This is a genomic window from Mesorhizobium sp. WSM4836, assembly GCF_055811815.1.
In genome coordinates, this window is record NZ_JBVVQF010000029.1 from 1 (window position 1) to 56,065 (window position 56,065).

Annotated in this window: 53 protein-coding genes and 3 pseudogenes (1 of these 56 cut by a window edge); 29 read left to right on the top strand and 27 right to left on the bottom strand. The window is 63.2% G+C overall.

Annotated features, from left to right (window positions below; all coding sequences use genetic code 11):
• Positions 1–152: 152 nt before the first annotated feature.
• Positions 153–500, bottom strand: a complete 348-nt coding sequence (locus AC0L2P_RS27320) for a GFA family protein (RefSeq protein ID WP_473505749.1) — start codon at positions 498–500, stop codon at positions 153–155.
• Between the two features lie 119 nt (positions 501–619).
• On the opposite strand from AC0L2P_RS27320, the gene AC0L2P_RS27325 reads away from it, so the two are divergent.
• Positions 620–1,915 (top strand): amidase, encoded by a 1,296-nt coding sequence (locus AC0L2P_RS27325; RefSeq protein ID WP_473505751.1) that lies wholly within the window; start codon positions 620–622, stop codon positions 1,913–1,915.
• Between the two features lie 5 nt (positions 1,916–1,920).
• On the opposite strand, the gene AC0L2P_RS27330 is transcribed toward AC0L2P_RS27325, so the two are convergent.
• Genes AC0L2P_RS27330 through AC0L2P_RS27345 form a run of 4 tightly spaced genes read right to left on the bottom strand, consistent with a single transcriptional unit; the run spans position 1,921 to position 5,733 of the window.
• A complete protein-coding gene (locus tag AC0L2P_RS27330) occupies positions 1,921–2,901 on the bottom strand; it encodes a hydroxyacid dehydrogenase (protein WP_473505753.1) in 981 nt (326 codons plus the stop codon).
• A gap of 1 nt (position 2,902) precedes the next feature.
• Positions 2,903–3,619 carry a FadR/GntR family transcriptional regulator gene (locus AC0L2P_RS27335; RefSeq protein WP_473505755.1) on the bottom strand — a complete coding sequence of 239 codons (717 nt, stop codon included), beginning with the start codon at positions 3,617–3,619 and terminating at the stop codon, positions 2,903–2,905.
• Position 3,620: 1 nt separating this feature from the next.
• A complete protein-coding gene (locus AC0L2P_RS27340) occupies positions 3,621–4,790 on the bottom strand; it encodes a mandelate racemase/muconate lactonizing enzyme family protein (RefSeq protein ID WP_473505757.1) in 1,170 nt (389 codons plus the stop codon).
• A 55-nt stretch (positions 4,791–4,845) separates the two neighbouring features.
• Entirely contained in the window at positions 4,846–5,733 is an 888-nt protein-coding gene (locus AC0L2P_RS27345) for a sugar phosphate isomerase/epimerase family protein (RefSeq protein ID WP_473505759.1), read from the bottom strand.
• A gap of 390 nt (positions 5,734–6,123) precedes the next feature.
• Between AC0L2P_RS27345 and AC0L2P_RS27350 the strand changes: the two genes are divergently transcribed.
• The 3 genes from AC0L2P_RS27350 to AC0L2P_RS27360 all read left to right on the top strand — a co-directional run bounded on the left by AC0L2P_RS27350 (position 6,124) and on the right by AC0L2P_RS27360 (position 9,410).
• A complete protein-coding gene (locus AC0L2P_RS27350; RefSeq protein WP_473505761.1) occupies positions 6,124–7,179 on the top strand; it encodes a sugar phosphate isomerase/epimerase family protein in 1,056 nt (351 codons plus the stop codon).
• 155 nt (positions 7,180–7,334) lie between these two features.
• Entirely contained in the window at positions 7,335–8,522 is a 1,188-nt protein-coding gene (locus AC0L2P_RS27355) for a Gfo/Idh/MocA family protein (protein WP_473505763.1), read from the top strand.
• A 36-nt stretch (positions 8,523–8,558) separates the two neighbouring features.
• Positions 8,559–9,410, top strand: a complete 852-nt coding sequence (locus AC0L2P_RS27360; RefSeq protein ID WP_473505765.1) for a sugar phosphate isomerase/epimerase family protein — start codon at positions 8,559–8,561, stop codon at positions 9,408–9,410.
• Between the two features lie 108 nt (positions 9,411–9,518).
• On the opposite strand, the gene phnE (AC0L2P_RS27365) is transcribed toward AC0L2P_RS27360, so the two are convergent.
• From phnE (AC0L2P_RS27365) to phnG, 12 genes are all read right to left on the bottom strand, one after another.
• A complete protein-coding gene (gene phnE / locus AC0L2P_RS27365; protein ID WP_473505767.1) occupies positions 9,519–10,886 on the bottom strand; it encodes a phosphonate ABC transporter, permease protein PhnE in 1,368 nt (455 codons plus the stop codon).
• A gap of 67 nt (positions 10,887–10,953) precedes the next feature.
• Positions 10,954–11,910 carry a phosphonate ABC transporter, permease protein PhnE gene (phnE, locus tag AC0L2P_RS27370; protein ID WP_473505769.1) on the bottom strand — a complete coding sequence of 319 codons (957 nt, stop codon included), beginning with the start codon at positions 11,908–11,910 and terminating at the stop codon, positions 10,954–10,956.
• 52 nt (positions 11,911–11,962) lie between these two features.
• Positions 11,963–12,871 carry a phosphonate ABC transporter substrate-binding protein gene (phnD, locus tag AC0L2P_RS27375; protein ID WP_473505771.1) on the bottom strand — a complete coding sequence of 303 codons (909 nt, stop codon included), beginning with the start codon at positions 12,869–12,871 and terminating at the stop codon, positions 11,963–11,965.
• Positions 12,872–12,961: 90 nt separating this feature from the next.
• Positions 12,962–13,810, bottom strand: coding sequence for a phosphonate ABC transporter ATP-binding protein (phnC, locus tag AC0L2P_RS27380; protein WP_473505773.1), 849 nt, complete (start codon positions 13,808–13,810; stop codon positions 12,962–12,964).
• 119 nt (positions 13,811–13,929) lie between these two features.
• Entirely contained in the window at positions 13,930–14,640 is a 711-nt protein-coding gene (locus AC0L2P_RS27385; protein WP_473505775.1) for a DUF1868 domain-containing protein, read from the bottom strand.
• 147 nt (positions 14,641–14,787) lie between these two features.
• Positions 14,788–15,405, bottom strand: a complete 618-nt coding sequence (locus AC0L2P_RS27390) for a DapH/DapD/GlmU-related protein (protein ID WP_473505777.1) — start codon at positions 15,403–15,405, stop codon at positions 14,788–14,790.
• A complete protein-coding gene (gene phnL, locus AC0L2P_RS27395; RefSeq protein WP_473505779.1) occupies positions 15,402–16,109 on the bottom strand; it encodes a phosphonate C-P lyase system protein PhnL in 708 nt (235 codons plus the stop codon). Before phnL ends, AC0L2P_RS27390 begins: the two co-directional genes overlap by 4 nt.
• A gap of 70 nt (positions 16,110–16,179) precedes the next feature.
• Entirely contained in the window at positions 16,180–16,956 is a 777-nt protein-coding gene (phnK, locus tag AC0L2P_RS27400) for a phosphonate C-P lyase system protein PhnK (RefSeq protein WP_473505781.1), read from the bottom strand.
• Positions 16,953–17,864 carry an alpha-D-ribose 1-methylphosphonate 5-phosphate C-P-lyase PhnJ gene (locus AC0L2P_RS27405; RefSeq protein ID WP_473505783.1) on the bottom strand — a complete coding sequence of 304 codons (912 nt, stop codon included), beginning with the start codon at positions 17,862–17,864 and terminating at the stop codon, positions 16,953–16,955. The genes phnK and AC0L2P_RS27405 overlap by 4 nt, the downstream gene beginning before the upstream one ends.
• Positions 17,861–18,973, bottom strand: a complete 1,113-nt coding sequence (locus AC0L2P_RS27410) for a carbon-phosphorus lyase complex subunit (protein ID WP_473505785.1) — start codon at positions 18,971–18,973, stop codon at positions 17,861–17,863. Before AC0L2P_RS27410 ends, AC0L2P_RS27405 begins: the two co-directional genes overlap by 4 nt.
• Position 18,974: 1 nt before the next feature.
• Positions 18,975–19,586, bottom strand: a complete 612-nt coding sequence (phnH, locus tag AC0L2P_RS27415) for a phosphonate C-P lyase system protein PhnH (RefSeq protein ID WP_473505787.1) — start codon at positions 19,584–19,586, stop codon at positions 18,975–18,977.
• Positions 19,586–20,047, bottom strand: coding sequence for a phosphonate C-P lyase system protein PhnG (phnG, locus tag AC0L2P_RS27420; RefSeq protein ID WP_473505789.1), 462 nt, complete (start codon positions 20,045–20,047; stop codon positions 19,586–19,588). The genes phnH and phnG overlap by 1 nt, the downstream gene beginning before the upstream one ends.
• 136 nt (positions 20,048–20,183) lie before the next feature.
• Between phnG and phnF the strand changes: the two genes are divergently transcribed.
• Positions 20,184–20,927, top strand: coding sequence for a phosphonate metabolism transcriptional regulator PhnF (gene phnF / locus AC0L2P_RS27425; protein WP_473505791.1), 744 nt, complete (start codon positions 20,184–20,186; stop codon positions 20,925–20,927).
• 18 nt (positions 20,928–20,945) lie between these two features.
• Here phnF and AC0L2P_RS27430 read toward each other — a convergent pair whose 3' ends face one another.
• From AC0L2P_RS27430 to AC0L2P_RS27445, 4 genes are all read right to left on the bottom strand, one after another.
• Positions 20,946–21,962: a zinc-binding alcohol dehydrogenase family protein gene (locus AC0L2P_RS27430; RefSeq protein WP_473505793.1), complete on the bottom strand. Its 1,017-nt coding sequence runs from the start codon at positions 21,960–21,962 to the stop codon at positions 20,946–20,948.
• Positions 21,963–22,032: 70 nt separating this feature from the next.
• Entirely contained in the window at positions 22,033–22,998 is a 966-nt protein-coding gene (locus AC0L2P_RS27435) for an ABC transporter permease (protein ID WP_473505795.1), read from the bottom strand.
• Entirely contained in the window at positions 22,995–24,548 is a 1,554-nt protein-coding gene (locus AC0L2P_RS27440) for a sugar ABC transporter ATP-binding protein (protein WP_473505797.1), read from the bottom strand. The genes AC0L2P_RS27435 and AC0L2P_RS27440 overlap by 4 nt, the downstream gene beginning before the upstream one ends.
• A 100-nt stretch (positions 24,549–24,648) precedes the next feature.
• On the bottom strand, positions 24,649–25,644 hold the full coding sequence (locus AC0L2P_RS27445; protein ID WP_473505799.1) for a substrate-binding domain-containing protein: 996 nt from the start codon (positions 25,642–25,644) through the stop codon (positions 24,649–24,651).
• 50 nt (positions 25,645–25,694) lie between these two features.
• Here AC0L2P_RS27445 and AC0L2P_RS27450 point away from each other — a divergent pair, with 50 nt between their 5' ends.
• Positions 25,695–25,979 carry a hypothetical protein gene (locus tag AC0L2P_RS27450; protein ID WP_473505801.1) on the top strand — a complete coding sequence of 95 codons (285 nt, stop codon included), beginning with the start codon at positions 25,695–25,697 and terminating at the stop codon, positions 25,977–25,979.
• On the opposite strand, the gene AC0L2P_RS27455 is transcribed toward AC0L2P_RS27450, so the two are convergent.
• Positions 25,976–27,481: a UxaA family hydrolase gene (locus AC0L2P_RS27455; protein ID WP_473505803.1), complete on the bottom strand. Its 1,506-nt coding sequence runs from the start codon at positions 27,479–27,481 to the stop codon at positions 25,976–25,978. The genes AC0L2P_RS27450 and AC0L2P_RS27455 overlap by 4 nt on opposite strands.
• A gap of 256 nt (positions 27,482–27,737) precedes the next feature.
• On the opposite strand from AC0L2P_RS27455, the gene AC0L2P_RS27460 reads away from it, so the two are divergent.
• From AC0L2P_RS27460 to AC0L2P_RS27490, 7 genes and pseudogenes are all read left to right on the top strand, one after another.
• Positions 27,738–28,640: a GntR family transcriptional regulator gene (locus tag AC0L2P_RS27460; RefSeq protein WP_473505805.1), complete on the top strand. Its 903-nt coding sequence runs from the start codon at positions 27,738–27,740 to the stop codon at positions 28,638–28,640.
• Positions 28,641–28,760: 120 nt separating this feature from the next.
• Entirely contained in the window at positions 28,761–29,117 is a 357-nt protein-coding gene (locus tag AC0L2P_RS27465; protein WP_473505807.1) for a hypothetical protein, read from the top strand.
• A gap of 101 nt (positions 29,118–29,218) precedes the next feature.
• Positions 29,219–29,755 carry a copper chaperone PCu(A)C gene (locus AC0L2P_RS27470; protein WP_473505809.1) on the top strand — a complete coding sequence of 179 codons (537 nt, stop codon included), beginning with the start codon at positions 29,219–29,221 and terminating at the stop codon, positions 29,753–29,755.
• Positions 29,756–29,780: 25 nt separating this feature from the next.
• A complete protein-coding gene (locus AC0L2P_RS27475) occupies positions 29,781–30,299 on the top strand; it encodes a YcnI family copper-binding membrane protein (protein WP_473505811.1) in 519 nt (172 codons plus the stop codon).
• Between the two features lie 51 nt (positions 30,300–30,350).
• The gene (locus AC0L2P_RS27480) at positions 30,351–31,988 is read left to right on the top strand and encodes a copper resistance CopC/CopD family protein (protein WP_473505813.1); all 1,638 of its coding nucleotides are present in this window, start codon (positions 30,351–30,353) and stop codon (positions 31,986–31,988) included.
• Between the two features lie 120 nt (positions 31,989–32,108).
• Entirely contained in the window at positions 32,109–33,533 is a 1,425-nt protein-coding gene (gndA, locus tag AC0L2P_RS27485) for an NADP-dependent phosphogluconate dehydrogenase (protein WP_473505815.1), read from the top strand.
• Positions 33,534–33,834: 301 nt separating this feature from the next.
• Positions 33,835–34,137: pseudogene (locus AC0L2P_RS27490) on the top strand (VOC family protein); the annotation flags it as partial.
• A gap of 176 nt (positions 34,138–34,313) precedes the next feature.
• Here the strand turns inward: AC0L2P_RS27490 and AC0L2P_RS27495 are convergent.
• Both AC0L2P_RS27495 and AC0L2P_RS27500 read right to left on the bottom strand, forming a co-directional pair.
• Positions 34,314–34,604, bottom strand: coding sequence for a hypothetical protein (locus AC0L2P_RS27495; RefSeq protein WP_473505817.1), 291 nt, complete (start codon positions 34,602–34,604; stop codon positions 34,314–34,316).
• Positions 34,605–34,740: 136 nt separating this feature from the next.
• Positions 34,741–35,034 carry a hypothetical protein gene (locus AC0L2P_RS27500; RefSeq protein WP_473505819.1) on the bottom strand — a complete coding sequence of 98 codons (294 nt, stop codon included), beginning with the start codon at positions 35,032–35,034 and terminating at the stop codon, positions 34,741–34,743.
• Positions 35,035–35,279: 245 nt separating this feature from the next.
• Here AC0L2P_RS27500 and AC0L2P_RS27505 point away from each other — a divergent pair.
• The 3 genes and pseudogenes from AC0L2P_RS27505 to AC0L2P_RS27515 form a co-directional block, all read left to right on the top strand.
• A pseudogene (locus AC0L2P_RS27505) lies at positions 35,280–35,464 on the top strand (hypothetical protein); the annotation flags it as partial.
• A 251-nt stretch (positions 35,465–35,715) separates the two neighbouring features.
• Positions 35,716–35,913 carry a hypothetical protein gene (locus AC0L2P_RS27510; RefSeq protein WP_473505821.1) on the top strand — a complete coding sequence of 66 codons (198 nt, stop codon included), beginning with the start codon at positions 35,716–35,718 and terminating at the stop codon, positions 35,911–35,913.
• A gap of 178 nt (positions 35,914–36,091) precedes the next feature.
• Positions 36,092–36,723 (top strand): annotated as a pseudogene (locus tag AC0L2P_RS27515) (tyrosine-type recombinase/integrase).
• A gap of 195 nt (positions 36,724–36,918) precedes the next feature.
• Here AC0L2P_RS27515 and AC0L2P_RS27520 read toward each other — a convergent pair.
• Both AC0L2P_RS27520 and AC0L2P_RS27525 read right to left on the bottom strand, forming a co-directional pair.
• Positions 36,919–37,224, bottom strand: a complete 306-nt coding sequence (locus AC0L2P_RS27520) for a putative quinol monooxygenase (RefSeq protein WP_198019205.1) — start codon at positions 37,222–37,224, stop codon at positions 36,919–36,921.
• 66 nt (positions 37,225–37,290) lie between these two features.
• A complete protein-coding gene (locus AC0L2P_RS27525; protein WP_473505823.1) occupies positions 37,291–38,304 on the bottom strand; it encodes an NADP-dependent oxidoreductase in 1,014 nt (337 codons plus the stop codon).
• A 91-nt stretch (positions 38,305–38,395) separates the two neighbouring features.
• On the opposite strand from AC0L2P_RS27525, the gene AC0L2P_RS27530 reads away from it, so the two are divergent.
• The 6 genes from AC0L2P_RS27530 to AC0L2P_RS27555 all read left to right on the top strand — a co-directional run bounded on the left by AC0L2P_RS27530 (position 38,396) and on the right by AC0L2P_RS27555 (position 46,491).
• Positions 38,396–39,328: a LysR family transcriptional regulator gene (locus AC0L2P_RS27530; protein ID WP_473505881.1), complete on the top strand. Its 933-nt coding sequence runs from the start codon at positions 38,396–38,398 to the stop codon at positions 39,326–39,328.
• Between the two features lie 495 nt (positions 39,329–39,823).
• On the top strand, positions 39,824–41,008 hold the full coding sequence (locus AC0L2P_RS27535; RefSeq protein WP_473505825.1) for an ROK family protein: 1,185 nt from the start codon (positions 39,824–39,826) through the stop codon (positions 41,006–41,008).
• Between the two features lie 109 nt (positions 41,009–41,117).
• Positions 41,118–42,425 carry an ABC transporter substrate-binding protein gene (locus AC0L2P_RS27540; protein WP_473505827.1) on the top strand — a complete coding sequence of 436 codons (1,308 nt, stop codon included), beginning with the start codon at positions 41,118–41,120 and terminating at the stop codon, positions 42,423–42,425.
• 77 nt (positions 42,426–42,502) lie between these two features.
• Complete coding sequence (locus AC0L2P_RS27545) at positions 42,503–43,423, top strand: carbohydrate ABC transporter permease (RefSeq protein ID WP_473505829.1); 921 nt, start codon at positions 42,503–42,505, stop codon at positions 43,421–43,423.
• On the top strand, positions 43,423–44,325 hold the full coding sequence (locus AC0L2P_RS27550; RefSeq protein ID WP_473505831.1) for a carbohydrate ABC transporter permease: 903 nt from the start codon (positions 43,423–43,425) through the stop codon (positions 44,323–44,325). The genes AC0L2P_RS27545 and AC0L2P_RS27550 overlap by 1 nt, the downstream gene beginning before the upstream one ends.
• A gap of 24 nt (positions 44,326–44,349) precedes the next feature.
• A complete protein-coding gene (locus tag AC0L2P_RS27555) occupies positions 44,350–46,491 on the top strand; it encodes a beta-galactosidase (protein ID WP_473505833.1) in 2,142 nt (713 codons plus the stop codon).
• A 669-nt stretch (positions 46,492–47,160) separates the two neighbouring features.
• Here AC0L2P_RS27555 and AC0L2P_RS27560 read toward each other — a convergent pair.
• The gene (locus AC0L2P_RS27560; protein WP_473505835.1) at positions 47,161–48,210 is read right to left on the bottom strand and encodes a LacI family transcriptional regulator; all 1,050 of its coding nucleotides are present in this window, start codon (positions 48,208–48,210) and stop codon (positions 47,161–47,163) included.
• Between the two features lie 392 nt (positions 48,211–48,602).
• Between AC0L2P_RS27560 and AC0L2P_RS27565 the strand changes: the two genes are divergently transcribed.
• The 7 genes from AC0L2P_RS27565 to mgrA form a co-directional block, all read left to right on the top strand.
• Entirely contained in the window at positions 48,603–49,835 is a 1,233-nt protein-coding gene (locus AC0L2P_RS27565; RefSeq protein ID WP_473505837.1) for an ABC transporter substrate-binding protein, read from the top strand.
• 107 nt (positions 49,836–49,942) lie between these two features.
• Positions 49,943–50,836 carry a carbohydrate ABC transporter permease gene (locus AC0L2P_RS27570; protein ID WP_473505839.1) on the top strand — a complete coding sequence of 298 codons (894 nt, stop codon included), beginning with the start codon at positions 49,943–49,945 and terminating at the stop codon, positions 50,834–50,836.
• Positions 50,829–51,764, top strand: a complete 936-nt coding sequence (locus tag AC0L2P_RS27575; protein WP_473505841.1) for a carbohydrate ABC transporter permease — start codon at positions 50,829–50,831, stop codon at positions 51,762–51,764. The genes AC0L2P_RS27570 and AC0L2P_RS27575 overlap by 8 nt, the downstream gene beginning before the upstream one ends.
• 5 nt (positions 51,765–51,769) lie before the next feature.
• Entirely contained in the window at positions 51,770–52,900 is a 1,131-nt protein-coding gene (locus tag AC0L2P_RS27580) for an ABC transporter ATP-binding protein (RefSeq protein ID WP_473505843.1), read from the top strand.
• Positions 52,901–53,003: 103 nt separating this feature from the next.
• Positions 53,004–53,750: a sugar phosphate isomerase/epimerase family protein gene (locus tag AC0L2P_RS27585; RefSeq protein WP_473505845.1), complete on the top strand. Its 747-nt coding sequence runs from the start codon at positions 53,004–53,006 to the stop codon at positions 53,748–53,750.
• 12 nt (positions 53,751–53,762) lie between these two features.
• Positions 53,763–54,911, top strand: a complete 1,149-nt coding sequence (locus AC0L2P_RS27590) for a Gfo/Idh/MocA family protein (RefSeq protein ID WP_473505847.1) — start codon at positions 53,763–53,765, stop codon at positions 54,909–54,911.
• Positions 54,912–55,042: 131 nt separating this feature from the next.
• Positions 55,043–56,065, top strand: partial view of an L-glyceraldehyde 3-phosphate reductase gene (gene mgrA, locus AC0L2P_RS27595; protein ID WP_473505849.1) — the 5' portion only. Its footprint extends 24 nt past the window's final position; 1,023 of the gene's 1,047 nt are visible here — the first part of the coding sequence; the start codon lies at positions 55,043–55,045; its stop codon lies beyond the right edge, outside the window.

The following is a 56,065-nucleotide window of genomic DNA, read 5'->3' on the forward strand; positions in this document are numbered from 1 at the left end:
ACGAGAGAGCTGCTACTCTCTCCCAGCGGTTCATTCTCGCCTCTTGGCAATGAATGTCATAAGACAAGCGCGTCGCACTCGACGCGCTCTAGATTCTGGTCTTTATGCATGTCGTTATTGCAAAACCGCGGCACAGTTTTGCGCGACATGCATTAAACGGAACGGCCGTCGAAGTCGAAGACCGGCACGGCGGCGACGTCCAACGCCTCGATGCAATGAATATTGATATAGGCACTTCGCCCGCTCCCTTCGCCGACATCCTCGGCGAAGGGGTGAATGCCGCAGCTGCGGCAGAAGCGGTGGGCGATGACATGGTTGCCGAAGCTGTAGCGGCCGAAATCATCGCCCCAGGCAAGCACCCTCATGCTCTCGTGCGGCACTGCCCATAGCAGTGCACCCTTGCGCGAGCAGATCGTGCAATTGCACCGACCGGCTCCGGTCAGCTCGCCTTCGACCTCGAACGCGACCTTGCCGCAGTGACAGCTGCCTTGGTAGAGCATCGGGCCTTCCTCCTTCGGTTCGACAGGTGCAAATCCGACCGTGCCGGGCTATGTCTCCTGCGGCCAATTTCTGGCTGCTACTTAAGACGTTGCAAGTGTGCGGAGTCCGACACCGAAAAATGCAATCAGCCCGTGATCGCCTCGAAGCCATTCTTTCGCGTCTTGCCGCTCGCGTGGGCCGTGAGAGCGTTTTCGTAAAGCTCTACCCGCAAGCCGCACGGGCGGCGGCCGACGCCGCCGATGCGCGGCGAAAAGCCGGCGTCATGCTCGGGCCGCTCGACGGGGCGATCGTCTCGATCAAGGACCTGTTCGATGTCGCCGGCGAGCCGACCACGGCGGGCTCTCTGCTGCTCGCCACCGCAGCGACGGCGCTGCGGGATGCCATTGTCGTGCGACGGCTGCGCCAAGCCGGGGCAGTCATCCTCGGCAAGACTAACATGACCGAGTTCGCCTTTACCGCGATCGGCGTCAACCCACACTACGGCACGCCCGGCAATGCGAGCGACGCCAGCCTCATTCCCGGCGGCTCGTCCTCGGGTGCCGCGGTTGCGGTCGGCGAAGGTACCAGCGAAATCTCCATCGGTTCCGATACCGGCGGTTCTGTGCGCATTCCGGCATCGCTGAATGGCGTGGTCGGTTTCAAGCCGACGGCGTGGCGCGTGCCGCTCGCGGGTGCGTTTCCGCTGTCGGCGACGCTGGACTCGATTGGTCCCCTGGCCCGCAGCGTCGCCGAATGTGCGGCGGCCGATGCAGTGATGTCGGGCGAAAACCTGGCGGCACTGTTGCCGCTGCCGCTGAATGGGCTGCGCATCGGTATTCCGCGCGGCGTGCTGTTCGATGATACGCAGGAAGAGGTCGCGACGACGTTCGACCAGTGTCTGCGCAAGATGGGGCTTAGCGGCGCACGGCTTGCGGAGCTGTCGATCGACGACCTGCTTGCCGATCTGCGCGCGGCAACACAACGCGCGTCGATCGCGGCGATGGAAGGGGCGGAGATCCATACCGACTGGCTGGCAACGGGAGCGGCGGCTCCGGTCGACCCGCGAGTAAGCGGACCCTTGTCGCGTGCCGCCGCCATTCCGGCCACGGTCTATATCAGGGCAATGCGCCGCCGCACAGCGCTGGCCGCCGCCATGGATGACCGGCTGGCCCCAGTCGACGTGCTGGCCCTGCCGACCACGCCGGTGACGGCGCCGACGATCGTGTCGATGACCGGCGACGAGGCTCTGTGCAACCGGACGGAAGGCCTTCTGCTGCGCAACACGCAGGTCGCCAACCAGTTCGATCTATCGGCCATCTCGCTGCCAATGCCGGGAATGACGCGTCCGGCCGGGCTGATGCTGGTGGCGCGCAATGGTCATGACCACCACCTGCTGCGCATCGCGGCCGGCGTCGAGGCGCTACTTGCAAATTGAGGCCTTCAAAAATCGGCAGGGAACCGCCGCCGGTAATGCTCGACCACTTCGGGGTTGCGCAGATTGACCGGCAATCTGTTGGCCAGCACCAGTAAGGCTTCGCCAGCCGCGCCGACGCCCATGCGCATCATCGACTGTTCGGTGATCCCGGCCATGTGCGGGGTAACGATGACATTGTCGAAGCCGAAATAGGGATGGTTGGGCGGCAGCGGTTGTGTTGCAAAAACATCGAGCGCGGCGCCGCCGATGCGGCCCTTCTGCAGGGCTTCGATAAGAGCGTCGTCGTCTATCACCGGCCCGCGCGAAACATTGATCAGCAGCGCATCCGGCTTCATCCGCCCAATGCGCTCGCGGCTGATGAGCCCCCGGGTTTCTGGCGTCAGCGGGCAGCACAGGACGATGATGTCGCTCTGCTCGATCAGCGCGTCGATCGACAGGAAGCCGACCCTGTCCGGCGCCGGCCGCATGCTGCGCGTCGTCGCCACCACGTTCAGATCGAAGCCATGTGCCGCGATATGGCCAACCGCCTGGCCGATCGCGCCGAGGCCGACAATGCCGATCGTCTTGCCGGCAAGCTCACTGGCCACGACGGTGTGTTCGCGGCCGGCCAGCCAGCCCTTGGCACGCAAGTCGCGGTCCAACACACGAAAGCGCCGAAGCAGCGCCAGTGCCGCGAACATCACATATTCGGCCACCGATCGCGCGTTCACCCCCGGCACGTTCGCCACCAGCACGCCGGCCGCATTGGCAGCTTCCATCGGTACCATGTCCAGTCCGGCCCCGTGGCGGATCGCGGCCCTGAGCTTCCTCGCGTCTTCGAAAAGCGCCGCAGGCAAGGGAGCGCGAACGATGACGACATCCACATCCCTTGCCTCGGCGGCCAGCGTGTGCGCGTCGAGGGCGGAGGCAACGACGAGTTCGCCGGCCGCTGTCAGCATGGACGAGGCACGGGGGTGCAGTCTGTGTGTCGACAGGATCCTGGGCATTTCAGGCCTTTTCGAGCGCTGGGCTTTGCGGTTCCGCCCCACGCCCCTCGATCAGCCCCTTCCAGTAGCTTTCCGCGCCTTGCAGGTGGGCGCTCATCAACGCCTGGGCGAGGTTGCCGTCCCGGCGCAGCAGCGCCTCGTAGATCTGGATATGCTCGGCATGGGAGCGCACGTTGCGTTCGGGATCGTTGAAATAGATCGGCAGGCGCAGTTCGCCCATCATGTAGTAGACGCTGCAGACATTGTGGAAGACGCTGTTCTTGGTCGCCCTCACGATCTCGAGGTGGAACTCGCGGTCTTCCCTGGCAAGGCCTTCACCGGCGGCGATGCGATCCTCGGAGGCCTTCAGGATCTCGCGCAGCCGCTCGAAATTCTCCTCGGTGGCGCGTGAACAGGCAAGTTCGGCGGCCTTGATCTCGTGGATCTTGCGCAACTCGACCGTCTCGTAGATCTGGACGGGGTCGAGCGGCAGGCCGGCGCGGGCGAACAGCGCCATCGCCTCGACGCTCGCCTGCTTCGTATCGATGTAGATGCCGGATTTCGCCCGTCGCTCGACGATGCGCATGGCCTCGAGGATCGCCAGCGCCTCGCGGATCTGGCCGCGGCTGACGCTGAAATGCTCTGCCAGTTCGCGCTCCGACGGCGTGCGGCCCGTCTCCTTGTCCGAATGGGAGAACAGATAGGCGGCGAGTTCCGCGAGAAGGTTCTTTTCTTTCATGTCAGCCGTGTTGCGCGTGCGCCTCCAGGAACCGCTCCGAAATGGTGAATCCCAGCCCGGGTCTATCAGGGATCGCTATCATACCGTCCTTTGCTTCGACAGTCTCTTCGATCAGATCGTGGATCATCGGGTTGGCGCCGAGCGAATATTCGACGGTGAAGCTCGCCGGCGAAGCGGCGCAGACATGCAGCCCGGCAAAGAAGCAGGGCGCACCCGCCCAAAGATGCGGCGCAAAGCGCAGATTGAAGGCGCTGGCGATGGTGCCGATCTTCATCGCCTCGCTGATGCCGCCGCAAAAGGCCGGATCCGGCTGGAAGATATCGGCGGATTTGAGCACGGCGAGGTCGCGGAAGGCGTAGCGCGTCGCCTCGCTTTCGCCAGTGGCGATCGGGATCGAGCCGCAGGCGCGCACCTCGGCCATGCCAGGCTTGTCGTCGGCGATCACCGGCTCCTCGAACCAGGCGAGGTCGAGGTCGCCGGCGAGATGGATGAAGCGCTTGGCTTCGGCCACCGTGTAAGTGCCGTGCGCGTCGACCATCAGGTCGATATCGGGGCCGAGCGCCTGTCTTGCGGCGCGGACGCGAGCCGCCGAGATATTTGGGGCGCCGTCCATGGCGCCGACGCGCATCTTCAGCGCCTTGAAGCCGCCCTTGGTGATGTAGGACTGCAGCTGGTCGCCGATGGCTTCCGCAGTGGCCCAGCCGCCGGAAGCATAGGCCGGCATGCGGTCCAGCTTGCGGCCGCCGAGCAGCCGCCAGACCGGAACGCCGAGCGATTTGCCGAGAATGTCCCACAATGCGATGTCGACGGCGCTGATGGCGGCGATGCTCATGCCCCGTCGTGCCAATTGCGGCATGGCATGGCCGGCGCGAGCGGCGCTGTCGTGGCGCGTGCCATTATAGAGCATCTCCCAGATGACGCCGATGTCGGCCGGGTCGCGGCCGACGAGCTGCGGGCCGACTTCATAGTTCAGCAAATGAACGAGAGCGCCGTAGCTGCCGGCGCTGCCGGCGGCATTCTTGCCTTCGCCCCAGCCGACCAGCCCGTCGTCGGTTTCGATGCGCAGGATGGCGGCGTCGAACGTCGCCACCTGACCGAAGTCGCTGCGGTGCTGTCTCGCGGCTTCGATCGGTATGCGGACCCACCAGGCTTGGACCGTCTTGATGCGCATGTTCATCCTCGGCCCGGCCGCGGTGAGGCGGAAGGGCACTTTCCAAACGGCTCGGCTACTTGATCAGCGGCAGTAGCGTTTCCGCATTGATGCGCATCTGGTCGGTGTAGAATTTTTCCGTCAGCACGCTGGAGCCGTGGTCCTGAATGAATTTCAGCTGCTCCGGCGAGATGTCGACGGGGTTGCGTTCAACCATGTCGGGATAGGGGGCAGCCGGCGTGCGGTCGACGGGGGCGACGAATTCATTGGTCAGCGCGCCGTCATAGCCGATCTCCTTCAGCGTGCCGACGATCTTCGGCCAGTCGATCTGCCCGAGGCCGGCAGCGAAGCGGTTGTTGTCGGCGACATGGAAGTCGTACAGGCGCTTGCCGACCTGCCGGATGGCGTCATAGACGTTAAATTCTTCCATGTGAATGTGGTAGGCGTCGAGGCAGACGCCGCATTCGGGGCTGACCGCATCGGCCAGCGCCAGTGCCTGGGCGCCGCGGTTGAACAGATAAGTCTCGAAGCGGTTGAGCGGCTCGACCGCGATCTTGACGCCGACCTTCTTGGCGTGGGTGAAGCATTCCCGGGTGGCGTCGACCACCCATTTCCATTCCTCTGCCTCGGTGCCGTCCGGCACGACCTTGCCGACGGTGGCGGGGACCAGCGTGATAATCTCGCCGTCGAGCTCGCTGACCATGGTCAGCACGTCCTTGACGTATTGCACCGAGCGCTCGCGCTGGCCCTGGTCCTTGGCTGCGAGATTGCGCTCGCCCAGCATCAGCGTCACCGCTCCCCAGCAGCGAATGCCGTACTCGTTCAACAGTGCGCGCGTCTCCTTGGGCTTGTACTGTTCGGGTTCGCCAGAGATCTCGATCGACTCGTAGCCGAATTTCTTGATGCGCTTGAGCGTCGTTTCCAGCGGCTCCGCGCGCATCCAATTGTGCGTCGAAAGATGCATGGTCTATCCTTCCCAGAATCGCCTGTATCAGTTCGCCTGCGGCGCACTCTGCCGAAGAGTGCCGCATGTTTCCTCCCCAAGGCGTCCCAGCATTTTTAGCAAACTGGTTCGACCAATTGGGCCTGATGGGAGGTCTACAGTAATTTCATCTAGACGGCAAGAAGTGCCGCCATGAAGCGTTGGTTCCTGTCTATGCCATTGATATGCTAAAGCATGTGGCCTAGCTCGGCCTGGTTGCAGGACTGCGGCGGCGTGTCAAATGGCTTGACCAGATTTCCGCATTTGGTAATACCAGAATAGCGGCGCGAGCGCGCTGTGCAAAGAGACCAAAGAGGCTGGCCCTGTTTTCAATCGGCGCTATGCTTGGTCGTGAAACATAGGGAGATGCGGATGCCGAAGACGATGAAGGGGCCTGGTCTGTTCCTGGCGCAGTTTGCGGGCGACGCCGCTCCGTTCAATTCGCTGGGCTCGATCACCAAATGGGCGGCCGGTCTGGGCTACAAGGGCGTGCAGATCCCGACATGGGACGCCCGACTGTTCGATCTCGAGAAGGCAGCGTCGTCCCAGGCCTATTGCGACGTGGTGAAGGGCATCTGCGCCGATGCCGGCGTCGAGATCACCGAACTGTCGACGCATCTGCAGGGGCAACTGGTGGCGGTGCACCCGGCCTATGACGCGCAGTTCGACGGCTTCGCGCCACCGGCGGTGCACAACAATCCAAAAGCCAGGCAGCAATGGGCGGTCGAACAGATGAAGTTCGCCGCCAAGGCGTCGAACAACCTCGGACTCAAGGCGTCGGTGTCGTTTTGCGGCGCGTTGGCCTTCCCTTACCTCTATCCGTGGCCGCAGCGGCCGGCGGGATTAATCGAGGAAGCGTTTGCCGAACTGGGCAAGCGCTGGAAGCCGATCCTCGACGTCTATGACGAGAACGGCGTTGATGTCGGCTACGAAATCCATCCGGGCGAGGACGTGTTCGACGGCGCGACATTCGAGATGTTGCTCGACGCGGTCGGCGGCCACAAGCGCTGCAACATCAACTACGACCCGTCGCACTTCCTTCTGCAGCAGCTCGATTATCTCAAATTCATCGACATCTACCACGAGCGGATCAAGGCGTTCCACGTCAAGGACGCCGAGTTCAATCCGACCGGGCGGCAAGGCGTCTATTCCGGCTACCAGAGCTGGACCAACCGCGCCGGGCGTTTCCGCTCGCTCGGCGACGGACAGGTGGATTTCGGCGGTATCTTCTCCAAGCTCACCCAATACAACTACGATTCATGGGCGGTGCTGGAATGGGAATGCTGCCTGAAGCACCCGGAGGATGGTGCCGCCGAAGGCGCCCCCTTCATCCAGCACCACATCATCAGGGTGACGGAAAAAGCATTCGACGATTTCGCCGGCGGCACGACCGACAAAAAGATGCTGCGCGGCATGATGGGGATCTAACGCTGTTCTCCCTCCCCCTTGAGGGGAGGGTGGCCCGAAGGGCCGGGTGGGGTCGGTTCATGCCGAGCTCCACGCCCGGCGACCCCACCCGATCCGCTGCGCGGATCGACCTCCCCTCAAGGGGGAGGGGTATTTCAGTGACGAGGGAGAAAATCATGGTTGGCGCATCGAAGGCGGAAACCGGGGGCGGTCCGATCCGCTACGGCATGGTTGGCGGCGGACAAGGCGCCTTTATCGGCGCGGTGCACCGCATCGCAGCACGCATGGATAACGAGTTCGTGCTGGTTGCGGGTGCCCTGTCGTCGGATCCGGAGCGCGCCAAGGCCTCGGCGGCCGAGCTTGGGCTCGATCCGGCACGCAGCTACGGTTCTTATACCGAGATGGCCAAGGCGGAGGCCAAGCGGCCGGACGGCATCGAGGTGGTGGCCATCGTCACGCCGAACAATGTGCACGTGCCGGCCGCCAAGGCTTTTCTCGAGGCCGGCATCCACGTCATCTGCGACAAGCCGCTGGCGACGACGCTGGCCGAGGCAAAGAAGCTTGCGGCGCTGGTCGAAAAGACCGGCAAGGTGTTCGTGCTGACCCATAACTACACCGCCTATCCGATGGTGCGGCAGGCACGCGAGATGGTGGCCAAGGGACAGCTCGGCGATATCCGCATCGTGCAGTCGGAATATCCGCAGGACTGGCTGACCGAAGACTTGGCCGCCACCGGCCAGAAGCAGGCTGCGTGGCGCTCAGACCCCAAGCAGGCCGGTGCCGGCGGTGCGCTAGGCGACATTGGCACGCACGCGTACAACCTTGCCCGTTTCGTGTCCGGGCTGGAGCTTGATTCGTTATCGGCCGATCTCGATGCCTTCGTGCCGGGGCGGCTGCTCGACGACAACATCAATGTGCTGCTGCGTTTTAAGCCGGTCGGCGGGTCGCACCCGGCCAAGGGAATGATCTGGGCAAGCCAGGTGGCGCCCGGCCACGAGAACGGGTTGAAATTGCGCATCTACGGCTCGAAGGGCGGGCTCGAATGGGTGCAGGCCGACCCGAACTATCTCTGGTACACGCCGTTCGGCCAGCCGAAGCAGTTGATTACCCGCAATGGCGCCGGCGCGCTCCCCGTCGCCGGGCGCGTCAGCCGCGTTCCGCCAGGGCATCCGGAAGGCTATCTCGAAGGTTTCGCCAATATCTACCAGGAAGCCGCGCGGGCCATTCGCGCGGCGCGCCGGAAAGGCGGCAAGCCGGCTAAGGATGTCATCTTCCCGACCGTGCAGGACGGCGTCGAGGGTATGGCCTTCATCGAGGCCTGCGTGAAGTCGTCTAAGAAGAATGGGGCTTGGACAAGCCTCTAAACAAGCCTGCAGGCGAATTCATGGGGAGGGGCGTCGATGAAAATCGGCATGTGCATGCTGTTGTGGACGACCAGTGTCTCGAAGAAATACGAGCCGCTGCTCAGGGACATCAAGGCGACTGGCTTCGACGGCGTCGAAATACCGGTCTTCTCCGGCACGCCGGACGACTACAAGAAGCTCGGCGAGCTGCTCGACCGCATCGGGCTGCAACGCACCGCCGTCTCGGCGATGGGCGATCCGGCGATGAATTTAATCTCGGCCGACGCCTCGACGCGCAAGGCCGGTATCGACTATATGAAATCGACGATCGACTGCGCCCAAGCGCTTGGCGCGAACACCTTGAGCGGCCCGCTGCATTCGACACTCGGCGCCTTCTCCGGCAGCGGGCCGACGGCGGCCGAGAAAAAGCGCTCGGTTGCCTCGCAACGCGCCATCGGCGACCATGCCGGCAACAAGGGCGTCACCATCGGGCTCGAGGCGCTCAATCGCTTCGAGTGCTATCTGCTCAACACGATGGACGATCTGTCGGACCATATCGACGCGATCGACCGGCCGCACATCAAGGCGATGTACGACACGTTCCATGCCAACATCGAAGAGGCGGACCCGATCGGCGCCTATACGCGCAACCGCAAGAACATCGTCCATATCCACATTTCGGAGAACGATCGCGGCGTGCCGGGCCGCGGCCACGTCCCCTGGAAGGAGACGTTCTCCGCCATCCGCAAGAGCGGCTACGACGATTGGCTGACGATCGAGGCGTTCGGCCGCTCGCTGAAGGATTTGGCCGCGGCGACGAAGGTGTGGCGCGACTTTTCCGAAGGCCCGGAAGCGGTTTATCGAGACGGGTATAAACATATCAGGAGCGGGTGGAGGAAGGCGCGGTAAAGCCCCTCCTTCGTTCATCCTAGGGTCTGCGCCGCGTCGCGTCGCTCCTTGCTCCGTCCATACATGACGAGGCGCGGTTGGCCGCTCCCGATTATGGCGTCGCTTTGATCACCCCTGCTCGGCCTGGATCCGGTTGTAATCATGGATCGTCCTGCTCAGGCGGCGGCGCAGGAAATTGGAAATGTTGTCGAAGATGAAAACGACAAGCAGGACCAAGAGCACCATGTAGAAGACATTGGCCCAGTTGGAGTTGGTGCGCATCGCTTCCCAAAGCTTCAGGCCGATACCGCCGGCACCGACAGCGCCGATGATCGTCGCCCCCCTGGTGTTGGATTCCCACTGATAGAGCGTCTGGCTGATGAACATCGGAATCACTTCCGGCAGTACGCCATAGCGCTGCACCAGCAAGCCGTTGGCGCCCGTCGACTGGATGCCCTCGCGTGGCTTGTCGTCGATGTTCTCGAGGCCTTCCGAATAGACTTTGCCGAGCGTGCCGATCTCGGTGAAGAAAATCGCGGCGCTGCCGGCAAGCGGGCCGGGGCCGAAGGCGCGGGTGAAGAACAGCGCCCAGATCAGCATGTCGACCGAACGCATGAAATCGAAGAAGCGCTTTAGCACCTGGCTAAGCAGGCCGCTGGGGGTGATGTTGCGGGCAGCGAAGAAGGCGAGCGGGAAGGCGACGATGCCCCCTAGCAAGGTGCCGAGGAACGCCATGACGATGGTCTGGAACAGCTTCGTCCAGACGTCGCCATGCTGCCATTGGGCGTTGTTCCAGATATTGTCGGCGGCCAGCGCAATGTTAGATGTGCCCGACTTGAGTTGGGGCCCGGATATCAGCAACGAGACCACCTCGCCGGGCGACTTGCCGAAGAAGGGCGAGCGTGTGTCGAAGACGAAATTCGCCCAGCCGAGGAAGCGCTTGCGGACCTTGACGCGATCGACGGTTATGCGGACCTCGCCGGCAAAGCCCATCCTGGCGACGATTTCGTCGTCATGGGCGGTGATCCAGTCCGGCACCGGGCCGGATATCACCGGCTTGCCGCTGGCCAACGATACCGGCACCGTTCGCCCATAGGCAACAAGCGTTGCCTCGGCCTTGTCGAAGGTGACGGATTTAGCCCGGCCGTCGATCAAGATTGTGTAGGAGCCGTTCGCATTGGTGATGACCCAATCGGGATGAGGATCTTCGCCAAGTGCGGAAAAACGCGGGTATTTGGGTGTGATCTGAGGCTGATGGAGACGGAATTCCGGCTGCAGATCGTAGCTGATCCATTGCGTCAGGAAGAGCGGCAGGCGCTCCCAGTGCGATTCCCTCAGCACTTGCGGCAGGCTGAAGAACCACAAGGCGTAGACGAGGTAGAGCAGGACTCCGGCGAACAGGACCAGCGGGCCGAAGCGTTTGTACAGGGGCCATCGGAACACCTCGGGAAAGCGTTCCTCGATCGATTGCATCTCATTGGCGGTCATCGCGGCCATGGGCAGTCTTCTTGTTGATTTGCCATGATCTTTTCCAAAGACCGGAATCCACTTTTTGGGATCATGGTCAAGCACCCATCATGAATGCCTGCTCGCCGACGAGCTTGCGGCGTAGCCAGGCGGAGAACTGGTCGACGAGGAAGATCGTGGTGAACAACAGCAGCACCAGTGCCAACGTCTTGGCGCCGAAGCCGCGCGAGATGGAGAGCTTCAGCTCCTCGCCGATACCGCCACCCCCGACCGCGCCGATGATGGTCGAGATACGCACATTGATCTCGATCCTGAGCAGAGTGTAGGACATGAAATTGGGCAGCACTTGCGGCAGGCCGGCGAAGCGCACGCGCTCGAACCAGTTGGCGCCGACCGCGCGCAGGCCTTCTTCGGCCCGCATGTCGATGTTTTCGTTGATCTCGTAGAAGAGCTTGCCGAGGGCGCCGATCGAATGCAGGCCGATGGCGATGATGGCCGCGACCGGGCCGGTCGAGAGGATGGCTGCGAACAGGCCGCCAATGACGATCTCCGGGAAGGCGCGAAGCAGTTCCATGAAGCGCTTGACGACGAGCCTGAGCACCGGATGGGGCGTCAAATTGCGAGCGGCGATGAAGGAGAAGGGCACCGCAAAGACGAAGCCGATGAAAGTGGAAACCAGTGCCACGTTAAGCGTGGTGAGCATCAGCTCGAAATATTCGGGCAGGTAAAAACCGCCCCAGAGATAGACGCGACCAAGCGGGAAGTTGAACTCCTGGCTGCCCTTGTCGTGCGGCGATGCGATGTCGAACAGCGCCAGCCAGACGTCGTTCCAGTCCTTGGGAACAAGCCAGCTAAGGAAATCCAGTATGTGCGGCAGCCGATCGAAGAAATGTCCGGCATTGGCCTCGTCGGCGAACCACATGGCTGTGCACATGGCGACAAGCAGTAAGCCGATGCCGAGCGCCGTGTAGAACCGGCGCAAGGATGTCTGGCGTCGCCAGGTGTCTGCCGTCCGCCGGGTCACGTCTGAACGAATCGTGGCTGAGATGGTCATGATGGGCATGCAAAAAGGGCGGCGCGGGAAACGCCGCCCTTTTCAATTGCATTCAGCCACCGATCGCGGCTTTGCGGGCTTCGACGATGACGCTGTAGAAGTCCGGCTTCACCGGAACGTAGCCAGTGAAATCGCCGCCTTCGATGGCCTCGAAGCAAGGCTTGTCCTTGGCCGGCAGGCTGGTGAAGAAGTTGGCGAGTTTGGCGCTCATATCGCCGCCGAGCGCGGTCCGCACGACCAGCGGGCCGTTCGGGATCAGGCCGGAGCGCCAGACTTCGACGAAGTCGTTGGGGTCGACGGCGCCCTTGGCGACTTCCTTGTGGAAGGTGCCGGACGTGTAGCCGTTCTTGAAGTCGCCGATGCCCGAGGAATCGTCAACCGCGACATCGACCTTGCCGTCGCGGACGGCCAGAAGGTTGTTCTCATGGCCGCCATTGAACTGCGTCGAGGCGAAGAAGGTCTCGTTCGAGGCGCCGGTGTCCTTCGGGATCTGGGTCAGCGGGATCAGATAGCCCGAGGTCGAATCCGGGTCGGCATAGCCGAGCTTTTTGCCCTTTGCCGATTTGATATCGGTGATGCCAGATGACTTCAGCGCCAGGCCGACCGAATAATAGCCGGTCGCGCCGTCGGTCTGCTGGGTGGTGAGGATCGGGGTCACGGCATTCGGATCCTTGAGGTAAACGCTGGCATAGCCCGACGCGCCAAGCTCGGCGAAATCGAGGGTGCCGCCGAGCAGGCCCTGGATAACGCCGTCATAGTCGGCGGCCGGGAACAGCGAGACCTTCTCGAAACCAAATTCGGTCTGCAGGTGATCGGCGAGGCACTGAAAGTTGCGCAGCCGGTCCGCCTCGTTTTCACCGCCGAGGATGCCGATGCGGAGTTCCTTGATATCCTGGGCATGAGCGGCGCTTGCCGCGATGGCGAGCAATGAAACCGCGCCAAAAACCATCTTCCTGAACATTATCTCTCTCCTGTTGGTCCCGGCCTCGCGCCGGTAGCGTTCGAATTTTTTGACAGGTGCCTTTGACGCGGGCGGGCGATCAGGCCGTTCTCAATATCCCGGGAATGCGGGCTCCAGCGGTCCGGCGGATGCAGAGATTTTCTGTTTGACGGCGACACTGGTCGAGGTGATGGCCTCGGAGATTTCGCCGCCATTGCTGTCGGCGCCGTAGACCATGCGCACGGCCTCACGGTTGAGGTCTTCGGGCGGGCCGTCGAAGACGACCTTGCCGGCGGCCATGCCGATGATGCGGTTGCAATAGTTGCGCGCCGTGTCGAGTGTGTGCAGATTGGTGATGACGGTGATGCCTTCGCGCAGATTGATGTCCTGCAGCGAATCCATCACCACCTTAGCGTTAAGCGGATCGAGCGAAGCAATAGGCTCGTCGGCCAGCAGCACCCTCGGCTGTTGCATCATGGCACGCGCAATCGCAACGCGCTGCTGCTGGCCGCCGGAAAGCGTGCCGGCAGGCTGCAGCGCGGTGCGGGCGATGTCGAGGCGCTCGAGGGCTGCAACCGCCTCGGCGCATTCGTTGCGGGAAAACATGCCGAAGAGGTTGGACAGGGTCGAGCGGTGGTTGAGGCGGCCGAGCAGCACATTGGTCAGCACGTCAAGGCGCGGCACGAGATTGAACTGCTGGAAGATCATGGCGCAGTCGCGTTGCCAACGCCGCAGCGGCGAGCCGCGCAACCCGGAGACCTCGACGCCGTCGAACAGGATGGATCCCTGGCTCGGATCGATGAGGCGGTTGATCATGCGCAGCAGCGTCGATTTGCCGGCGCCGGAGCGGCCGATGATACCGACCATCTGGCCTTGCGGAATCGAGATGTGAACATTGCTGACGGCGGTGTTCTTGCCGAACCGTCGGGTGACGCCGCGGATTTCGAGCGTAGCTGACATGGTGCAGGCTCCAGTCCAGTCGCAATTGAAGGTCTGTTAACCCTCGCTAGCGCAGCCACGTGAACCTGCGGTGTCGGAATGATGTCAGTTTTGTTACCGCCCACAGCTTCGCAGCGCGATCAACCCAGCACAACAAGCTCCTCGAAATGCTTCATGTCTGTGAAGCTGCAGAAGGCCGGTGGCCTCAGCTCAACCACCGGTGCCTTATGCGCCAGCAACGACAGGCAGTCATCGAACAGATCCTGCCATGCAGAAGCCCTGGCGTCGTCGAGGCGTCTGATCTGGTAGGCGAAGGTTATATGGAACACATAGTTGTCGTGGTCGGGATGCCGGTATCCGAACGGCACCGACAGGGCGTCGCGCCAGGCACGCATGATGCGCTGATCCTCGTCGGACGCCCCGGCGACGGTCAGGCCGGTCGGAACGATTTCGACAACCCTGACGTTGAACGCGCCGCAGCCTTCGAAGCCGTTCAGGCGTTCCAGATAGAGGCGGGTCATGGCGTCGATACCGGTGTCGGGCGGCACGCCCTGCGGCCAGTAGGGAAGCCGCCTGCGATGTTCGATGATGCCTTGGAACAGCGTCATATGCAGGCTGGAAATCGGGGTGAACGCCAGCCGGTCGGCGTCGGGCATTTCGCGCATCCGCTCCCGCACCTCGATGATCGCCGCTTCCGATGCGGAAGCGCTGGCGAGATGGCAGACCACGGTGTTGCCTGGCTCGAAGAGGAAATTTCCCGCAGTATCGTAGCGTGTGCCGAGATGCAGCGGAGGGGTCGGATTGGAGCCGGCAAAGAATCCGGTGAGCGACGGTTTGATGGAAACAGGCATGGCGATCTCCCGAGGAAGAGACCGCGTCCTGTCCGAGTCATGTGTCAGGGGTGTGAATGGTGAATGGGGATAAAGAAGGCGTTCCCTGAGCCTCCAAGCCTATTCTCTGCCGCCATTCACCATTGGACAATTCACCATTCACGATCCTTAGCCGCCATACTTCTTCAGAAAGGCCTCCGCCGACAGTTCCCGAAAATCGTCAAGCGCAGCGCGTAGCCTTGCGTGGTCCCAGTCCCACCAGGCGAGCGCGTTGTAGCGTTCCGCCGTGCGGCGGTCGAAGCGCTCGCGGATCGGTTTGGCCGGCACGCCGCCGACGATGGTGTAGGGCGCGACGTCTTTCGACACCACTGCGCCGGCACCGACCGCCGCGCCGTCGCCGACGGTGACGCCGGGCAGGATGGTCGAGCCGTGGCCGAGCCAGGTGTCGTGGCCGATGGTGACGCGTTTGGCGCGGCGCTGAGCGAAGAATTCGCTCTCGTGCTCGGCGTCGTCCCAATAGTCGGAGGCGCGATAGGTGAAATGGTGCAGCGTCGGCCGCCAGGTCGGATGGTTGGTGGCGTTGATGCGCACGCTGGCGGCGATGTTGGCGAATTTGCCGATCGTCGCGCACCAGACGCCGCAGTCCTGCATCATGTAGGAATAGTCGCCGAGAATGCTCTCGGAGATCCGGCTGCGTTCGGCGATCTCGGTCCAGCGGCCAAGCGTCGAGTTGTCGACGTGCGCGGTCTCGTGGACCAGCGGCGCCTCCGACAGTTTCCTGGTCATGCGGCGATTTTCCCGGCGGCGAAGGCGGTCACGTCGATGACGCGGTCGGCCACCGCCTCGCGCACGTCGTGGTCATGGAAGATGCCGAGCAAAGCGACGCCCGCCACCTTCTTGGCGGCGATTAGGGAAATCACCACGTCGCGGTTCCTGGCGTCGAGCGAAGCGGTCGGCTCATCGAGCAGCAGGATCGGATGCTTGGTGATGAAGCCGCGCGCGATGTTGACGCGCTGCTGCTCGCCGCCGGAAAACGTCGCCGGCGGCAGCGCCCAAAGCTTCTCCGGCAGGTTCAACTGCGCTAGCAAGGCGCGAGCCTTGCCGCGCGCAGTCTCGCGCTCCTCGCCGCGCTCGACCAGCGGTTCGGCGACGACATCGAGCGCCGAGACGCGCGGCACGGTGCGCAGGAACTGGCTGACATAGCCGATGGTAAGCCGGCGCACGGCAAGCACGGTGCGCGGGCTGGCCGAAGCGAGATCGATCAGCCCGCCCTCGTGCTGGACGATGATCTGGCCTTCGTCGGCGGCATAATTGCCGTAGAGCATTTTCAGGATCGAGCTCTTGCCGGCGCCGGACGGGCCGCCGAGCACGGCGCATTCGCCGGCCCTGATCGCGAACGAGACGCCGGCGACGACCGGCAGTTTGATGCCGTCGCGCAGATGCATGGTGAAGCTCTTGGCGACATCGGAGACGACGAGCGGGGTTGCCATAGTCAAAGTCCCTCTTTTTGCCGCATGATCTGATCCGAAAACCGGCTTCCACTTTTCGGGATCATGCAGGCTAGACCTGCAATATCGAGGAAACGAGAAGCTGGGTGTAGGGCGCGCGCGGGTCGTCGAGCACCCGGTCGGTGAGACCGCTTTCGACGACACGGCCGTCCTTCATCACCATGATGCGCTGCGACAACAGCCGCGCTACGGCGAGATCGTGGGTGACGACGATCGCTGCCAGGCCGAGATCGGTGACCAGACCGCGCAACAGGTCGAGCAGACGTGCCTGCACCGACACGTCGAGACCGCCGGTCGGCTCGTCCATGAAAACCAGCCGCGGCCCGGTGACGAGGTTGCGGGCGATCTGCAGGCGCTGGCGCATGCCGCCGGAAAAGGCGCGCGGCTCGTCGTCGATACGGTCTTCGTCGATCTCGACACGCGACAGCCAGTCGACGGCCGTCGCACGGATTTTTCCATAGTGGCGGTCGCCGACCGCCATCAGCCGCTCGCCGACATTGGCGCCGGCCGACACCGTCATGCGCAGCCCGTCGGCGGGGTTCTGATGGACAAAGCCCCAGTCGGTGCGCATCAGGAAGCGGCGCTCGGCCTCGCTCATGCGGTAAAGCTCACGGAACTGGCCGTCGTGCATGCGGTAGCTGGCGGTGCCTGAAGAGGGCAGCAGCCGCGTCGACAGGCAGTTGAGCAAAGTCGTCTTGCCGGAACCGGATTCGCCGACCACCGCCAGCACCTCGCCCGGCCAGAGGTCAAAGGTAACGTTCTCGCAGCCGACGCGCGAGCCGTAGAATTTGGACAGCGCCGAGACGCGCAGCAGCGGTTCGTCGGTCATTGCGCCGGCTCCGTTTTTTCTGGGGCAAGATGGGTCTCGGGCGCAAGGTGGCCGCGATGGCCTTCGGCCCGCCGCTTCTCGCAATGGTCTGTGTCGGAGCAGACAAACATGTGGCCGCCATGGTCGTCGAGGATGACTTCGTCGAGATAGACGTTCTCGGCCGCGCACAGCGCACAGGGCTGGTCGAAGGTCTGCACCTCGAAGGGATGGTCCTCGAAGTCGAGGCTGACGACATCGGTGAAGGGCGGCAGTGCATAGATGCGCTTTTCGCGGCCGGCGCCGAACAGTTGCAAAGCCGGCGAACGGTGCATCTTCGGATTGTCGAATTTCGGCGTCGGCGAGGGATCCATCACATAACGGTTCTCCACCTTGACCGGATATGCGTAAGTGGTGGCGATGCGGCCGTGCCTGGCGATGTCTTCGTAGAGTTTGACATGCATCAGACCGTATTCCTCCAGCGCATGCATCTTGCGCGTCTCCGTCTCGCGCGGTTCGAGGAAGCGCAGCGGTTCGGGGATGGGCACCTGATAGACCAGCACCTGGCCGGCGCTCAGCGGATATTCGGGAATGCGGTGGCGCGTCTGGATGATGGTCGCCTTGGCCGTCTCGGTGGTGACGGCGACATTGGCGACCTTCTTGAAGAAGGCGCGGATCGAAACGGCATTGGTGGTATCGTCGGCGCCCTGGTCGATGACCTTGAGCACATCGTCCGGGCCGATGATCGAAGCGGTGACCTGCACGCCGCCGGTGCCCCAGCCATAGGGCATCGGCATTTCGCGCGAGGCAAATGGCACCTGGTAGCCGGGAATGGCAATGCCCTTGAGGATCGCCCTGCGGATCATCCGCTTGGTCTGCTCGTCGAGATAGGCGAAGTTGTAGCTGGCGATGTCGGTCGGTTGTCCGGTCATTCGGCGGCCTCCCTCTTCTCTTCGCCCTTGCCGGCATTCTCGCGTGCCTCATACTCGGCGCGCATGCGGCGCACGAGGTCGAGCTCGGCCTGGAAATCGACATAGTGCGGCAGCTTGAGATGCTCGACGAAGCCGGTCGCCTGGACATTGTCCGAATGCGAGATGACGAACTCCTCGTCCTGCGCGGCGGCGATGACATCCTCACCCAACTCCGAGGCGCGCAGCGCGCGGTCGCAGAGCGCCATGGCCATCGCTTTGCGCTCGCTCTGGCCGAAGACGAGACCATAGCCGCGGGTGAATTGCGGCGGCGCCTTGGCCGAGCCCTTGAACTGGTTGACCATCTGGCATTCGGTGACGCGGATGCTGCCGAGCGGAAGGGCAAATGGCAGTTCCGGCACGTCGAGTTCCAGTTCGACCCCGCCGATGCGAACCTCGCCGACGAAGGGATGGTTGCGCGCATAGCCGCGCTGGGTGGAATAGCCGAGCGCCAGCAGAAACCCCTCGTCGCCGCGCGACAGCGCCTGCAGGCGGATGTCACGCGCCATCGGGAATTCGAGCGGCTCGCGGGTGATGTCGCCGGGGACATGATCCCCGGGCATGTCGCCGTCGGGCTCGATCAGGCCTTCGCGGGCGAGGATGGCCGATACGCGCGGCATTGCCTCCGCTTCGGCTGCACGCTGCTCCGGCTCGGCGACATCGCCACCGGCGGCAAGCTCGGGATCGAGCAGCCGGTGGGTGTAGTCGAAAGTCGGGCCGAGCAGCTGCCCGCCGGGCAGGTCCTTGTAGGTCGCCGACACGCGCCGCTCGACCAGCATCGTGCCGGTGTCGATCGCCCTGGTGTAGCCGAAACGCGGCAGCGTCGTGCGATAGGCGCGAACCAGGAAGATCGCCTCGATCATGTCACCGCGCGCCTGGACGATGGCGAGTGCTGCCAGTTCCCTGTCGTAGAGCGAACCTTCGCTCATCACCCGGTCGACGCCGAGCGCCAGCTGCTCGACAATCTGGTCGAGGCGAAGTGCGGGCACCGAACGGTCGCCGCGCCGGCGGTCGGCGAGCAGCTTGTGAGCATTGCGAATGGCCGCTTCGCCACCCTTTACCGCGACATACATGCTATGCCTCCATCGTCTTGATGCGCGTCGTGCGCGGCAGGCAGGCAATTGCGTTAGTGGTGGCCAGGATGATGTCGACGCCACGCGGAAAGCGCTGGTTATTCTGCTTCCATTGCTCGACGAAATGACGCGGCATTTGCGCCGGCGCGATCGTCGCCGTTTGCTCGATCCCGGGGCCTTCGAGCAGCAGCGGAGCGCCGGAGACGAGATCGCCGACCTCGAGGATCAGCGTCGTCGAACGGTCGGGATAGTCCTGGGTGCCTTGCGAAAATCCGTCGAGCGCCATCATCTCGGATGGTGAAGCGATCAGCGCAAAATGCGCGTCGGCCGGGGTGTTGGCCAGCGGCGCCCCGGTATGGAAGCCAAGCCAGGATTTCACCGCTGCCGATCCTTGCAAAGCCGGGTCGAGCCAGAGCGGCGTGTCGTTGTCGCACAGCGCCAGCGCAATGGCGCCGGCGGTGGCCGACAGCGGCGACGGCGGGTGGGCGAGGGCCGGCAGCGGCTGCACGCTGCCCGGCCGTGCCATCGCGTCCATGACGGCGCCGAATACGGTCTGGGCGTTGAACACCGGATCGGCGAAGCCGCCGTCGATCGATTGAGTAGCTGCGTCCATCAGTCTTCCCCGCGTACCATGGTGAAGAAGTCGACCTTGGTCGCCGCCGTTTCGGCGCGGCGCTGGTCACGCGCCTTGGCCAGCGCCGCTTGCAAGGGCGCGACGATGCTGGTCTCGATCTCGTTCCGGTGGGCCGGGTCCTGCCAGAGCGCATCGGCGATTGCCGCCAGCGTTGCCTTCTGCTTATCGCGGCCGAGCGCATAGCAGTGGCCGACGTGGCCGGACGCCAGCCGCACCGTGGCACGGGTGACCGTCGCCTCGCCGACATTGAAGGGAGCGCCGCCGCCGCCGATGCGGCCGCGTACCGTAACCAGGCCGGTTTCGGGGCCACGCAGAAGTTCCGCTTGGGACGGCAGGCCGGCTTCGTCCCAGAGGCGGACGATGTCGTCTCCGGCAGATTGGGCCAGCGTGGCCATCACGGCCTTGCGTTCGGCCTGCTCTCGCGCTTCCCGTCCTCGCATGGTTAACATTCCCTTGCATCCAAATCTTGTCTATTGATATAGACAACTATACAAATTATATCTATTTTTTAATGCGTGTCCATGACGGGTGCATGACAAGGCCCGAAAAGGCTTGGGCGAAAAGAATGGGGCAGAAATGATCGGGCAGCCAGGCAGCATAGAGCGGCGCAGTGGTGTCGCATTGTGGCGGCAGATCGCCGACCAGATTCTGCACTCGATCGCCGTCAGTGATTTTCCCGAGAATGCCGCGCTGCCGCCGGAGATCGCGTTGGCCGAACGCTATGGCGTCAACCGGCATACGGTGCGCAGCGCTATCGCAGCGCTGGTGCAGGAGGGCGTGCTCAGGGCAGAGCAGGGTCGCGGCACTTTCGTGCTGTCGCGCAGGCGGCTGTCTTATCCGATCGGCGCCCGCACCCGTTTTTCGAAGGGATTGCAAGGACAGGCGTCCGAGCGGCATATCACCTTGCTCGCGGCATCGGTCGAGCCCGCCGACCGTCGTGTCGCGGAGGGCTTGGGCCTTGCGAAGGGGGCCGATGTGATACGCCTGGAAACGCGCGGCGAAGCCGATGGAATGCCGGTGTCGCGCGCTGCCGGCTGGTTCGATGCCAGGCGCTTTGCCGGCATTGATGCCGCCATGGCGGAAACCGGTTCGATCACCGCATCGCTGGCACGTTTCGGCATCGACGACTATCTCAGGCAATCGACGGTGCTTTCGGCGCGCCATGCCGATGCCGCCGACCTTGCCGACCTCGACCTGCAGCCCGGCGCCATCGTGCTGGTGACGGTCGCCGTCAACGTCACGCCCGACGGTCAGCCGATCCAGTTTTCGGAGTCGCGCTTCCCGGCCGAGCGGATCGAGCTCAAACTATCGGCGCTCTGAGATGCGCCAGCCCTGGCATCATCCGACCTGAATGACGGCCTTGATCAGGCCGGACTTCTCATGCGCCCAGCGGGCGAGGTCGTGCGGTGTCTCGCCAAGCGTGGTGCGGTGGGTGACCAGCTTTGCCAGCGGCAGCGCGCCGTTGCGGATCGAGGCGGCGACATGATCGAAATCGGTGCCCAGAGCGTTGCGGCTGCCGATCAGCATCATCTCGCGCTTGTGGAATTCAGGATCGGAAAAGGCGATGTCGTCCTTGACGACGCTGACCAGGACCAGCGCCCCGCCATGCGCGACATGGGCGAAGGCCGACTGCACCGACTGGGTGTTGCCGGTGGCGTCGAACACCACGTCGAAGCCGTCGCCGCCGGTTGCGTTCCGCACCAGATCGGCGGCGGCGCCCCGCGAGCCGTCGAGCGTCGCGAAGCCGAGTTCGCTTTCAGCGAAGCCCAGCCTCTCCGCACTCATGTCGAGCAGCGTCACATCGTGCCCGGCGATGCGGGCGAACAGCGCCGTGCCGAGGCCGATCGGCCCGGCGCCGATGACCAGCGTGCGCGCGCCCGATTGAGCCAGCGAGCGCCGCACGGCATGGGCGCCAATCGCCAGGAATTCGACGGCGGCAGCATCGGCCAGCGACAGGCCGTTTGCCGGATAAAGATTTTGCGCCGGCACTAGGATCTGCTCGCACATGGCGCCGTCGCGGTGGACGCCGAGCACCTCGATTTTCACGCAGCAATTCGGCTTGCCTTGCCGGCAGGCGATGCATTTGCCGCATGCGAGATAGGGATTGACGATCACCGCTTCGCCGACGGCCAGATCGACATCCTCGCCAACCTCGATCACGGTGCCGGAAACCTCGTGGCCCATGATGCGGGGATAGGCGAGGAACGGGTGCTTGCCTTCGAAGATGTGGTAGTCGGTGCCGCAGATGCCGACATGGCTGACGGCGACCAGCGCCCAGCCGGCGGGCGGCGCGCCGGGCGCCGGACGATCTTCGAGGGCAAGTTCGCCGGGCGAGCGGCAGACGACGGCTTTCATGCTTCAATCCAGTCGGTTCATGGCACCGCCGGCTCTGCTGTCGCGAGGCCGGCGGTTGTGGGGAGGCGGTCTATTTGCCGCGGCGGCGCAGCCCGTCGAAATAGACGATGACGATGATCAGCACGCCGGTGATGATGCGCTGCCAGAAGGCGTTGACGTTGAGCAGATTGGCGCCGTTGTTGATGGTGGCAAGGATGAAGGCGCCGAGCAGCGGCCCGTGCACGGAGCCGACAGCGCCGAACAGCGAGGTGCCGCCGATCACCGAGGAGGCGATTGCCTGCAATTCCCAGCCCTCGGCCTGCGTCGGATTGCCGATGCCGATGCGCGAGGCAAGCAGCACGCCGACGAAGGCCGCACACAGCCCCGACAACGTATAAGCCATGTAGATGGTGCGCTGGACGTTGACGCCCGACAGGCGCGATGCCTCGGCGTTGGAGCCGACCGAGAACAGGTAGCGGCCCCAGCGGCTGTGGTGCAGGAAGACGTAAGCCGGGATGCCGACCAGGATCACCATCCAGAACAGATTGGGGACGCCGGCGAAGGAACTGCGCGAAAACGTCTGGAAGGCGTCGTTGTTGATCGAGATCGAGTTGCCATTGGTCATCAACAGGCCGATGCCGCGCAGCGAGGTCAGCGTCGCCAGGGTGATGATGAAGGGCGGCAGGCCCATCTTGACGATGCCGAAGCCGTGGAACATGCCAATGGCGACGCCGACCAGCAAGGTGATCAGGATGGCGAGGAACACCGGTGTGCCGGCGTTGATCAGCATCGCGACGATGACGGTGGCGAAGCCGACCACGGCGCCGACGGAAAGGTCGATGCCGCCGGTGATGATGACGAAGGTCTGGCCGACGGCCAGGATGGCGATCATCGACCCTTGCCGCAACAGGTTGGAGATGTTGTTGGCCGAGGCGAAGCTCGGCGTCGCCACCGACAGGATGACCCATAAAAGAACCAGCAGCGCCAGCAGTGTCAGCCCGAACAGGGCGTTGTAATTGCGTTTCGGCCTTTCGGCAGCGATCGCCTCGGTGCTCATATCCGTCCTCCCGGTCTTTCTTGTTTCTCGGCCAGCGCCTGGGTGAGGATCTCCTCGTGGTCAGCGGTACGAAACCCATGCGTGGCCACCAGCTTGCCGCGCCGGAACACGTGCAGCGTGTCGGCTAGCTCATAGACCTCTGGCAGGTAGGACGAGATCAGGATGATGCCGGCTCCCTTAGATAGCAGCGCGCCGAACAGGCGGTAGATCTCGGCCTTGGTGCCGACGTCGACGCCGACAGTCGGCTCGTCGAAGATGAACAGCTTGGCGCCGTGGGCGAGCCATTTGCCGATGACGATCTTCTGCTGATTGCCGCCGGACAGGCTGGAGGCCAGCGCGCCGCGCGTCGGCGTCTTGATGCGCAGGTCGGCGATCTGGCGATCGGCCTGGGCCTTCTCCTGCGCGTGCGAGATCAGCAGATTGCTCGAAATGCGCTTGTAGATCGGCAAATTGAGGTTGAGCCCGACCGGCAGGTTGAGACAGAGGCCCTGGTCGCGGCGGCTTTCCGGTGCCAGCGCCATGCCGAGCCGGATCGCGTCGTGTTCGGAATTGACCTTGACCTCCTTGCCCTCCCAGAGGATATGGCCGGCCGATTTGCGGTGGCGGCCGTAGAGCGTGGTGACGAACTCGCTGCGCCCGGCGCCGATCAGGCCGTATAGGCCGACGATCTCGCCGGCGCGGACGGATATCGAGACATTTTCGAAACCCTTGCCGGACAGGTTCCTGGTTTCTACAAGCATCGCGCCCGGGGTGAAATGCTCCTTGTGGTAGACCTGTTCGATCGAGCGGTTGATCATCATCTTGACCAGCTCGGCGTCATTGGTCTCGGCGATATTCCTGGTGCCGACAAGCGTGCCATCGCGCAGCACCGAAACGCGGTCGGCGAGCTCGAAGACTTCTTCCATGCGATGGCTGATGTAGATGATGGTGACGCCTTCGCCCTTCAGCCGGCGGATCAGCGTGAACAGCTGGTCGGCCTCCTTGCGGGTAAGATAGGCGGTCGGTTCGTCGAAGATCAGGAATTTGGTGCCGCGCACGGTGGCGCGGGCGGCGGCGATCAGCTGCTGCTGGCCGATCGTCAGGTCACCAAGCTTGACATGCGCCGGCAGGTCGAAGCCGAGATCGTCGATGATCTTCTGCGCCTGCCTGACCATCGCCCGCTGCTGCAGGATGCCGAAACGGGAATCCTCCTCGCCGAGGAACATGTTGGCGGCCACGGTGAGATGGCGGCACAGGACGACTTCCTGATGCACGGCATTGATGCCGAGCGCCATCGCCTCATGCGGCGTCGCCAATGCGGCGGGCTTGCCCTCCCAGAGGACGTCGCCTGAGGTGCGCGGCATGACGCCGGTCAGAAGCTTGATCAGGGTGGATTTGCCGGCGCCGTTTTCGCCGACGATGGCGTGGATCTCGCCGGCCTTGAAGGCGAGGTTGACCGGCTTCAGCGCGTGGGTGCCGGGATAGCGCTTTTCCAGCCCGTGTAGTTCGAGGATGGTCCTGCCCGGTTCCAGCGTTGGGGCCGGATGGAGTTCCTGCGCTGTCGACATCATGACAATCCTCCCAGATTGGCCCGCCAGATGGCCTGACGATTGGCACGCGTGGGATGTTTCCGGGGCAAACGCCCCGGAAACAGTTCACTTGTGGCGGTGCTCAGTCGAGCTTCGGGTTGAGCAGCGCGTCGATCTTCGGATCCTTCATGTTGGCCTTGGTCACCAGATTGGCGCCGGTGTCGACATTGGCCTCGACCTTATCGCCCTTCGAGGCGGCGAGCGCCGTCTTGATGCCGTCATAGCCCATCCGGTACGGATCCTGAACGACGAGCGCCGAAATGACGCCGTCGTTGAGGAACTTGATCAGCTTCTCGTCGCTGTCGAAACCGACCAGCCCGACCTTGCCGGCAAGGTTGTTCTCGGCGATCGCCTGACCGACGCCCTGCGCCATGATCAGGTTGGAGGCGAAGATGCCCTTGAGGTTGGGGTTGGCGGTGATCAGGTCGGTGGCGATGTTGAGGCCGGTGGTGGCCTGGCCGTCGGCGTATTTGTCGGCGACCAGCTTGAGGCCGGGATATTTGGCGGCGAGCTGTTCCTTAAAACCCTGGGCGCGCTGTTCGAGCGAGCCGGCGCCCGGAAGCGCGGTGATCAGGGCGACGTCGCCCTCGACCTTGCCGCCATTGGCTTCGCCGATGGCTGCGGCAAGGCCGTCAGCGGCGACGCGGCCGCCCTGGATATTGTCGGTGGTCAGGAACGAGGTGAAGGCCGTGGAGTCGGCGCCGGAGTCGATACCGATGATCTTGACCTTGGTGGCGGCCTCGTCGATCGGCTTGCCGAGCGCCTTGGCTTCGGTCGGCGCGATGACGACGGCGGCCGGGTTGCCGGCGACGGCATTTTCGAGGATCGAGATCTGGCCGTTGACGTCGGTCTCGGCCTGGGCGCCGAGCTCGGGCACGTTGACGCCGAGGTCCTTGCCGGCCTTGCGGGCGCCGGCCAGAACGATCTGCCAGTAGAAAGACGTGGTGTCCTTGACGATGATCGGAATGGTTGCGTCGGCCGCGGATGCCGGGGCCGAATGCATTACGCCGGCAAGCATCGAGGCGGCTGCGAGTGCCACGAAGGCGCGACGATTGAGAATGCTGGTCACGAATTTCATTAGGAGTCCTCCCTAAGTCGCCCGGTGAATGTTACGGAAGCTCCATCCGGATGGCGCGGCCCGAAGGGAACTTTATCAATAAAAAACATTTACCGCATTTTGATAGTGTATCATTTCGGTCGGCGCAAGCGCTGTTTGATGCCTGCTTCGAATGGCTGGGCGGAAGAGTTTTTTCTGACGAACCTGCGCTGCCAATCCCCTCCAATATATCGCATGGAATATTAATTCCACATATCAGTCAATATGGAATGTTCATTCTTTTTTTGGAGGGTACGAACTGTGGCACCTGGCGATCCCGTCAGGTGTTCGCGGCTGTCGCTGGCGGTCCGGCTTAGAGCGTGGCTCCGAGGTGCCAGGGCACGAACTCGTTGTCGCCGTAGCCGAACTCCTCGCTCTTGGTCTTGCGGCCCGAAGCCGTCTCGACGATCAGTTCGAAGATCTCGCGCCCCATGCCGGCGATGGTATTTTCGCCCGAGGCGATGACGCCGCAATTCACGTCCATGTCCTCCTCCATCGTGTGGTACATGGTCGAGTTGCTGGCGACCTTGATCGACGGCGTCGGCCGGCAGCCGAAACAGGAGCCGCGGCCGGTGGTGAAGACAATGACATTGGCGCCGCCCGCCACCTGGCCGGTGGCCGAGACCGGGTCGTAGCCGGGCGTATCCATGAACACCAGCCCGTGCCCGGTGACCTTTTCGGCATAGCCGAAAACGCCGTTGAGCGGCGTCTGGCCGCCCTTGGCGACCGCGCCGAGCGACTTTTCCAAGATGGTGGTCAGGCCGCCGCGCTTGTTGCCCGGTGAGGGATTGTTGTCGATGGATGCGCCATGCTTGGCGACGTGGTCTTCCCACCATTTCACATAGCCGTCGAGCTTGGCGGCAATCTCGGGGGTTGCGGCGCGATAGGCAAGCAGGTGCTCGGCGCCGTAGATCTCCGTTGTCTCGGAAAGAATGCCGATGCCGCCGACACCGGCCAAAATGTCGACGGCCGCACCAAGCGCAGGATTGGCGGTGATGCCGGACATGCCGTCGGAGCCGCCGCATTGCAGGCCGACGACGATCTCGCTGACCGGGATAGGCTCACGCTGAAGCTTGCCGACCTCTTCGGCAATCTCGGCCAGCACGACCAACGCCTTCTCGACCGATTTGCGCGAGCCGCCGGCTTCCTGGATGTTGAAATGACGCTTTCCCGCGGCAACGCCCTTCTGGCCATAGAGGGTGAGTTGGTTGACCTCGCAGCCGAGCCCGACCATCAGCACGCCGCCGAAATTCGGATGACGGGCGTAGCCGGCCAGCGTGCGGTGCAGCACCATCATGCCGTCGCCGGTGGCGCTCATGCCGCAACCCTGGCCGTGGACGATCGGGACGAAGCCGTCGATGCCGGGATATTGCGGCAGAAGCGTGCGGTTCGCCGCGTCAGCGATGGCGTGGCAGACGGTGGCCGAGCAATTCACGCTGGCGAGAATGCCGACGAAGTTGCGCGTGCCGGCACGGCCGTCGGCACGGCGGTAGCCCATGAAGGTGCGGGCGCGGTCGGCCTCGGTCGCATGCACTGCCTCGCTCGGCGGCACCACCGGCAAACGCCCGCTTTCGAAGACCAGATTATGCGAATGGACATGCTCGCCGGGCGCGATGGCTTCAGTGGCGCGGCCGATCGCCTGGGCGTATTTTACCACGGCCTCGCCGGCCGCAATCGGCTTGATCGCCACCTTGTGGCCCGGCTCGATCAGCGCGGCGGCGACGGCGCCGCCCGGCAGCACGGTGCCGATCTCGATGCGGCCATTGGCGACCGCGACATTGTCGGCGGGAGACAGAAGAATGCTGTTTGCGGCGTTCACGGGAGCTTCCTGGGTGTGTTCCTGGGTGCGCGAGCGGATTGACACGCGGCTCTTAACATATAATGTCTTTTATCGTGAAAAAACATTTTTGCGTCAATTGTTTTTTCGCCAGAGCACGACGCGTCTTTGGATGCGTGACGTAGGCTCTACAACCAAAACCAGCGTCGCGCATGATGTTTTCCGAAGCGATTCCGGTTTCATGCGCAAGAAACGCTTCACGCCGGCCGCAAAACGCCGGTGCGCCACGGGGCAGGGGATGTCGAAGAGCAACAACGTTTACAAGGACGCCTATAATCGCGGTCTAAGGCTGCTCGACGAAACCAGGAGCCTGCCTTCGGAGCCGGAGTTGGGCACGCTGCTCGGCGTCAGCCGCACGACGGTTCGCACCATCCTTGCGCGCATGGAAGAAACCGGGCTGATCGACTGGAACAAGCGCAGCAAGACGGTTCTGCGCGAACCGCGGCCGGACGATTTCTTCCCCGAGGAAGAAACCGACACGCTGGCCGAGATCATCGAGCGCTCCTTCATGCGGCGGCTGCTTGCCAGCGGTGCCGAAGCCGGAATGCAGATCAACGAGCTCGAACTGGCGCGCGAGATCGGCGTCGGCACCACCAGCGTGCGCGAATTCCTGATCCGCTTCTCGCGCTTTGGGCTGATCGAGAAGCGCCGCAACAGCCACTGGGTGCTGAAAGGCTTTACCCGCGCCTTCGCGCTGGAGCTGACCGAAATCCGCGAGATGTTCGAACTGCGCTCGGCCGCCGCCTTTGCCGTTCTGCCCGAGGACAGCCCGGTGTGGGCCGACCTCGACCGCCTGGAAGACGAGCATCGCCGGCTGGCGCGCGAGATCGCCGTGCGTTTCAACGAGTTTTCCGAGCTCGACGAGCGCTTTCACCGGCTGATCCACCGGGCGTCGCACAACCGCTTCATCGTCGATTTCTACGACGTTATCGCCATGATCTTCCACTACCACTACCAGTGGAACAAGGCGCAGGAACGCGAGCGCAACGAAGTCGCGGTCCAGGAGCATCTCGCCTATATCGCCGCGCTCAAATCGCGCGATCTCGCCAAGGTGGACGCCGCCTGCCGCAAGCACCTGAAATCGGCCCGCCACACGCTGCTGACGTCGATTCCCGAGGGCAGGCAGCCACAACGTGCGTGATTGTGTTGCGTTGCCGCAGCAATTTTTTTGGCGATTTTCCGGCCGCCGGCTCCGTGCTAGAGAGCTGACCTTGCTGCGTGAAGAGGTTGGTTCTTGAGCATACGCCGGAGACGATGGAGCATGCCGGTCGCGTTCGCCGCGGCGTGGCTTTTCGTGCTCCAGTCGATGTTCGGGGCGTTTGCCTCCGGAGTCGAGCCGCACGCTTCGCAATTCGATGCTTTCGGCAACACGATTTGCACCCATGACGGCGCGGCGCAACTCCCCGCCGGCGATCCGCATCAGCAGCACATGCCGGCTTGCTGCATGCTTGGCTGCAACCTCGTGTCGGTGGTCTACGCGCAGCCCGATGCCGCCGGGAGCCTGGCTCGCAGCCTCTCGGTCGAAACCATCGCTTTTGTCCTGCCGGCATTTCGGCATTGCGATTTCGCCCGCGCCCGCACTCCGTCCAATCCGCGCGCGCCGCCGGCGACGGTTTGATCCGTTCCTGGTTCGCGCCGCGCAACCCTTTTGCCGGCGCATCTATCGATATCGTTCACGATCGGCCACTGGCGCGATCTCTTAAAATTCATGGAGCAATCATGTCCCATTTTCTTCGCGCCGCCCCGGTCAGCCGCAGGCGTTTCGCACTGCGCCGCCCCGAGCAGCATCTCGGCAATTTGGTGTTCGCCCTTGCCCTCATATTCGCCGGGGCGCAGGCTGCCTTCGCGCATGAGTTCAAGATCGGCGATCTCGAGATCGGGCATCCCTGGTCGCGCGCCACACCGGCCGGCGCCAAGGTAGCCGGCGGCTACTTCACCATCACCAATTCAGGCAGTGCGCCGGATCGCCTGCTGTCGATCACCTCCGACATTTCGGCCAAGGCCGAACTGCACGAGATGGGCGTCAGCAATGGCGTCATGACCATGCGGCCGGTCACCGGCGGCCTCGAAATCCCGGCTGGCGGCAAGGTCGCACTGGCGCCTAACGGCTATCATTTGATGTTCATGGATTTGAAGCGGCAGCCCAAGGAGGGCGAAATGTTCTCGGCAACGCTGACCTTCGAAAAAGGTGGGCCTGTGCAGATTGAATTCGCCGTGCAAGGCATCGGCAGCCCGGCACCCCAGGACGACGACTGATTTGGCCGCTTCGAGAGGTACCATCATGAAGAAATCTCTTTTGCCGGGCTGCGCGCTCCTCGTCCTCGGGACCGGCGCGGCCTTCGGTCACATCACGCTCGAAACTCCGGAGGCGGCAGTGGGCTCGACCTACAAGGCGGTCCTGCTTGTGCCGCATGGCTGCGAGGGCAAGGCGACGACCGCCTTGCGCGTGCAGATCCCGGAAGGGGTGCTTTCGGTCAAGCCGATGCCGAAGCCGGGTTGGACGCTGCAGGTCAAGAACGGCAAATACGAGAAGTCCTACCAGCTCTACGGCCAGGCAGTGACCAGCGGCGTCAAGGAGATCGACTGGAGCGCCGGCAGCCTGCCGGACGAATTCTACGACGAATTCGTCTTTCGCGCGACGCTGGCGTCCGACCTGCCGGCAGGCCAGATGCTGTATTTTCCGGTGGTGCAGGAATGTGACGGCGTTGCCGATCGCTGGATCGAGATTCCGCCGGCCGGACAGGCTGAGGATGCGCTGGAATTTCCGGCGCCCGGCCTCAAGCTGCTGCCGAAGAAGTGAGCTCCAGCGGCGCGCTTTGGCGGATGAGCGCGCCGCCGCTTTGGCGGTGAGATGAGCGCGGCATCCTTCCTGCGGCAAGCTTGCATGGCCGGCAACTGTTCTGGCCGGCTTATGGCTGGGCTGCTGGCGGCCATCGTGCTGCTTGCCACTATTGCCGCGCCTGATCCGGCCTTCGCCCATGCGGCGCTGATCAAGGCGGAGCCGGCTGACGGTGCGGTGCTGGCGCAGAGCCCGTCGCAGATGTCGCTGACCTTCAGTGAGCCGGTTTCGCCGCTGGTGCTGACGCTGGTGCAGCCCGACGGCACGGCGGTCCCGCTGAGCTCTTTCCGGCTCAGCGGCCAGACCGTCGAGATCGACAATCCGCAGGCGCTGGCATCCGGCACGCATGTGCTGAGCTGGCGGGTGATTTCCGCCGACGGGCATCCGGTCGGCGGCTCGGTGCTGTTCTCGGTCGGTGCGCCGAGTGCCGCGCCGGCCGCCTCCAAAGCCGTCGACCTGGGGCTTCGAACGGCGATCTGGATCGGCAAGATATTCCTCTATATCGGACTGTTTTTCGGCGTTGGCGGGGCCTTTGCGCTGGCCTGGCTGGCGCAAGGCGGGCGATCCGGCCGGAAGCTTGTCGTCGCTGCGATCCTGTGCGGGTTGGCGGCGGCACCGCTGTCGCTTGGCTTCCAGGGCCTGGATGCGCTTGGCGCGCCGCTTGCCCGGCTGGCACAGTCGGTCATCTGGCAGACCGGGCTCGGCACCAGCTTCGGCTGGACGGTGCTGATCGCGCTGATGGCGCTCGGCCTTGGCCTGTTGTCGCTGGTCGTGCCGCCCGCCGACGCAAAGCCGCTCGCCTTGTTCGGATTGGTCGGCGTCGGCGCTGCACTTGCCGCCAGCGGGCATGCCAGTGCCGCCGAGCCGCAATGGCTGACAAGGCCGACGGTGTTCCTGCACGGCGTCGGCATTGCTGTCTGGGCCGGAGCGCTGATGCCGCTCGGTCTAGCCTTGAAACGGCAGCCGGCCGAAGCCGGGCCGTTGCTGCGCCGGTTTTCGCGAGCGATCCTGCCCGTCGTGGCCGTGCTTGCGGCAGCCGGCATCGTGCTCGCCGTCATCCAGGTGCAAACGCCGTCGGCGCTGGTCCATACCGCCTATGGCCGGCTGCTGCTGATCAAACTTTTGCTGCTGGTCTTTCTGTTCACGCTCGCCGCCGTCAACCGCTTCAAGCTTACGGTCCCGGCCGAGGCGGGAAGGACCGAGGTCCAGAGGCGGCTGGCCCGCTCGATCGGCATCGAGGTGCTGATCGTGGTGACGATCTTCGGCGTTGCCGCCGGCTGGCGCTTCACGCCGCCGCCGCGCGCGGTGGCGATCGCCGCGGCACAGCCGGCATCGGTGCATATCCACACGCTACAAGCGATGGCCGATCTCAGCATTGTGCCCGGCCATGCCGGGCCTGTTGCCGCTTCGATCTTCATCATGACCGGCGATTTCGGCCCGCTCGACGCGAAGCAGGTAACGCTGGTCCTGTCAAAGCCCGATTCCGGTATCGAGCCGATAAAACGCCCGGCGACGAAGCTTGGCGACGGCACCTGGCGCGTCGACGATGTCGTAATCGCGGTCGCCGGCCGATGGACGGCGCGGCTCGACATCCTGGTTTCGGATTTCAAGATGGTGAAGATAGAGGCGCCGATCGACATCCGGCCATGAAGACAGCGCTGGTCCGCGCAACACAATTCGGCGAGGCGGTTGACGCGGCATTGAAGGCCCGTCAATCATCGTCATCAATCGCGGCTCAAAGCAACAAGATCCGAAAGCAGGGAAGAAACAATGGAAAAAGCCGAAATCGGCCTGATCGGCCTTGGCACGATGGGCTCCAATCTGGCGCTCAATATCGCCGAGAAGGGGCACCGCATCGCCGTCTTCAACCGCACCGCGGCGCGCACCGATGCCTTTGTCGAAAATGCCGGCGCGCTCAGGGATAGGGTGGTGCCTTGCTATAGCCTCGAGGAACTGGCCGCCGCGATCCGGCCGCCGCGGCCGATCATCATCATGGTGCTGGCCGGCAAGCCGGTCGACGAGCAGATCGCGGCCTTGCGCGGCGTGCTGTCGGCCAACGACATCGTCATCGACGCCGGCAATGCCAATTTCCGCGATACGATGCGGCGCTTCTCGGAGCTTACCGATTCGGGCCTGACCTTCATCGGCATGGGCGTGTCCGGCGGCGAGGAGGGCGCACGCCACGGTCCCTCGATCATGGTCGGCGGCACCGAGGAGTCCTGGAAGCGCGTCGAAGAGGTGCTGACCGCGATCTCGGCCAAGTTCAAGGGCGAGCCTTGCGCGGCGTGGCTCGGCACCGACGGCGCCGGCCATTTCGTAAAAACCATCCACAACGGCATCGAATATGCCGACATGCAGATGATCGCCGAGATCTACGGCATCTTGCGCGACGGGCTCGGCATGGGGCCGAAAGAGATCGCCGAGGTGTTTTCGCAGTGGAACACGGGCCGGCTCAATTCGTACCTGATCGAGATCACCGCCAAGGTGCTGGCCGCCGACGATGCCAAGACCGGCAAACCGGTGGTCGACATCATCCTCGACCGCGCCGGCCAGAAAGGCACCGGCAAATGGTCGGTGATCGAGGCGCAGCAGCTCGGTATCCCGGCCACCGCGATCGAGGCGGCTGTGGCGGCACGCGTGCTGTCGTCGATCAAGGACGAGCGGCTTGCCGCCGAAAAGGTCTATGGCGGCGGCGTGAGCAAGATTTCCGGTAACAGGGACGCCCTGCTCGGCGATCTCGAGCTGGCGCTGTTTGCGGGCAAGATCGCCGCCTACGCGCAGGGTTTCGCGGTGATGAGCGGCGCGTCGAAGGAATTCAACTGGAACCTGCCGATGCCGGTCATCGCCAAGATCTGGCGGGCCGGCTGCATCATCCGCTCGCAATTGCTGGATACGATGGCGGAGGCCTTCGGCGCCGGCGGCGCAGCCACCAACCTGTTGATGGCACCGGCTTTCGTTTCATTGATGCAGGAGGCACATCCGTCGCTTCGCCGTGTCGTGGCAAGGGCGGCCGAAGCGGGCTCGCCGGTGCCGGCCCTGTCATCCGCACTTGCCTATTTCGACAGTTACCGGCAGGGCCGCGGCACTTCGAACCTGATCCAGGCGCAGCGCGATTTCTTCGGCGCGCACGGCTTCGAGCGCATCGACGGGCAGGGCGCTTTCCATGGCCCGTGGGGGAGTGGAGCGGCGGGTTGAGCGCCTGATTGTCGCCGTCCAGCCGTCAGTTCGCCAATCCTGGAAGCTGCCGTGCGTTCATCTTCGGCAGATGTTGCGCTCGAACGGCACCGACATGGGGACTTCCCCGTAGCTTTTGGCAGGACCGGCGTTAATAGCTGCCTATCGCGAGGCACGCCGACATGACGGATTTTTACTGTCTGGCGGCGACATCATGCTGCCGATTGGATGGAGATGAAGATCCGTAAGGGCGAGACGCTCCTCGCGAACGGCGACATAAACGGCGACATAAACAAAGTGCCGCGTACCCGACCTCCTCGGCCTCGATCTGATCCGGGAGGTCTATCGGGAAGAGCGGCAGTCATGGAAGGCCGACCTGCGGATCGGGTCCGTCCAACTGGAATTGTTCTCCTTCCCTGCACCAGTGATGCGGCCGTCCCATCCAGAGGCGACAGGCCTGAGACATCTGGCATTTGCCGTGGCGAAGCTTGGTCCTGTAATTATGCGCCTGGAAGCCGCCGGCGTTGCCGTTGAGCCAATCCGGATCGACCCATATACAGACCAACGGTTTACCTTTTTCAGCGACCCAGATGGATTGCCGCTGGAGCTCTACGAAGCCCCATAAAGAACGGTTCGCCTTCGCGACCACGTCGTCGAAGGTGGGGGCGCCACCTCTACCGCCTTTTGATAACGGCTGGTTGCAGGAACGGCACTCGGCTCCTCTTCTCTAAGGACGGTCTCTTGCTATAAGTGACCGCCCTGGCCGATCAGGAGCCGGGCGACTTCGGCAAGCCGTCGCCGTCACGGGAGACGGCCAACCGGCTCGTTGCACTTGTAGACCGGGCAGCGGCCGTCACGGGTCGGGACATAGGCCGACATCGGCATTTCGGGCCAGTCGCATTCGTTGCCGAATTGCCTGACGTAGCGGTCATAGGTGTTGGGGCCGGTGGTCAGCACCACGGCGCGGTGGCTCCGGATCAGTTGCTGGAGCTGCTGGCAGCTCATCGTGCGGGTGTCGGGCCGGGCCTCAGTGAGGCCGGTCGCGGCAAGCAGGATCGCTGCTGTCGTCAAAGCAGTTCGGTGGATGGGCATGGCGGCTACCTCAGCGTTTCACGTACCAAGCAAACGAGTCACGCGAAACTCGCATCCCGGCCAGCGGTTCCGCAATAGCGCGATCCTCTTGCGATCGGCAACTGGCGATTCGGCAATTGGCGGCAAGCCGTCGCCGTCAATCCGGGAGATCGCCGATCGGCTGGTCGCAGCGGTAGACCGGGCAGTGGCCGTCACGGGTCGGGACATAGGCCGACATCGGCACCTCCGGCAAGTTGCATTCGTTGCCGAATTGCCTGACGTAGCGGTCATAGGTGTTGGGGCCGGTGGTCAGCACCACAGCGTAGTGGCTCTGGATCAGCTGCCGAAGCTCCTGGCAACTCATCGTGCGGGTGTCGGGCCGGGCCTCGGTGAGGCCGGTCGCGGCAAGCAGCATCGCTGCTGTCGTCAAAGCAAGTCGGCGGATGGGCATGGCGGTTCCTCGAACAACGTGTCACGCGAAACTCGCATCCCGGCCAGCGTTTCCGCAACAGCCAGCCGGTCGTCTTCTTGCAGCGCAACCAAATGGCGCGTCGCGCATCGCTGGGGATGAACGGGAGGAAACCCTACGAAAAGCCCCAATTGTGGCCCGGGAAACGTGGAACGCGAAGCCATTTGCGGTGGCCGCGATCACCGCTACGAGGTTTGTCTGCAAAGGGACGTTTGTGGCCACCAGTCACGAGCGGCGAACTCACGGGCGGATATTCCGGCGGCTACATCTTGACAGACGACCCGAAATTCAAGCGCGACGTGGCGAAGAAATATAAATGATCGTGTTCCCGGAAACCAAGGGGACCTTTGTCGTCGATCTGAAGGGCACTTACAAGGCAATGGCAATGGGCCGCAAGTGCCTCCAGCACTGACCGCCCGCCCGCGCAACGACGCTGTGGCTTGGGATCGTCAAAAGGCGGCTATAGACCGAGGTCTTGCGCGGTGCGATCATCGCCATCCCACGAGGTCAGATAGAGGCAGCCTAAGCACCCGGTTTGAAGCGGCGCCAGGCGTTCTTTCCGTGTGCCGAAGATAGTTCCCCTGGCTTTGCCGGGGCTCAGGCAATTTGTTTGGTCGTCCTGAAGGAAAGCTCGTTGGTCTGCCTCATCCACGGTCGTTGCAGTTGATCCGACATGCCGGCAGGGGCCCGCTCGAACTGACTGCTCACGAAGCGCTGGCGTTGACCAAGATGGATTGGAACAACGACGCGCTCTACGATCCGGTGCCGGTTAGCATCCGCTACTCACAGAAATTTGCGCGTACGATCGCGAATGTCCCGGACCTGCCGCGGAACGTCTATCCCTATCGCATTTTCATGTGAGTTTCTTTCGCCCCACTGCCACCAAGCTCACCTGAAGGGATCGCCCCCTTGCCGTCGTGCGAATGGCAGCTAGGTCAGCACATCCGCTCCTATCCGGACATTCCGCTGGCGGCCCCACCAAGCGGCAAGTGCCCCGCACCGTTTCTCGTTCGGCCAATCAAGGCCGAGGAGAACTCACATGGGCCATTCTCAATTCGATGATGCTGACCGCGAGCCCGCAGCTTGGAATGTTGGAAAGAGGTCGGCACGAAGCGTCCGTTCACCCAGAAGCAGATCTGGGCTATTCGCTTCTTCCTCGATCGCGAAAGGCGTATTCGGGACCGTGCGTTGTTTGATCTGGCAATCGACAGCAAGCTTCGCGGCTGCGACCTGATCAAGATCAGGATTCGCGATGTGGTCGCCGGACCGGAAATCAGGACCCGAGCAATCGTCGTTCAACAGAAGACCGGTCGTCCCGTCCAGTTCGAGATCACGAGCGATGTGAGAGCCAGCCTTCTCTGTTGGCTCGAACGGCGTGGCGGCACGGTTGAAGACTATGCGTTCCCGAGTCGGATCGATCGCGCACACCACATGAGCACGAGGCAGTACGCCCGCCTGGTAGACGAGTGGGTGACCGCGATTGGTCTACGCCCAGAGGAATATGGAACTCACTCACTTCGGCGCACGAAAGCATCGATGATCTACAAGGCGACGGGCAACATCCGCGCAATCCAGATACTGCTCGGTCACTCCAAGATTGAGAACACGGTCCGATATCTTAGTGTCGACTTAGAGGACGCTTTGCTCTTGGCGGAGCGAACCGAAATTTGACGTTAAGGGCCATCCGATGGGCACGGATGGCCGCTTCAGGCTGCTGGCGTCAGTCGCTGTGATGTCCTACCTTGGGTGGTGAGCGGTCCGGCAGCTATCAGGACAAGAGCTGTCGATAGCTGCCGTCCACTGCGCCGGTTGCGAGCGCAGATATGCAGACATCCGACTGCCGCTCTACGCTCACCGGCGTACTTGCTACTCGTCCATCAAGCCACGTTCGCGCAGGACGTCGTACTTGAGAATTTCACCCCTAATGGTGTCGCCCCATCGACCAACGAACGCCATCGTGTCCGTAGCATGGAGATGTGCAGTGAGTGCGGCCTGGTCTCTCCACCGCTCGGCGATCAGGAGGCGGCCGGCAAGCGGATCGTCCACAGCCGCGTCATAGGAAAGATTTCCGTCCCGCTGCCGCGTAGCTATGGCGAGGTTCTGGAGATCCTGGACAAACTCGGCGACCGACGAGGGCTCGACGTACATATAGCCGGTAACAATCAGCATCATGGCTTACCTTGGTGGATCCCGCTCGACCGTCTGCACTTCCGACGATCGGGCGGCTGAAAGCAACAATCAGACGGCCAGCACGATCTTGCCTTGAATACTGCCGTCGGCGGCGCGCTCATGTGCGCGCGATGCCTCGGCCAGCGGGAATGTGCTGTCGATGACGACACGCACAATGCCGTCGTCGAGCAGGCGGGCGGCTTTTGCCAACTGCGCGCCATTGGATCGAACCTGTGTGGATGAGACCGTGATCCCCAGCTTCTCTGTCTCCTCGTGACCAGCGAAGCCTAGCGGGTTGACCAGGAACAGCGCGCCGCCCGGCTTCAGAACATGGAAGAAGCGCTCCATGTCCGCGCCGCCCACCGCGTCGAGGACAAGGTCGACGTCTCGGACGACATCTTCCGCACCGGTTGTCTTGTAGTCGATGAACTGATCCACGCCGAGATCGCGCATCAGCGCCTCGTTCTTGGCCGATGCCACCGCGATGACGCGAGCGCCCCGCCATTTCGCCAACTGGACGGCCAGATGCCCGACACCGCCTCCGGCGCCGTTGATCAGCACCGTCTTGCCGTCGAGCGGCACCGGCTCATGCCGGAAGGGCTGGAACGGATTCGGCTCGTCGTGGCCAAGTTCGATCAAGAACTGCCATGCCGTCAGAAGCGACATCGGCGCGCCGGCCGCATGAATATGGTCGATGCCGGCTGGTTTCAACGCAAGCTGCGATGCCGGCACACTGACATAATGCGCGTAGGCGTTGCTACCCGTCATTAGGTCATGGGGAAAGCGAACCATTGCATAGACCTCGCCGCCGATGCTGAACTCACCGGCGTCGGCGCCAACCGCTTCAATGACGCCCGACACGTCCGTGCCGAGAATCAGTGGGAAGGATGCGTTGGGTCGCCATTCTGGCGGCAGTGCGCGATAGCCGTCCCGCAGATACCAGTCGGGCGGATTAAGCCCCGCCGCCTGGACGCGGACAAGCATCTCGCCGGGCTTTACATGCGGCCTCGGCGCGTCTTCGTACACCAGCACCTCGGGACCACCGAATGCGTGCAGACGGACTGCCTTCATCTTGTCGCTCATTGGTCAAATCTCCGCTCATCATGTCGTTGGAGCAGATTTAGTGGCATCATTCCTGGTTGATAATCGGCGCAGATGGCGCTTAAGTAATGCCATGGCGGAACATATTGCTTTGGATCGGCTTACTGGTATCATCGCCTTCGCGCGTGCCGGATCGCTGGGGAGCTACACGGCAGCGGCGCGCGCGCTGTCGATTTCCCCGTCGGCGGTCAGCAAGAGCATCCAGCGGCTCGAGCGGCATTTAGGAGTGTCGCTGTTTACCCGTACGACGCGCTCGCTCACCTTCACGCCCGAAGGGCGCGACCTGCATGAGCGCGCGCTGCGCCTGCTACGCGAGGCAGAGGAAATCGAGCAGGCGGCAATGACCGCGCGCTCCGAACCATCGGGCACTTTGCGCGTGGCCGCGTCGCTGCCGATCGGACTCCACCTGATCGCTCCGGCTTTACCGGCTTTCCGTCGGCTCCACCCGAACCTGGTCGTCGATCTCAGGCTGGGTGACCAGATAGTGGACATGATTGAGGAAGGGATCGATGTCGCCATACGCATCGGTGATCTGGCTGACACCCGGCTACTATCACGCAAGCTCGCACCCCATCGGCTTTGCTGCTTCGCCTCGCCAGCCTATCTCGAGAAACGCGGCACCCCGACCCATCCCGATGACCTCGGAGGGCACGACACCGTCAATCTTCGGTACCAGAGCACAGGCCAGACGTTTCGCTGGCCCTTCCGGATTGGCGACCACGAGATAGAGATCGTGCCCAATGCCGGTGTGGTCGCCGATGCCAGCGATGCCGTGCTCATCGTGCTGGCAGCCGGTGGCGGGATAGGCATAGGCGCCTCCTTCATGGCGGCTCCCTATGTGAAGCGCGGCGATCTGGTCCCGGTGCTGTCCACGTTCGCCGTCGAGCGAAATAACGTCACCGTGCTCTGGCCGGCAAGCCGACGCGCCAACCCCGCCGTGCGCGCCTTTCTGACCATGCTCGACGCCGCTTTCATGCAGCGAATGGCTGCTTCAAGTATCGACTGATCTGGCGCGGAAGGGTCGCTTGGGGGTCGGCTGCAAAACGGCACCTATAGCGCGCAGCGGCAATCAAGAACTGACAGTCCGCCCACGGCCCCAAAGCCGCCAGTCTGCAACGCGCCTCATGTCGATCTTAGAGTCAGCCGTTGCCTCTGCCAGAAAGCAGACACCACATTGCTTCTGCGTGAGGCATCTTTGCGCCAAAAGCGGTCATTGATGTTGGTTCCGCGCCAAAGGCGGACGAGCTCGTAACCGGCGGACGAGCTCGTAACCGATTGAAGCAACCGGAGTCAGTTATTTGCACGAGTAAGCGCAGTGACTCCGGAGGGCTTGGGCGCCCGCCACGGATCGCCGTTATCATCGAACGGGCTACCGCGGTAGCTTTCGCTGCGGAGCGACAACTGACGTTCGGCGTCATCAGAAAAAGGCGGACTCTGGCCCGGTTCTGGTCTATGCCGACGCTCGTTGCCGGTCCGCCGGCCTTTTGCAACTGGTCCATGAATGAAGCGCCAGCCCACGACATCGAGCCTGTTACGCCGACTCAACCGATCGGCCGTGGTGGATTTGATCCGCACCGAAGGAGTGGCATCACCTTCGAGCCTCGCCGAGCGACTGAACATCAGCATCCCGACGGTGATGCGGGTGATCGAGGATCTGATTGCCGAGGATTTGGTGGTGTACGACGGGTTTGACGAGGCCAATGTCCGGGGCCGTCCCCGGGCACGCATCAAGTTCCGCGGCGCGGCGCATGCGATCATCGGCATCGAGGCCGGCAAGGGCGAGTTCTATGGCGCCGTGGCCAATCTCGAGGGCGTCGTGCAGACCGAAATGCACGAGACCGCCGACGATGATGGCCAGCGCAATTTCGAGAAGCTGGTCGGCCTGATCCGCCGGTTGATGGCGGCTCCCCGCCCACGCGGCCAGACCATTCGCGGCATCGGCATCGGCCTGCCCTCGATCGTCAGGCAGCCGGAGGGCGAAGTTGTGCTGACGCTCGGGCTCGGCTGGCGCGACATGCCGTTGCGGGCGCGGCTCAGCGAACATTTTCAGATGCCCATCGTCGTCGAAAACGGGCGCAACCTCGCCGCCGTGGGCGAATGGGGATTCGGGGCCGGGCGTGGCGCCGACAGCGTCGTGAGCCTGTCGATCGGGCCAGGCGCCGGCGCGGGCGTCGTCATCGACGGCAAGCTCTATGGCGGGCACTCGCATGCGGCGGGCGAGCTGAGCTGGTATCTCGATGACCCCCTGCTCACCGGGCGGCCGTTCGAACATCTGGGCGACAAGCAATCGCTACGCTTTTTCGGCATCCCCGAACAGGCGACCAAGATGCTCGAAGAGGCCAACACGCAGTATGCGGTGGGAAAGCTCACCCTGGCCGCCGTCACCGACCGGCAGGCGGACAAAATCGCGCCGGTTGTCACCGAGTTGCTCGACTATGCGACGATGGCGGTGGGCAGTGTTGCTGCCTTCATGAACCCCGAAATCATCGTACTGGCGGGCCGGGTCGTCGTCGGCGGTGATCTGGTGCTCGATGTGCTGCGGCATCGCCTCAGGGGCAATGTGTACGACCCGCCGCGCCTCGTGATAGGCGCGCTGGGGCACCGCGACATCGCGCTTGGAGCGGTGCGCCTGGTGCTCGATGCGACGACGCTCAACCCTGCCGACAGCCTCGTGATGGCCAACTAAAGATCAGTCGATCGCGATTGACAGCGACTGAATCTCGGCATTAAGTTTCTAACTGAAAGAAAAAGCGCCTTGCATCGTGTGGGAGCGTATCTTTCGTGGGAGGACTTCAATGACGAAGATTTTCAATCCGCTTGGGCGGACGATGCAGCGTCGTGCCTTCTTGAAAGTTGCGGGTGCGAGCGTTGCGGTAGCGGCCCTGCCGGCGGCAGTTCGCGGTGCCGATCCCGTCAAGCTGCTTCTTTGGTCGTGGCTGCCGGATTTCCAGACGCAGGTCGACATGTTCAACGCCGCGCATCCGGGCATCCAGGTCAAACTCGTGAATGCCGGCCAGGGCGCCCCGGAGTATCAGGCGGTCCGTGCGGGCCTGAAGGCGGGCAGCGGCCTGCCCGACGTCGTCCATATCGAATTCCAGTTCCTCGAGAGCTTCCGCCAGATCGACGCGTTCGCCGATATCGGCCAGTGGGCAAACCCGCACAAGGCGGAGTTCCCCGAAGGCACGTGGACCCAGGTCGCCAAGAGTGAGGTTGTCAGCGGCATGCCATGGGATTCCGGTCCGATGGCGATGCTCTACCGCAAGGACATTCTCGACAAGCATGGCATCACGCCGCCCGCGACCTGGGCGGAATTTGCCGATGCCGCCAAGAAGCTGCATGCGGCCGACCCCAATGTCTTCCTGACGGACGCGTTGCTCAGCAATGGCGGCTGGGTCAATGGTCTTCTGTGGCCGATGGGTTGGAAGCCGATCAGCCGCGATGGCGACAAGCTCGCGATCAACATCAACGACAAGATTTCTAAGGACTTCGCCGCCTATTGGCAGGACCTTATTACCGCGGGTGTCATCGAGACCAAGCCGGGGTTCAACAATGAGTGGTACACCAGCCTGGACTCGGGCCGCTATGCCACCTGGCTCACCGCCGGCTGGGGTCCGGTGTTCCTGACCTCGGTCGCCAAGACCAGCGTGGGCCAGTGGCGTGCCGCCGATCTGCCGCAGTGGGACGCGAGCAAGTTCGCGACCGGCAATTGGGGTGGCTCAGCGCTGGCCGTGATGAAAGCGACCCAGCATCTGCCCGAGGCCGCCGAACTCGCGATCTGGCTGACTACGAATCCCGAAGCCACAAAGCTCTACACCACCAAGCAGTTCCTGTTCCCATGCACCACCGCTCTGCTGACCAGCGCCGAGTTCGCCGGACAGAAGATGGACTTCTACGGTGGCCAGGCAGTCAATAAAGTGTTCGCCAAATCGGCGGCCGCAGTCAGCAACTTTGAGTGGAGCCCGTTCCAGGACTTCTTGTACCAGTCGATGGAAGATGAATTCGGCGCCTCGATCAGCGGCAAGGGCACGCTGTCGGATGCGTTCGACCGCATCCAGGACGCCGTGGTCACCTACGCGCAGGAACAAGGCTTCACCGTAGACTGAGTTCTCCCGGGCAACGGCCGGCCGCGCTTGATCGGCGCGCCCGATCTCTTCATCTTGCCGGACGGGGAACCATGGCAATGTCGAATTCGCCAGCCGCAGCGACGCGCCCAGCGCGATCGGGCAATTTTACGTCACGAAAGCTCGCGCCCTATCTGTTCCTGGCGCCCTTCGTGCTGCTATTTATCGCCTTCATCGTCGCGCCGCTGGTTTATGCCTTCTATATGAGCCTCTACCGCGACACGCTGGTGGGCGGACGGCAATTCGCGGGTGCAGCCAGCTACATCAAGGTCACGGGCGACGCCAAATTCTGGGGCGGCGTGTGGAACCTCGTTCTGTTCGGCATCGTGCAGGTGCCGATCATGCTGGGCCTGGCGCTGTTGTTCGCCATCGTGCTCGATCGCGGCCAGGTCTATGCCAAGGGCGTCTTCCGGCTCGGCTTCTTCCTCCCCTACGCCGTGCCGAGCGTGATCGCGACGATCATGTGGGGTTATCTCTACGGCCCCAACTTCGGCCCGTTCACGCAGATGGCCAAGGCGTTCAACCTGCCGCCGCCGGACTTCCTGTCGCCGGGCGCGATGATCTTCTCATTGGCCAATATCGTGACGTGGGAATATGTCGGCTACAATATGGTGATCTACTACGCCGCGCTGAAGACGATCCCGTCGGACCTCGCCGAGGCCTCGCGGATCGATGGCGCCTCGCCCTGGCAATTTGCGCGGCTGATCCAGCTGCCGCTGCTGTGGCCGGCGATCCTCATCACCATCATCTTTTCGATCAACGGCACCCTGCAGCTGTTCAATGAGCCCTATTTGATGCGCGCGCTCGCCAGAAACACCATCAATTCGAGCTACACGCCGAACCTCTATGCCTATTCCCTGGCGACTTCGAACCAGCAGTATGGCTATGCGGCCGCCGTCTCGTTCGTGCTTGGCATCGTGATCGCCGGCGCCTCCTACATCTTCACCCTGATCACCAACCGCCGTCGGCCGGAGCAATGATGACTGCGACCACCGACATCGCCACTTTCGAAGCTGCCAAGCGCCGGCCCGGCGAACGGCGGCGCTCGCGGATCATCCTCACGCTGCTGCTGTCAGTGTTCCTCCTCTACAGCTTCGTGCCGCTGGTCTATCTGGTCCTATCGGCAACGAAGACGAATGGCGACCTGTTCACCACGTTCGGCTTCGGCTTCGGCACCGAGTTCAACCTCTGGCAGAATCTGAGCGATCTGCTGGCGCGCGACAACGGCATCTTCATGCGCTGGATGTTCAACAGCGTGCTCTATTCGACCGTCGCCGGGCTCGGTGCCGCGATCTTTGCTACTGCGGCAGGCTATGCGTTCGCCAAGTTCAAATTCGTCGGCCGCAATCTGCTGTTTGCGCTGGTCTTGGGCGCTGTGATGATCCCGCAGACGGCCCTTGTCGTGCCGATCTTCCTGCTGCTGGCGCTTTCGGGTCTCAGCGACAATCCGCTGGGCGTGGTCCTGCCCTCGATGATCTCGCCGATCGGCGTCTATCTGATGTGCGTCTATATCGAGCAGGGCGTCGACGACGAACTGCTCGACGCGGCGCGTATCGATGGCGCCGGCGAGTTCGTGATCTTCCGCGCCATCGTGCTGCGGCTGGTGGCGCCGGGCATGGTGACCGTGGCGCTGCTCTCGTTCGTCGGGACCTGGAACAATTACTTCCTGCCGCTCATCGTGCTGCGCTCGCAGGAGTACCAGCCGATCACAGTGGGCCTTGCGACCTGGTATCAGCTCGCGCAGCAGGGCGGTGGCGGCGGAGAGGTGCTGTTCTCGATCATCATCACCGGCGCGCTGGTCGGCATCATCCCGGTCATCGTGGTGTTCCTGCTGCTGCAGCGGTTCTGGCAGGGCGGCCTCACCGCCGGCGCCGTCAAATAGATTATCGCCTGGAGTTTTCCGACTATGACGACTGCCTCGAAATCCGCGCCGCTCTCTGTCTGGCGGCCGATCGCGACCGACACTTTCCTCGTCGGTACCCCGCATTACCCGGAGCATGTCGATGAGAGCTATTGGCAGCGCGACGCCGACCGCATGGCAGCCGCGGGCTTCAACGCGGTGCGACTTGCGGAATTCGCCTGGCATATTATCGAGCCGCATGAGGGGACGTTCGACTTCAATTTGTTCGACCGCGCCATAGATGTGCTGGGCAAGGCTGGCATCAAGACCATCATGTGCACGCCGACGGCTACGCCGCCGCGCTGGCTGACGGCGCGTTATCCCGAAGTGTTGCGCGTCGATGCCAATGGCCGCGCCATGAGCCATGGCTCGCGCCAGCACGCCAATCTTGCGAGCGGAGTGTTCCGCGAGCATTCGAAGCGCATCACTAAAGCGATGGCCCAGCATTATCGCGGCAATTCGCACATCATTGGCTGGCAGACGGACAATGAGCTCAATACCTCTGGATCGCTGTCCTACGGTCCGGTGACTCTGGCCGAGTTCCAGGCCTTCCTCAAGGACAAGTACAAGACCATCGCCGCGCTCAACGATGCGTGGGGCGGGCATTTCTGGGCCACCGCCTACGACGATTTCGATCAAGTGGTGCTGCCCCTCGACTACGCCCCTGCCCCGGTCGGGCCGACCCATGTGGTCGACTACCACCGCTTCCTCGCCTTCGTCACGGCCCGGTTCCAGCACGATCAGGTGCTGATCCTGCGCACCACCAATCCAGACTGGTTCGTCTTCCACAATCTGGGGCGGATCGACGACATCGACTTCCGCGGCGAGTTCTCGACCGATCTCGATTTTCTCGGCTTCGACATCTATCCGCACCTCTATGACGAGATGCAGCGCCTTGGGGGCGTCGGCGAGGCGCAGGCGCTGCATCTCGACATCTGCCGCGGCTTCACCGGCAACTTCATAGTGCCCGAGCAGCAATCGGGCTTCGGTGCGCAGCCGAACTTCTCGACGCTGACGCCCGAACCCGGCGAGATGCGCCGCATGGCCTATACGTCGGTGGCGCGCGGCGCCGATGGCGTGATGTTCTTCCGCTGGCGGCCGGCGCATTTCGGCGCCGAGATCTATTGGATGGGCATCATCGATCACGACGACATCCCGCGGCGGCGCTATGACGAGGCCAAGCAGTTTGCGGGTGAGGTCACGGCGCTCAAGGACAAGATCCTCGGCACGCATGTGCGCTTGGATTTGGGCATCGCCGGATCAGATTTCGACAATCAGGAGATGCACCGCTCCTACCCCATCGGCATGCCGAGCCCGCAAGACGATGCGACGCTGCTGCACCGCTATTGCTACCGCCAGAACATCGCCTGCGGCTTCATCCATCCCGAGGATGATCTCAGCAAGCTCAAGGCGCTCTACGTGCCGCATTGGCTGAAATGGACCGATGCATGGACGGCGCGGATCGAGGCCTTCGCTAAGGCGGGTGGAACGGTAATCCTGGGCGGCCGCACCGGATCACGCGACGTTAACAACCACGTCATCCGCGACACCTCGCCGGGCAAGAGGCTCTCGGCGCTGGCCGGGATCACGGTCGAGGAGTTCGGGTTGCTGGCGCCGATCGGCGGCGACGGGATGTTCGAGCATGGCGGCCGCTTCGGCGCCAACACGGTGCGCAAGAAGCTGCCGGCGACGTCGGCGAGCCGCCAATACGAGCTCAAGATCGGGAATGCGCAGGTGACGGCGGCGCATCTTTATGAGCTGCTTAACGTCGCGCCCGGCACGGAGGTTATCGGCAGCTGGGCCAGCCGCTTCGCCGAGGGCCAAGCCGCGATGACTTCGCGCAAAGTCGGCAAGGGCAATGTGATCTACCTCGGCACGTACCTCAGCGATGCTCTGGTCGAGGTGCTGGCCGATCAAGTGCTGGCGCCCGCCGGTATCGTGCCGCTCATCGCCGACATGCCGGCCGGCGTCGAAGCGACCATCCGCGAGAGCAAGGACCGCCGCCTGCTGTTCATCCTCAACACACTGGGCGAGCTGGCAAGCATCGGCAATGTCCCCGCGGGCAAGGATTTGCTCGGCGATGGCAAAGTACGCGGCGGTAAGCTGTCGCTCCCGGCCTATGGCTGCAGCATCATCGAACTCGACTAGAGATGTTATCGCGAGGCCTTGGGAAACGCTCAATATCTTCTGTCCCAGTGATTTTAGATTGGGCAGCAATCTCCACTCTAAACATCTTGGTGCTGCCAGGTGCCCCGACTTTCGGTGCGACCGTCACGAACACGCTTTTCGTACGTCCCTCGATCCTTTCGATGAGAAGCCGTGCCGCGTTTGCGCCAAGTTCGGGCCCCGACTGATCGAAACTTGTCACGATTGAGGTGGAATACGGAACGCTGCGCACGATTTTGCGCTCCAGGTGGCCATGGCGTCGTTGGCGGCATAGGGCGCAAGTCTAAAGGTCGCTGCGGTCGCCGTCGCCCTTGCGAAGGCATTTACTTGCAGTGTGCACTTCTGTCGTCGCCACAGGCCCTCCACCGCCCCGAGACCCTACCAGTGTCGGGGCCCTTCGGCCCGGGCCAACTTGCTCGGCAGCGGACGTTCCTTGCGGCCAGCGAGCGGGACGACATCAGATGTCTGAGGAAGGAGTCAGATGCGGAACGGCTGCTTTCCAAGCAACCTTGCCGAAAGCCGAGTGTCTGCTGCCGGCCCCAAGGCTGCCAGTCAGCAGCGCGCACTTGCAGCCAAGTGGGATCACTGGCGTCGCAGAAATGCGACTAAGACAAATAGATGGAGCCCAGTTCAATTTGGACATATCCCGCTCTAGTCGGGACGGCGATAGGCCTGCACTGCGCCCGGCTCGCTCAGGCTTTGCAGGGTGCCGGGTGCGGCGCCGCCGATCCAGCCCAGCACCGAGCGGGCGAGCTCGGCGCCGGCCAGCCGGAAGTTCTCGTTGACGACCAGCAATTCGCTGCGAAACAGGTGCAGAAGCTCCGACGATTGTTTGGACACCACATCGACATCGCGGCCGAGCTTGAGGCCGGCGTCTTCGATGCCGGCGACGATGGCGAGCGTCGCGGCGGCGGCGCTGCTGATGAAACCGTCCGGGCGGTTTTCGCGGCGCATCAGCTGCGCCGTCCGCATTCTGATCTGCTCGATCGAATGATCGATCGAAACGGTGTTGAACGGGATCTCGCTGGCGCCGACCTCGCTCAGCGCATCGGCAAAGCCGGCGAGCGTGTGGCCGTGATAGGTCAGCTCGACCGGCGGCGCCAGCAGCGCCAGCCGGCGGCGGCCGAGGCCGGCCAGATGGCGCACTGCCTCGGCTGCGAAAGCGTAATTGTCGAAATCATGATAGGGATGGATCAGCCCCATATCGGTGCGGCCATGCGTGGCAAAGGGGATGCCGCGCTCCAGCATATAACGGGCCCTCGGATCGTTCGGCTGCGTGCGCGAAATGATGACGCCGTCGGCTGAACCGGTTTCCACGAGGTAGCGGATCGGGTCGAGCGGATCCTGCGAGCGTGAATAGGGCGTCACGATCAAGTGATAGGGCGTATCGGCAATGACTTCGGAAACGCCGTAGATGATGTCCGAGACGAAGCTCATGATCTCGTGCTCGGTGTTGAGCACCAGGCTGATGACATTGGTCTTGCCGGTGCGCAGGCGGACGCCGGCACGATTGGGCCGATAACCGATCTGCTTGGCGACAAGCTGAACGCGCCGCCTGGTCTCGGCGCCGATCTCGGGCGCGTCCTTCAGCGCGCGCGACACGGTGGTGACGCCCAGCCCGGTCATGAAGGCGAGCGTCTTCAATGTCGGCCGGCCCTGGCCCGACGCCTCGTCGGCCTTCTCTTTTTGATGCCTGTTCATTCGTCCCGCCCCGTCAGGCGCATAGCAGTTGCCGGGCAGGCCGGCAATCGGCGGGCCGCGGGTACGCCGCGGGCCTTCACCGAATGAGACCGCTATATACTGAAACGTTACAGATTGTCACTGCCGTCGCGATATACTGGTGACAGATGCAAAATGAGCGGTGCTGCAATCGGCGCAAAACCGTGATTGGAACGGGCTTTTCCGATTTTTCGGCGCCGCAGCATTCCATTTTGCGGTGCAACCTCTCTTGTTGCGGCGCGGTAGGCCGGCGAGCCGCGCGATTTTGTTCGTGCTTCGAAAAAACCTGATGCCACCTTCGCCTGAGGGGTTGCGTGCCTCAAGCAATTGCCGTATCGAAAATCTGTAACGTTTCAGATTCTGGGAGGAACGAAATGCGATACCAACTCATGACTGCTGCGCTGGCTGCGACGGTGGCGCTCGCCGGCCCGGCGGCCGCGACGGATCTGGAAGTCACCCATTGGTGGACCTCCGGCGGCGAGGCGGCAGCGGTCGCCGAACTCGCCAAGGCTTTCGACGCAACCGGCAATCATTGGGTGGACGGCGCTATCGCCGGCTCCGGCGGCACGGCGCGGCCGATCATGATCAGCCGCATCACCGGCGGCGACCCGATGGGCGCGACCCAGTTCAATCACGGCCGGCAGGCGGAAGAATTGGTGCAGGCCGGGCTGATGCGCGACCTCACCGATCTCGCCACCAAGGAAAAGTGGACGGAAATCGTGCAGCCGAAGAGCCTGCTCGACGGCTGTACCCTCGACGGCAAGATCTATTGCGTGCCGGTCAACATCCACTCCTGGCAGTGGCTGTGGCTGTCGAACGCCGCCTTCGAAAAAGCCGGCGTGCCGGTGCCGAAGAACTGGAACGAATATGTCGCTGCGGCGCCCGCCCTTGAAAAAGCAGGCATCCAGCCGCTTGCCGTCGGCGGCCAGCCCTGGCAAGCCTCCGGCGCTTTCGACGTGCTGCTTGCGGCGGTCGGCGGCACCGACGCCTTCCTCAAGGTCTACAAGGACAAGGACGCGGAATTCGCCGCCGGGCCCGAAGTCGCCAAGGTCTTCAAGGCCGCGGACGACGCCCGCAAGATGGCGAAGAACACCAATGTGCAGGACTGGAACCAGGCCACTAACCTCGTCATCACCGGCAAGGCCGGCGGCCAGATCATGGGCGACTGGGCGCAGGGCGAGTTCCAGGTGGCCGGCCAGACCGCCGGCAAGGACTATACTTGCCTTCCGGGCCTCGGTCTCAACGAGATGATCGCCACTGGCGGCGACGCTTTCTACTTCCCGCTGCTGAAGGATCCCGAAAAATCGAAGGCACAGGAAGTGCTGGCCCATACGCTGCTCGATCCCAAGACGCAGGTCGCCTTCAATCTCAAGAAAGGTTCGCTGCCGGTGCGCGGCGACGTCGACCTCAAGGCCGCGAACGACTGCATGAAGAAGGGCCTCGAAATTCTCGCCAAGGGCAATGTCATGCCCTGGACCGACCAACTGCTTTCGCAGGACACGCAGAAGCAGAAGGAGGATCTGTTCTCCGAGTTCTTCGCCAAGCAGGACATGACCGCGGAAGATGCGCAGAAGCGCTTCGCCGCCATCGTCGGTTCGGCCGATTGAGCGATCGACCAACCGCCTCGCTCCCGCCCCTGCAAACGCAGGGTCGGGAGCCCGGGTCAAGGCCTCTTGACCCTCCGGCCCTTACCCGATCCAGCCCGGCTGCGCAGATGAGCAAGAGCGAACGCCCCAGCCAACTCTTTCGCAACCTCAATGCGAAAATCGCCTCGATCCCAATGATCTTCACCGCGCTGGTGATCTTTGTCGGCGGCACCGTCTGGACGGTGTTGTATTCCTTCACCAATTCCAAGCTGCTGCCGCGACTGCACTTCGTCGGGATCGACCAGTATTACCGGCTGTGGGCGACGCCGCGCTGGCTGATCTCGATCGAGAACCTGCTGATCTATGGCGTGCTGTCGCTGGTGTTCTCGCTGGTCATCGGCTTCCTGCTTGCTGCCCTGCTCGACCAGAAGATCCGGTTCGAGGACACGTTCCGGACCATTTTCCTCTATCCCTTCGCCCTGTCCTTCATCGTCACCGGTCTCGTCTGGCAGTGGCTGCTCAACCCCGAATTCGGTGTCCAGGGAGTGGTGCGCAGCCTCGGCTGGACGAGCTTCACCTTCAATCCGCTCTATGATTCCAGCATCGTCATCTACGGCATATTGATTGCCGCTCTCTGGCAAGGCACCGGGCTCATAATGTGCCTGATGCTGGCCGGCCTGCGCGGCATCGACGAGGATATCTGGAAGGCCGCGCGGGTCGACGGGATACCGACCTGGAAGACCTATCTGTTCATCATCATACCGATGATGCGGCCGGTCTTTATCACCACGCTGGTCATCGTCGCCTCCAACATCGTTCGCGTCTACGACCTTGTCGTGGCCCAGACCAGCGGCGGGCCTGGTATCGCCTCCGAAGTCCCGGCCAAATATGTCTATGATTACATGTTCTTCGCGCAGAACCTCGGTCAGGGGTTCGCCGCCTCGACGATGATGCTGCTGTCGGTGATCATCGTCATCGTGCCGTGGGCCTATCTCGAGTTCGGAGGCAAGAAGCGTGTCTGACCATGCCGTTTCATTGCCCGCCATTACGGGTGCCGGCGGGCTCGAAGGCTACGGGCCGAGCGGACCGAAGCCGCGCCACACATTCTCGCGCCGCAACATCTTCCTCTACGGCACGCTGATCGTGGTCGCGGTCTACTATCTCTTGCCGCTCTACGTGATGGTGGTGACATCGCTCAAAGGCATGCCCGAGATACGCCTCGGCAACATCTTCTCGCCGCCGATGGAGATCACCTTCGAGCCTTGGGTCAAGGCCTGGTCGAGCGCCTGCACCGGGCTCAACTGTGACGGGCTGTCGCGTGGTTTCTGGAATTCGGTGCGCATCACCATTCCGTCGGTGATCCTGTCGATCGCGCTCGCCTCGGTGAACGGCTATGCGCTTGCCAACTGGCGCTTCAAAGGGGCCGACACCTTCTTCATCATCCTGATCGTCGGCGCCTTCATCCCCTATCAGGTGATGATCTATCCGATCGTCATCATCCTGCGCGAGGTCGGCCTTTACGGCAGCCTCAGCGGCCTGGTGATCGTCCATTCCATCTTCGGCATGCCGATCCTCACACTGTTGTTCCGCAACTACTTTACCTCCATGCCGGAGGAACTGTTCCGGGCAGCGCGTGTCGACGGCGCCGGCTTCTGGGGCATTTATTTCCGCATCATGCTGCCGATGTCGCTACCGATCTTCGTCGTCGCCATCATCCTGCAGGTGACCGGCATCTGGAACGACTTCCTGTTCGGCGTCGTCTACACCCGCCCCGACACCTATCCGATGACGGTGCAGCTCAACAACATCGTCAACTCGGTGCAAGGCGTGAAGGAATACAACGTCAACATGGCAGCCACCATCCTGACCGGCCTGGTGCCGCTGATCGTCTATTTCCTGTCCGGAAAATTGTTTGTGCGCGGCATCGCCGCCGGCGCGGTGAAAGGATGATGGCGATGAACGCAAACGGCAGCGTTGGGGTAAACGGCAGCAAGGGGGCAAACGGCACCAGCGTCTCGATCCAGAACCTGTCGCTGAATTTCGGCGCGATATCGGTGCTGCAGACGCTCAACCTCGACGTCGCCGAAGGCGAGTTCATCGTGCTGCTCGGCCCGTCCGGCTGCGGCAAGTCGACCCTGCTCAACTGCATTGCCGGGCTGCTCGACGTTTCCGAAGGCCGCATCTTCATCAAGGGCAAGAACGTCACCTGGGAAGAGCCCAAGGATCGCGGCATCGGCATGGTGTTCCAGTCCTACGCGCTCTATCCGCAGATGACGGTGGAGAAGAACCTGTCGTTCGGGCTGCGCGTTGCCGGCCTCGCCAAGGACGAGATCGCCAAACGCATCGCCCGGGCCGCCGAGATCTTGCAGATCGAGCCGCTTTTGCATCGCAAGCCGGCGGCCCTGTCCGGCGGCCAGCGCCAGCGCGTGGCGATCGGGCGCGCACTTGTCCGCGACGTCGATGTCTTCCTGTTCGACGAGCCGCTCTCCAATCTCGACGCCAAGCTGCGCGCGGAATTGCGCGTCGAGATCAAGCTGCTGCATCGCAAGCTCGAGAACACCATGATCTACGTCACCCACGACCAGATCGAGGCGATGACGCTGGCCGACCGCATCGCGGTGATGAAGGGCGGCGTCATCCAGCAGCTCGATGCACCGCAGACCATCTATAACCGGCCGGTCAACCGGTTTGTCGCCGGCTTCCTCGGCTCGCCGGCAATGAACTTCCTCCACGGCAGGCTGGAGCAGGCGGACGGCGACTGGCACTTCGTCGCCGAGGATGTGCGGATACCGCTTGCCACCTATGCTTTCGAGAAGGACCCGGTGCCGGGGCCGGCCGTGTTCGGCATCCGCCCCGAGCATGTCGCGTTCAACAGCGGCACGGGATGGCCGTTCGCAGCCACGGCAAATGTCGAAGTCGTCGAGCCCATGGGTTCCGACACGCTGGTCTGGCTGAAGCTCGGCGGCCAGAATTTCACGGTACGGGTGACAGCCGAGCGCACGCCGAACAACGCCGAGGCGGTCGGCATCGGTTTTGACCCGATGCGCGCCTCGCTTTTCGACGCCGCCACAGGTAACCGCCTCTAGAGCATGATTTAGCCTCCCAAGACTCTTCCATTCCCCCCAAAGACTCATCCCCCCAAGACTCATCCCCCCAAGACTAACCATCCACAGAAAACGGACAGCGACGATGAACTGGTCATTCCAACTTTACAGCGCCCGCAATTTCCAGCCCTGGGAGGGCGTGCTCAAGATGCTGGGCGAGCTTGGTTACAGCCAAGTCGAAGGGTTCGGCGGTGTCTATGACGATCCCAAGGCGTTCCGTGCCGAGCTCGACAAGAACGGGCTTGCCATGCCGACCGGGCATTTCTCGATCGACGCGCTCGAGAAGGATTTCGACGGCGTGCGCAGGACGGCCGACGCGCTCGGCATCACGCTGCTCATCTGCCCGTTCCTGAACACCGAGTTCAGGCCGGCCGACGCGGCCGGCTGGCGCGGCTTCGGCGAACGCCTGGCCAAGGTCGGCGAGACGGCCAAGAAAGCCGGCTATGGCTTTGCCTGGCACAACCATGATTTCGAATTCAAGGCGCTTGCCGACGGCTCGGTGCCGCAGGACCACATCCTGTCCTCGGCGCCCGACACCGGCTGGGAGATGGATGTCGCCTGGGTGGTGCGCGGCGGCGTCGATCCGCTGCCCTGGATCGAGAAGCACGGCAAGCGCATCGTCGCCGTCCATGTCAAGGACATGGCCAAGCCGGGCGAGGGCCTTGACGAGGACGGCTGGTCCGACGTCGGCCACGGCACCATCGACTGGCCCGGCCTGATCAAGGCGCTGCGCGCCAAAAGCGCTGCAAAATACTACGTCATGGAACAAGACAATCCCAACGATGTCGAGCGCTTCGCCCGCCGCTCGATCGCAGCCGCCAAGACCTATTAGGAGCACACCAGCATGGCAACAAAACTTGGCATCGGCGTCATCGGCTGCGGCAACATCTCGAAGGCGTATTTCTCGCTGGCGCCGCTGTTTCGCGGCATCGAGATGCGCGCCTGCGCCGACATCAACATGGAAGCGGCGAAAGCGCGGGCAAAGGAGTTCAAACTGCGCGCCGAGACCGTCGAGGGGCTGCTCAAGGCCGACGATATCGACATCATCGTCAACCTGACCATTCCGGCGGTGCATTACGAGGTGTCGAAGCAGATCCTCGACGCCGGCAAGCACGTCTATTCGGAGAAGCCCTTCGTGCTGTCGGTCAAGGAAGGGCTCGACCTGAAGAAACGCGCGGAAAACAAGGCGCTGCGCATCGGCTCGGCACCCGACACCTTCCTCGGCGGCGCGCACCAGCTTGTCCGCGACCTGATCGACGCCGGCAGGCTCGGCAGGATCACCAGCGGCACCTGTCACGTAATGAGCCATGGCATGGAGCACTGGCATCCCAATCCGGACTTCTTCTTCCAGCCGGGCGCCGGGCCGGTGCTCGATATCGGACCCTATTACATCACCAACCTGATCCAGCTGATCGGGCCGGTGAAGCGGATCGCGGCTTTTGCTTCGATCCCGATGACGGAACGCATCATCAGCTCGAAGCCGCGCGCCGGCGAAAAGATCCCGGTCTCCACGCCGACGACGATCCATGGCGTGCTGGAATTCGAGAACGGCGCCGTGGTGACGCTCAACACCAGCTGGGATGTCTGGAGCCATGGCCATGCGCCGATGGAGCTCTATGGCGAGGCGGGCACGGTGTTCGTGCCGGATCCGAACTTCTTCGGCGGCGAGGTGCGCTACACCGAAGCCGCCAAGCCAGTGAAGAAGCTGCCGAAATGGCCGCATCCCTTCGGCGTGCCCAACGAGATGCATTCGCAAGGCATGATGGCCAACTACCGCACGGCCGGTTTGGCCGATATGGCGATCGCGATCAGGGAAGGCCGGCCGCACCGCTGCTCGATGGAACTGGCGCTGCATGCCGTCGACGTCATGACCGGCCTGTTGCGCTCGGGCGAGACGGGAAAGTTCGTCGCCATGCAGACCAGCTGCGAGCGGCCTGCGGCACTCGGCGTCGAGGCAGCGAAGGAGCTGCTGGCAAAGAAGAAAAAGAAGTAGGCGGCGCACCTCCCAAGCACCGCAAAAGCCTCTCCCCGTTTGCGCGGGGAGAGGCTAAGGGTGGGGCCGAAGTCGACTTGCCCGCCATCGCGGCGGCAGCCGTCGGGCTCGTTTCGATTTGAGGATTTCCCATGCCCTATGTCCCCGCCGAAAACCGCTACGAAAAGATGGTCTACAATCGCTGCGGGCGCTCCGGCCTGAAGCTGCCGGCGATCTCGCTCGGGCTGTGGCACAATTTCGGCGACGACACGCCGCATAGAACCAAGCAGGCGATCACGCGCAAGGCCTTCGATCTCGGCATTACGCATTTCGACCTCGCCAACAATTACGGCCCGCCGCCCGGCTCGGCGGAGCGGGCCTTCGGCGAGGTCCTGCGCACGGACTTTGCCGGTTATCGCGACGAGCTGATCATCTCGACCAAGGCCGGCTATGAAATGTGGGCAGGACCTTACGGCGAATGGGGCGGCCGCAAATATGTGCTGGCCAGCCTCGACCAGAGCCTCAAGCGGATGGGGCTCGACTATGTCGACATATTCTATTCGCACCGCTTCGACCCCGACACCCCGCTGGAAGAGACGATGGGCGCGCTCGATCACGCGGTGCGCTCGGGCAAGGCGCTCTATGCCGGCATTTCCTCTTATAATTCGCAGCGCACCCGCGAGGCCGCCGACATTTTGAAGCAGCTCGGCACGCCTTGCGTCATCCATCAGCCGAGCTATTCGATGCTCAACCGCTGGGTCGAGGATGATGGCCTGCTCGATACGCTGGAGGGGCTTGGCGTCGGCTCGATCGTGTTCTCGCCGCTGGCGCAAGGCATGCTGACCGACAAATATCTCGGCGGCATCCCCGATGGCAGCCGCGCCAGCCAGGGTAAGTCGCTGCGCCCGGCATTCATCAACGACAAGTCGATCGCCAATATCGAGGCGCTGAACGTCATCGCCCGTCGCCGCGGCCAGACGCTGGCGCAGATGGCGCTGGCCTGGGTGCTGCGCAGGGGCAGGGTCACATCGGCACTGATCGGCGCCAGCCGGCCGGAACAGGTCGTGGATTGCGTCGGCGCGCTTGAGGCGCTTGACTTCAGCGATGCCGAGCTCGCCGAGATCGACACCTTTGCCCGCGAGTCGGACATCAATCTCTGGGCGGCATCGGCCGAG

Bases quoted from the DNA above. Each gene is read 5' to 3' on its own strand.
- AC0L2P_RS27500 (WP_473505819.1), bottom strand. From the start codon at position 35,034: ATGCCCATCCGCCGACTTGCTTTGACGACAGCAGCGATGCTGCTTGCC.
- phnL (WP_473505779.1), bottom strand. From the start codon at position 16,109: ATGGCAACCCCGCTCGTCGTCTCCGATGTCGCCAAGAGCTTCACCATG.
- AC0L2P_RS27560 (WP_473505835.1), bottom strand. From the start codon at position 48,210: ATGAACAGGCATCAAAAAGAGAAGGCCGACGAGGCGTCGGGCCAGGGC.
- AC0L2P_RS27405 (WP_473505783.1), bottom strand. From the start codon at position 17,864: ATGACCGGACAACCGACCGACATCGCCAGCTACAACTTCGCCTATCTC.
- phnD (WP_473505771.1), bottom strand. From the start codon at position 12,871: ATGTTCAGGAAGATGGTTTTTGGCGCGGTTTCATTGCTCGCCATCGCG.
- AC0L2P_RS27585 (WP_473505845.1), top strand. From the start codon at position 53,004: ATGAACTGGTCATTCCAACTTTACAGCGCCCGCAATTTCCAGCCCTGG.
- AC0L2P_RS27355 (WP_473505763.1), top strand. From the start codon at position 7,335: ATGGTTGGCGCATCGAAGGCGGAAACCGGGGGCGGTCCGATCCGCTAC.
- phnG (WP_473505789.1), bottom strand. From the start codon at position 20,047: ATGCGAGGACGGGAAGCGCGAGAGCAGGCCGAACGCAAGGCCGTGATG.
- AC0L2P_RS27570 (WP_473505839.1), top strand. From the start codon at position 49,943: ATGAGCAAGAGCGAACGCCCCAGCCAACTCTTTCGCAACCTCAATGCG.
- AC0L2P_RS27580 (WP_473505843.1), top strand. From the start codon at position 51,770: ATGAACGCAAACGGCAGCGTTGGGGTAAACGGCAGCAAGGGGGCAAAC.
- AC0L2P_RS27350 (WP_473505761.1), top strand. From the start codon at position 6,124: ATGCCGAAGACGATGAAGGGGCCTGGTCTGTTCCTGGCGCAGTTTGCG.
- AC0L2P_RS27330 (WP_473505753.1), bottom strand. From the start codon at position 2,901: ATGCCCAGGATCCTGTCGACACACAGACTGCACCCCCGTGCCTCGTCC.
- AC0L2P_RS27360 (WP_473505765.1), top strand. From the start codon at position 8,559: ATGAAAATCGGCATGTGCATGCTGTTGTGGACGACCAGTGTCTCGAAG.
- AC0L2P_RS27495 (WP_473505817.1), bottom strand. From the start codon at position 34,604: ATGCCCATCCACCGAACTGCTTTGACGACAGCAGCGATCCTGCTTGCC.
- AC0L2P_RS27480 (WP_473505813.1), top strand. From the start codon at position 30,351: ATGAGCGCGGCATCCTTCCTGCGGCAAGCTTGCATGGCCGGCAACTGT.
- gndA (WP_473505815.1), top strand. From the start codon at position 32,109: ATGGAAAAAGCCGAAATCGGCCTGATCGGCCTTGGCACGATGGGCTCC.
- AC0L2P_RS27470 (WP_473505809.1), top strand. From the start codon at position 29,219: ATGTCCCATTTTCTTCGCGCCGCCCCGGTCAGCCGCAGGCGTTTCGCA.
- AC0L2P_RS27430 (WP_473505793.1), bottom strand. From the start codon at position 21,962: ATGAAAGCCGTCGTCTGCCGCTCGCCCGGCGAACTTGCCCTCGAAGAT.
- AC0L2P_RS27445 (WP_473505799.1), bottom strand. From the start codon at position 25,644: ATGAAATTCGTGACCAGCATTCTCAATCGTCGCGCCTTCGTGGCACTC.
- AC0L2P_RS27590 (WP_473505847.1), top strand. From the start codon at position 53,763: ATGGCAACAAAACTTGGCATCGGCGTCATCGGCTGCGGCAACATCTCG.
- AC0L2P_RS27440 (WP_473505797.1), bottom strand. From the start codon at position 24,548: ATGATGTCGACAGCGCAGGAACTCCATCCGGCCCCAACGCTGGAACCG.
- AC0L2P_RS27550 (WP_473505831.1), top strand. From the start codon at position 43,423: ATGACTGCGACCACCGACATCGCCACTTTCGAAGCTGCCAAGCGCCGG.
- AC0L2P_RS27460 (WP_473505805.1), top strand. From the start codon at position 27,738: ATGTCGAAGAGCAACAACGTTTACAAGGACGCCTATAATCGCGGTCTA.
- AC0L2P_RS27340 (WP_473505757.1), bottom strand. From the start codon at position 4,790: ATGCGCATCAAGACGGTCCAAGCCTGGTGGGTCCGCATACCGATCGAA.
- phnE (WP_473505767.1), bottom strand. From the start codon at position 10,886: ATGGCCGCGATGACCGCCAATGAGATGCAATCGATCGAGGAACGCTTT.
- AC0L2P_RS27335 (WP_473505755.1), bottom strand. From the start codon at position 3,619: ATGAAAGAAAAGAACCTTCTCGCGGAACTCGCCGCCTATCTGTTCTCC.
- AC0L2P_RS27530 (WP_473505881.1), top strand. From the start codon at position 38,396: ATGGCGGAACATATTGCTTTGGATCGGCTTACTGGTATCATCGCCTTC.
- AC0L2P_RS27320 (WP_473505749.1), bottom strand. From the start codon at position 500: ATGCTCTACCAAGGCAGCTGTCACTGCGGCAAGGTCGCGTTCGAGGTC.
- AC0L2P_RS27410 (WP_473505785.1), bottom strand. From the start codon at position 18,973: ATGTATGTCGCGGTAAAGGGTGGCGAAGCGGCCATTCGCAATGCTCAC.
- phnK (WP_473505781.1), bottom strand. From the start codon at position 16,956: ATGACCGACGAACCGCTGCTGCGCGTCTCGGCGCTGTCCAAATTCTAC.
- AC0L2P_RS27555 (WP_473505833.1), top strand. From the start codon at position 44,350: ATGACGACTGCCTCGAAATCCGCGCCGCTCTCTGTCTGGCGGCCGATC.
- AC0L2P_RS27545 (WP_473505829.1), top strand. From the start codon at position 42,503: ATGTCGAATTCGCCAGCCGCAGCGACGCGCCCAGCGCGATCGGGCAAT.
- AC0L2P_RS27535 (WP_473505825.1), top strand. From the start codon at position 39,824: ATGAAGCGCCAGCCCACGACATCGAGCCTGTTACGCCGACTCAACCGA.
- AC0L2P_RS27450 (WP_473505801.1), top strand. From the start codon at position 25,695: ATGGCGCGGCCCGAAGGGAACTTTATCAATAAAAAACATTTACCGCAT.
- AC0L2P_RS27435 (WP_473505795.1), bottom strand. From the start codon at position 22,998: ATGAGCACCGAGGCGATCGCTGCCGAAAGGCCGAAACGCAATTACAAC.
- AC0L2P_RS27325 (WP_473505751.1), top strand. From the start codon at position 620: ATGCAATCAGCCCGTGATCGCCTCGAAGCCATTCTTTCGCGTCTTGCC.
- AC0L2P_RS27520 (WP_198019205.1), bottom strand. From the start codon at position 37,224: ATGATGCTGATTGTTACCGGCTATATGTACGTCGAGCCCTCGTCGGTC.
- phnH (WP_473505787.1), bottom strand. From the start codon at position 19,586: ATGGACGCAGCTACTCAATCGATCGACGGCGGCTTCGCCGATCCGGTG.
- phnE (WP_473505769.1), bottom strand. From the start codon at position 11,910: ATGACCATCTCAGCCACGATTCGTTCAGACGTGACCCGGCGGACGGCA.
- AC0L2P_RS27465 (WP_473505807.1), top strand. From the start codon at position 28,761: ATGCCGGTCGCGTTCGCCGCGGCGTGGCTTTTCGTGCTCCAGTCGATG.
- phnF (WP_473505791.1), top strand. From the start codon at position 20,184: ATGATCGGGCAGCCAGGCAGCATAGAGCGGCGCAGTGGTGTCGCATTG.
- AC0L2P_RS27525 (WP_473505823.1), bottom strand. From the start codon at position 38,304: ATGAGCGACAAGATGAAGGCAGTCCGTCTGCACGCATTCGGTGGTCCC.
- phnC (WP_473505773.1), bottom strand. From the start codon at position 13,810: ATGTCAGCTACGCTCGAAATCCGCGGCGTCACCCGACGGTTCGGCAAG.
- AC0L2P_RS27540 (WP_473505827.1), top strand. From the start codon at position 41,118: ATGACGAAGATTTTCAATCCGCTTGGGCGGACGATGCAGCGTCGTGCC.
- AC0L2P_RS27345 (WP_473505759.1), bottom strand. From the start codon at position 5,733: ATGCATCTTTCGACGCACAATTGGATGCGCGCGGAGCCGCTGGAAACG.
- AC0L2P_RS27390 (WP_473505777.1), bottom strand. From the start codon at position 15,405: ATGACCAGGAAACTGTCGGAGGCGCCGCTGGTCCACGAGACCGCGCAC.
- AC0L2P_RS27475 (WP_473505811.1), top strand. From the start codon at position 29,781: ATGAAGAAATCTCTTTTGCCGGGCTGCGCGCTCCTCGTCCTCGGGACC.
- AC0L2P_RS27385 (WP_473505775.1), bottom strand. From the start codon at position 14,640: ATGCCTGTTTCCATCAAACCGTCGCTCACCGGATTCTTTGCCGGCTCC.
- AC0L2P_RS27565 (WP_473505837.1), top strand. From the start codon at position 48,603: ATGCGATACCAACTCATGACTGCTGCGCTGGCTGCGACGGTGGCGCTC.